The organism is Glaciihabitans sp. UYNi722 (assembly GCF_040549465.1).
GTDB lineage: Bacteria > Actinomycetota > Actinomycetes > Actinomycetales > Microbacteriaceae > Lacisediminihabitans.
Window position 1 is genome coordinate 57,211 of record NZ_JBEPTL010000012.1, and the last position, 56,791, is coordinate 114,001.

Consider the following 56,791-nt stretch of genomic DNA (forward strand, 5'->3'; position numbering starts at 1 on the left):
CTTCGTAAGCCTCAACCGGAATGCCATTCTCCTCGTCACCACCGCGGCCGGAATTCTGCTCGCGAACGCGCGCGGGCTCTCGCTCCTGTGGCTTGCGCTCATCGGGATCGCCGTGCTCGTGTTCGTTCCCTGGAATAACACTCTCGAAATCCTCAAAGAATGGCGCGTGAGGTTCGCTTTCGGCGCGATGGCAGCGGGGGCGGTTTTCGCGGCAGTCTGGGTTATTACGACGGGGACGCTCGGCTCGCTTGGAGTGTATCCCGGAGCAGGAACAAATCCCTTGCGTGCTCTTGCCACCATGATGCTCGATAGATCCGCCGATCCCGGATTCGTCGGGTATTTCGGCTGGCTCGATACCCCGGCCCCCAACTTCACTTACTTCGCCTGGTGCGCTCTCTTCGGCTTGGTGATCGTGGGTGCTCTTTCAACGGCGCGCGGTAGGCCCCTCGTCGCGGCGTTTCTTGCTTTCGCTTCGGTGAGCATAGTTCCAGCCGTCGTCCAGGCTGCGTCCGTGCAGAGGTCCGGCTACATCTGGCAAGGACGCTACACCTTGATCGCCATTGTCTGTGCGCTGCTCATCGCCGCAGTTGCAAGCGGTGCAACCGGTGTTTTCGAAAAGATTCCCCCGCGAGTCACGTCTCGGATCATGACAATCGTCGCCATACTTGTCACCGTCGGGCAGCTCTACGCGATGGATACAGCGATCCGGAGGTATGCGTTACCGGGCTCGGATACCCTCTTCATGTTCAGAACCTTGCTGTGGTCTCCGCCGGGCGGAGTGGTTATCTGGCTGGTCCTTATGGGCGTGTCGATGGCTATGCTCATCATCCTGTGGTTTGGCACTTATTCGGCCTTTGGGCGCACTCCGGCCTCCGCCATTGGAATGGGGACGGTCGACCCGGTACGGCCGAGTCTGGCATCTACTTCCAGTGAGAAATCAACGAATTCGGACTTCCATAGGTAGGGTTGACAAACTGGCGGCTGCATAGCCGCCTGCGGAGGTTTAAGCCAAGGGGGCTATGGTGCGAACGCGAACGCGATCCGGGGCGGTTGTGTGCATCTGCGTTGCGCTCACGATGAGTCTGGTGTCCTTGACCGGTGGTGCGATGACCGCGGCTGCTGCGTCGGCTCCTTCGGGGGTTGCCGCCCCTAGTCCAAGCCAGAAATCGAGCGCGGATCCCGCGGCTGAGCCGAGCATTGGGGTCATGAACGAGGCGCAAAACCACACCATGGGCTCGACTATCCCGGACAACGAGCCAGGTTTCTCGTCGCCGCTCGAGAGCAAGGCCCTGGTCGCTCCGAATTCGGTCGCCCCTGCGGTGCCGGGTGTTCCGGGAATGGACGTGAGCGGATGGCAAACGAACGTCGATTGGAATGCGGCATGGGCGAACGGGGGTCGATTCGCCTACGTGAAGGCAACGGAGAATCTCAACTATCGCAGCAGCCAGTTCGCACAGCAGTACAACGGGTCGTTCGCCGTCGGAATGATCAGGGGCGCCTATCATTTCGCCATTCCGAACGTGTCGACCGGCGCCGCGCAGGCAGAATTTTTCGTGGCGAACGGCGGGGGATGGCGGCAGGATGGCCGAACCCTTCCTCCCCTGCTCGACATCGAATACGACCCCTACACCGCTAAGGATGGAACCAACACCTGTTACGGTTTCACACCAAGTCAGATGGTCTCCTGGATCGCCGATTTCTCCGCCACAGTGAAGGCGCGGTCGGGGGTCCTGCCGGCGATCTACACCACCACCGGATGGTGGTCGCTGTGCACCGGCAACAGCCCAGCATTCCCCAATAACCCTCTCTTCATTGCCCGCTATCCAGCGAACATTCAGAGCGGCCCGGGAACTCTTCCTGCGGGGTGGAGCACGCATGCGTTCTGGCAATTCGCGAGTTCTGGAGTATTTCCCGGGGACCAGGACGTCTCAAATGGTAGCTACGCATCTCTTCAGGCGCTTGCTACGGCAGGAGTCGCGATGGCGGCACCTATTGCGGGCGGTGCCGACTTTAACGGCGACGGCAAGCCGGACCTCGTGGCACGCCAGCCAGACGGATCTCTCTGGTTCTATTCGGGTACTGGCCCGCAGGCGAGCGGAGCGACCTATAACGCAGGCATCAAAATCGACACTGGCTGGGCAGGGTATAACGAAATCGTGTCTGCCGGGGATCTGGATGGTGATGGTCACGCCGATATCCTGGCTCGACGACCAGACGGGCAACTCTACCTCTACTCTGGCACCGGGCATGGGGGCGCCGGAACGGCGATGTTCGGCGCAGCTGTTCGTATTGGAATCGGGTGGGATATCTTCACCCAGATCATTGCGCCGGGAGACGTGAATGGCGACCATAAAGCTGACCTTCTCGCTCGCAAGTCCGACGGGACGCTCTGGCTATATGCCGGAACGGGAACGTCGGGCCCGAGTGGTAGCGGACTCATGCCGGGCATGCTGGTCGGGCCTGGATGGAACATCTTCACTCAGGTTGCGGCTCCGGGTGACCTCGACCGAGACGGTCGCAATGACCTGCTAGGAATGAGGAGCGATGGTTCCATCTGGTTCTACGCGGGCACAGGATCCGGATTCTCGGCTGGAGTCCGGGTGAACGCACCGGGTATCACGGCCTCGGATCTGCTCATCGCTGCCGGGGACGCCAACGGTGACGGCTACCCGGACATGGTGGTCCGGTCGATCGGTGGCCTCCTGAAGCTGCTCCCCGGTTCGACAGCGCCGAAGGCGGCATATAACCCCGGTCAGGTTGTCGGTTCGGGGTGGAACGTTTTTCGCGCTGTTATTGGCGCTGGGGACATCAACGGCGACAAAAAACCCGACCTGATTGGCGTCGGAACGGACGGATCTCTGGTCTTCTACCAAGGAAACGGATCCGCTGGAGGAGTGAATCTGAGCTATCGGCCAGGCCTGAGGATCGGGTCCGGATGGCAGGCGTTCACCGCGGTCATCGACGCGGGCGATTTTGATGGAAACGGCACTCGTGACCTCATCGGCATCCGGAATGATGACACGATGTGGTTCTATGAGGGTACTGGAGTGATCTCCCCATCCGGAACGGGAGCCTACAAACCAGGGGTCCAGATCGGCGCAAGCGAATGGGCGGGCATGCGCTCGCTGATCGCGGGCGACTTCACACTCGATGGGCGAGCTGATGTGTTGGCAACGCGGATTGACGGCTCTCTCTCTCTGGGCGGAGGTGTGCGCCGCACCGTCGCCGACTCACCGTGGTTTGCACCACAGGTCAGCATTGCTTCGAGCGCGTGGGGTGCTCAGAGCACGCTCGTGAGTGCGGGAGACGCGAACTCTGACGGTGTCACCGATTACGTTGCCCGGCGGCCCGACGGGTCCCTGTTCTTTTACCAGGGCACCGCTGCAATGACCGCCTCATCCAGTGGATCCATGCCGGGAGTCCAGACAGGGTCAGGATGGAACGTCTTCCAGACCGTGACCGCAACGGGAGATGACTCTATAGGAAGAACTGGCGACCTGATTGCCGTGACCCCGGCCGGTGCTCTGCTGTATTACGCGTCCACTGGCAACGCGGGTCGATTGGGCACAGCGTATTCGGCTTCCACCATCGCCGGCTCCGGGTGGAATATCTTCGGCTAGCGTGCAACCTCGGACTAAGGCATTCCTGTTACTTAGAAAATGGTCCGGTATTCGCCTCGAACGGTAAGAATGTCGGCGTCGCAGGGCTAGCTTGAATGTCGAGTTGGAGCGCGCTGATCAACATCTGGGTACCGAGCATCAGCGGAAGGGCCGCGAGCATCACCGTTGCGGCGGTGGCTACGACGGACGCCACAATCTGGAAGCACACCCAAACGGCAACTCCGAGTCCGAAGGCGACGAGCAGCATGCCGATCACTAGCAGGAGCGCGATGGGAGAGAACGACCACAAAACATACCGGTACCAGATCCGCCTCCAAAATCCACGGAACAATAGATTGAGCAACTCTGGGATGACTTTGCCAAGCCGAATGCTGGAAACTTCGTTTCCATAGACGGCGGGGATAGGAACGTCTACAGCCGGAACCTGGAGAATGTTTAGATGGATGAGCAGGTCGTTCTCGAAGCTGTAGCGTCGCGAAACCTGGTCGAGCGGTACTCGTTTGAGCACCTCGGTTCTGATCGCCGTATATCCATTCTGCGGATCGAACAGGTGCCAATATCCCGACGTCATCTTGGTCATGAAGGACAGCACGATGTTGCCAAGAACCCGATAACGAGGCATGCCGGCAAATGATTCGGGCGCGAAGAATCGGTTCGCTTTCGCGAATCCGTAGCCCTCAGCCGTGACATGGTCGAGCAATTGCGGAAGATACTCCGGATCCATTTGAGCGTCGCCTGCCATGACGACGTTGACATCCGCACCGAGTTCGATCGCAGAGCGGTGCCCGGTGATAATTGCGCCGCCCACCCCTTGATTAACCTCGTGGCGGATGAGGGTCACCCGTGCATCGTTGGTGCGATTCACCGCCCCGCTCGTGTCATCCGGGCTGCAGTCATCGACGATGACGATGTGGTCTACGAACGAGGGCATACTAAAGATGACTTGGGCGATCATCGATTCTTCTTTGTAGGCTGGAACGACGGCCGCGATTGTTGCTCCTCTGTACACGTCTATTGATCCTTCGTGTTGTTTCGATGAGGCGGGAAGATCCACATTCGGTACGCGAAGTAATTACCCACGGTCGTGAGAATTGTCGCAATCACTTTGCCCCAGCCCCAGCCAACGATAGTGGTATCGAAAAGCGAGACCAGTGCCACGGTGAATACGGTGTTCGCGGCCACGAGTATCGAGTAACGCACGAGAGCCCCCCCGTGCCGTGCTCGAGACGAGAAAGAGAAAAGGCGCTGCAGCGTGTAGTTGACACCGAAGCTGGCGATGAACGCACAGGCAGTAGCCAGCCACAGGGGCCATCCGGTCGCGACGTGAAGAAGCCAGACCAAGCCGAAATCAACGATGAAACTTAGCCCTCCCACCATGCCGTAGCGGAAGAGGCTGTGGGTCCAGAGCTGGCGCCACGGGCTGACTAGGCGGGGGGCTTGCCGGCCGACGGGCTCGTTGTGGGCCATGCTAGTCAGCGCGTCTCGTAGCCGTAACCTGATCGATCACCAGGTGGGGTGGAAGAATCGTTCCTCTTTCTGCGGCTGCGTCGACGCGCCCGTCGATGATGTCTAGGAAACGCTCGAACTGCGTCGTCAATGGTTCCTCGGACGTCAGAAGTTCGGGAATTTCGATGACGGTCTGCTGACGGTAGCCGCGCCCCTCCACGTCAGCGGATTCGGAGACGTGTCGATAAACGGTCACATCCCGTCGCAGGAGGTCTACTTCGATCAGTTTGTCGAGTTCGTAGATGGATAGTAGACGGATTTTCCTGTGGCCCACGCGACTCGCTGAAACATGGGCGATCGCGCCGCTGTCGAACTCGAGAAGAGTTTCTGCCACATCTTCCGCTGCCGTTCCGGACCGCGGATGAAAATGGCCAAGAGCCGAATTGACGACCTGCGGGCTGCTTCCCAGGAGAAGGATGGAGAGGTCGACATCGTGTACGAGCAAATCCCATGCCACACCAGTTTTGATCCGCGGAGCGTAGGGCGAATGGCGCGTCGCCGTCACGTGGAAAGGGTGATCCAAGATGCTGCGCGCTGTCAGGACTGCGGGGTTGTAACGTTCGAGGAGCCCGCACATGAACGGCAGGTCGAGGCGATCCGCCAACGAGAGGATCTCCTCCGTGCGGAGGATATTGTCCGCGACCGGCTTTTCCACTAGGAGCGGTGTCGCGGAGTTGAGTACCTGCATAGCGAGCGGGTGGTGAGCTTCAGTGGCCGCTGCCACGATGACGCCGTCGACGCCGGAGAGATCGGGCAGTTCGGGGAGCCAAACAGTGCCGAATCGCGCGGCAGCTTCACGGCCAACGTCTTCCCGAGGGTCGACGACGGCCGCGAGGCTCGCCCGCTCTGACTGCGACACGACGCGAGCATGATTGAGCCCCATGTTTCCGGCTCCCACCAGAATCACCCTGCTCTGAGCCGCCATCAGGTAGATGCTGCCGTCGCGACGACCTCGGTGATAGTAGCAATATCGTCCGCGGAAAGTAGTGGGTGAACCGGAAGCGAGATGACTTGGGAGGCAACCCGCCTTGCGATGGGAACATCGCTCTTGAGAACCGCAGGATGGTCGCGGTATGCGTCATAGTCAAAGAGCAGTCGCGGGTAGTAAACCCCTGCGCCGACTCCTGAACGATGAAGCGAAGCGACCATTTCGTCCCGGGAGAGCGCGCACTCATCGGTTACTCGAATCGTGAACTGGTGCCATACATGTCGGCGATCGGGATATTGTCGCGGTACCTCAATCCCCACAATACTGGCTAGTCCGGCAGACAAGGCATCGGCATTCGACCGCCGCTTGTCGACGGTCATGTCATATCGAGCGAGTTGCGGAATGGCCAGGGCCGCCTGGAGGTCGGTCAGTCGGTAGTTGTGCCCTGCGATTTCGTAGACATACCTTTCGCGCATTCCTTGATTGCGAAGAACGCGGAGCCGGTCAGCGACATCGTCGTCGTCCGTCGTTATCATCCCACCTTCCCCCGTTGTCAGGTTTTTGGTGGCATAGAAGGAGAAGGATCCGAGGCCGAAGCTTCCGGCGGACTTGCCGCGGTAGGTCGCACCGTGCGATTGAGCGGAGTCCTCGAGGATCGACAGCTCATGGGCTTTTGCCAACGCCACGAGGGGATCCATGTCGGCCATCTGGCCGTACAGATGCACGGGCATGATGACTCGAGTCCGCTCCGTCACGCGGTCGGCCACCGAGGACGGGTCGATGTTGAAATCATCTTCGTTGATGTCGGCGAAGGTCGCTGTCGCCCCCGCTTCGAGAATCGCATTGACCGTTGCAACAAAAGTGAACGGGGTCGTTATGACCTCATCGCCCGGCCGAAGGTCGAGGATATCTAGCGCCGCGACCAGGGCGGTCGTACCGTTATTGACCGCGATGGCGTGCTTCACACCGCACAGTGCGGCAAACTCACGCTCGAATCTCTGGACCATCGGGCCTTGCGCGATGGAGCCGGATCGCAATACTTCGATCACCAGTTCCTCCTCTTCGGATCCGAACTGGACGGAGGAGATTGGAATCATGGAACCTCATGAGAATAGGGGTGTGACGCGCTCTTTAGGAGCATGCAACTATAACCTAGCCTCTCGCCCGCGTGTTGCAGGCCCGCACATGCGCTGGAATGAAAGAAGCTCGATCGTGAACGCGATACACCCCACCGCCCAGATTGCGCCCGATGTCGTAATCGGCACCGGAAATACTGTTGGGCCATTCGTGGTGATCAACAGCTCGACAATCATCGGGAATGACAACTGGATCGGGGCTGGCGCCGTGATCGGCGCAACCCCGGAGGTGCGTGGCTGGAAACACCCGACACCCCCGGACGCACCGATCGCGGGCGGCGGTGTGCTGATTGGTGATCGAAACGTGATCCGGGAACACGCGCAGGTTCACCAGGGATGGGCCGCGCGCACAATACTGGGGAACGACCTCTTTGTTATGAACCAGTGCTACGTTGCACACGACTGCTCGATTGGTGACGGTGCCACCCTTGCCTCGAGTGTTTTGCTTGCCGGGCACGTGACTGTCGGGGAGGGCGCCAACCTTGGGCTCGGGACAGTGGTTCACCAAAGAACCTTTCTGGGCGCCGGGGTGGTCGTCGGGATGGGATCGGTCGTAACACGAGATATCCCACCGTTCGCGAAGGCATTCGGGAACCCCGCACGAGTTCACGGGGTAAACCTCGTGGGCATGTCGCGCATGGGCCATCCGCCCGATTCGATCGACAAGCTCGCTGCGCTCTACGGAAGTCTGCCGGTGGGGATCGATGACCTCCGCGCCTTTGGGCTCGCTCACCCGCTCATGGCCAAAGCCATGGACTCTTGGGTGGCTTCGCGAGCTGATCGCTCTGGCACATCGCTCCGAGCTCTAGATTAAAGTGACCTAGCCGGGCAGCCAACTCCTTCGGTCCCTTCTTCCTAGGCGCAAGCGGTGTGAATCGGGTGGGGCCCCATTTCAACCGAATGGCGGCGGTCGTGGAAGATAGCGGCGGCGGATTGGTGTGCTCTGGGCTGAGAGCGGGCCGTTGCTTGTTCTAAAAAGGTCCGATGAATGCCATCGTCGCGGTAAAAGTGGTCTCAGTATGTCGCGTCGGTCTTCCTATGGAAGTAGAATGGCCAGGCGACGCCATTGCCGAACACACCTCCTCTACTCTGTTCAACCGGCACGTTAGAGCCGTAAACCATCCAGGCAAGAATGGGAGGACGGCAGTCCCGCGGGACGCGCTGGTGCCGTCGTGTAGTTGAGTCAGCCACGAGAGCGGGTAGCCTCCCGTTATGAACACACCAGTCATAATTCGAACCGCGATCGGAACCCTAATCTGTTCCGCTCTCATCGCCATGTCTGGGGTCGCGGCCAGCCCCGGTTTTGCCGACGAGACTCAATCGGGTTATGCGTTCCTACCGGGGGATCCAGTGATCTTCAGCAATGGGGGCACCGCCTCGGGCGGTGTCGAGGGCGCGTGTACTGGGGGGTACGTGATCCGGGGGGACTCAGGTGTGTTCATTCTCGGACCCAAGGCATGTTCAGTCATCTTCTCCAGCGTCCGCGGGTCTGATCGCAATTTCGGTTACGTGGTCTCCAAGTCGGAACCGGACGGGAACGCGCTTATTCGCGAAAATCCGGGCGACGATGCTTTTCAAGTTGTCCGCGACCCGCTCACAGGCGCGCAGCCGGGCACAGGCGCGATTGTCGGCTGGATGCCATCCGATCAACAGTCTGCAGGCATGCTGATAGGAAAGATGGGTATCGGGACAGGGTGGACCGAGGGTCGGATAGTCGGCGCAGTCGATTTCCGGGGACAGACTTTGCTATGCGCCGAGATGAAGACTGGCCTCGGTGACGCCGGCGGACCCGTGTGGAGAAACGACGCGAACGGATTGAGGGCGCTCGGAACCATTCAGGCATTCGACCCTGTGACAACGATGGGATGCTATCGCCCAATCCAAGAGACGCTCTGGAATTACGGCGCGTCGCTTCCATCATTCGGCCCTGATCAGGGAAGGCCCCCGTTCGGCCAGCTGGCCCCAGGAACGCCCTACCTGGACCTGCCTGGACTTGCGGTTCCTGTCAAGAATATTCCGGTGAGAGGCGATTGGCATTAGACCTAGATCGCACAGTCGTCCCCACGATTTGCAGTGAACTGCACCTCATCCCGCACGGACGGAAGAGACGTGTTCCACACGTGTGTAACGTCGTCGAATTGGGTATTTCACGCCGTGCTTCGAGGGATGAAAGTGTTTGGGGGAGAAGTGTCAAGCCCCGCGTTTTGTGGAGGGCCGGTTATCCCGCTCCATCGATGTGATGGCCGGGTGCTGCTGTTCAGGAGCTCGTTCTCAACCTCAATCGGAGGTCGATAGCCGATCTCTCAGCGAAGTCGCCGGTGGTTGAACCAGTCGATTGTATTCAGCCGTCGCCCTTGGACTTGATCGAGGCGACAGTCTCGGCGTCGGTGAGACGTTCGGCGTATCGAATGGCTCGATATTGAACTCCGCCGTCGCTGTGATTAATCAACTGGGACTGGTCCCGGCCCGCCCGGCGACGGGTCCACGTCCCCATCTCCAATGCGTCGAGGGCAAGATGGGTGTTCAGGCTGGTCGATAGTTGTCGGCCCACGACGCGGGGGCGAACACATCGGTCAAGAAGGAGGCGGCGTAAACCCATCCGGAGAACATCCGGATATGCGTTATGTCGGCGCCCCATAGGCAGTCTGGGGCGGTCACGGTGACAGCCGGAGGTCGACCAGGTCCGAAGGCCGGTCCGCCAACGGTCCTGGGCTGGTCGTTCTGGGTCTTTTGGCCCGACGGACATCGCGAAGAATGTCCAACCGTCTGCCCCCCGCTCGGGGTTCTTTCGAGCAGAAGTGGGAGTGGCTAGGATTCAAAAGGTCTGGGCGGGAGGCAGTTATGGCGGCGATGTTCGGTCGGACGGGGCTTGCGCGCATCTCCTTGCAGTCTGGTGTGGCGGCGACGGTGATCGTCTCCCTCATCGCGATAGCGCTCGCCGCTTTCACACCTGCGCGAGCCGGCGCGGTATCAGGTAGCGACTTCGTTGCTGGAAACGTCATCAACGATGCCAGCTTCTATGACGGCGCAGCAATGACCCAGCCCGAAATTCAAACCTTCCTCGATGCGAAGATCGGTTCCTGCCAGAACGGCCTGTGCCTCAACGTGCTTGTCGTGGACGTATCGAACCGTGCGCGTATTGTCTCCGACAGGACGGGCCTCCTTCGGTGTGACGCGTTTCAGGGAGGGCGCCTCTCAGCCTCGGAGATCATCTATCGCGCCCAAGTTGCTTGTGGCATCAGCGCTCGAGTCATCCTGGTGACCCTTCAAAAAGAACAGGGTCTGATTTCGAAGCAAGCCCCGTCGATGGAGGCGTTAGATCGCGCCATGGGTCTGGCCTGTTCTGACTCGGCACCCTGTGCACCCACCGCCCTCGGGTTTGGAAACCAGATCTATTCCGCCGCGCTGCAACTCAAGACGTACAGGGCGAGCAAGTTTGGAATGCAGCCGGGCGCGCTCAACATCCGATTCAACCCAAATGCAGCGTGCGGAAGCGCCACTGTGTCGGTGCAGAACTTCGCGACGGCTGCTCTGTACAACTACACCCCGTACCAGCCCAATCCTGCAGCGCTCAGCACCCTGACCGGACTCGGCGACGGTTGTTCCTCCTACGGAAACCGCAATTTTTGGGTGTATTACAACTCCTGGTTTGGATCCAGCGCCGCCGCTCCCATGCACGACCCGAGCCAGTATGTCCTCTCGATAGATGCTGGTGGCGTTCTGTGGATGTATCCGGAGACTGGTTCAGGAACATGGGATTCGCCGCGCCAGATCGGCTCTGGCTGGAACGTCTTCTCGGGCGTATTCCGCGCGGGTGACTTCGCCGGCGACGGCACGCAGGCAGTCATGGCGCGAGACGCCGCCGGTATCCTGTGGATGTATGGGCGCTTGAACAGCGGACTCTGGTTGCCTCCTCGCCAAGTGGGCAGCGGCTGGGGGGACTTCACCGCGATAGTCGGAGGGTACGACTCCACGGGCGACGGAAACCCAGACGTTTTCGCTCGGACGCCGGCGGGTATTCTCTGGTTGTATCCCGGAGATGGCCAGGGGGGCTGGAAATCGCGCGTGCAACTCGCCACCGGATTTGACTCGGCAACCGCAATCGTGGACGCGGGTGATTTCGATAGAAACGGCCACCCCGATCTCTTGGTGAGAGATGCCGCGGGCGACCTGTGGCTTCACGGAGGCACCGGAGCCGGCCCGCTTCGCCCACCCGTGAAGGTTGGTTCCGGTTGGGGTGACTTCTCCGCTGTTTTCGCGGGAGGAGATTTCAACGGGGACGGCAATCCCGACATCATGGCACGGACCAGCGATGGAGCCCTGCTGGTTTATCCGAGTGATGGTCGTGGTGGCTGGCTCGCTTCATCCATGATCGGCAAAGGATGGCAAAGCAGCTCCATCGTCGGAAATGGGCTCGTTGCCGGGTCAGTCAGCGAGGCGGTGACGACCTCACCGACCTTGCCGACCAAGCCTCCTCCGGCAACGCCGCCGACATTGATCGCACCCATGACCTCCCCAGACCCTGCGCACTACGTTCTCACACGCGACACATCGGGGTTGCTCTGGATGTACCCGCGAAACGCCGACGTGTGGTCGCCACGGATTCTCGTAGGAAATGGGTGGAGCAGCTTCACTTCACTAGTCCGTGCCGGTGATTTCAGCGGTGATAAATTCGAAGACGTGCTCGCGCGTGATGACGCTGGCACACTTTGGCTCTATCCTCGTGATGGGAAAGGAGGGTGGGGCGAGCGCCAGCCGGTGGGTACCGGGTGGAACGTCTTCACCGCGATTGCGGGAGTGGGCGACTTCAACGGCGATGGGCATCCGGACGTGGTGGCTCGCGACACCGCTGGCCTACTCTGGCTTTATCCCGGCGACGGAAAGGGCGGCTGGCTTGCCCGATCCACTATCGGTTCCCAATGGAATGTCTTCTCGACGATCATTGCCGGCGGCGACTTCAATGGAGACGGCCACCCTGACATCATTGCACGAGAGAGTTCCGCCCTGTGGCTGTATCCGGGCTCGGACGCTGGCGGTTGGTTGCCCCGAGTTCAGATTGGCTCAGGCTGGGGTACCTTCCCATCCGTGATGAACGCTGGCGACATTAATGGTGACGGGCATCCCGATGTACTGGCGATTGACGGTCTCGGGAACCTGATCCTCTACCCAGGGGATGGACGGGGCGGCTGGCTGGCCCCGCGCGCAATAGGGTCCGGCTGGAGTGCGATGGCCGGAACCTTCTAGCGCTTTCGCACCCGGGCCGCTGCCCGATTGCGTACTCTGCGGAAAGCGCCGACTGTCGAGGACATGGTCCAGAGGGATTGATCCGCCCGGTTAGGCTAACTTTCGCGTTCGAACGGTTCGGCACAGTCCACATATCCCGAGACAACAGAGCAGGGCAGAGAATGAAGCGAGCCTTAATCACAGGTATCACCGGCCAGGATGGACTGTATCTCGCAGAGCTCCTTCAGTCGAAGGGATACCAGGTCTTCGGCCTCATTCGAGGGCAGGACAACCCCAAGTACGACCTCGTGCGTGACACTGTTCCAGGGATAACGCTTCTCAAAAGCGACCTCACAGACATTTCCAGCTTGGTGCGCGCGCTCGAGCTGTCAGACCCCCATGAGGTGTATAATCTCGGCGCAATCTCTTTCGTGCCCTATTCGTGGGAGAACCCCGTTCTCACGACGGATGTCACGGCGAAAGGCGTCTTGAACCTGCTGGAAGCAATCCGTATGTGGGCTGGAACCGACCTCTCACGAGTGAGGTTCTACCAGGCCTCCAGTTCCGAAATGTTCGGAGAGGTACGAGAGGTTCCTCAAACCGAATCGACCTTGCTCTGGCCTCGCTCACCGTACGGAGTCGCCAAGGTCTTCGGGCATCATCTGACCATCAACTACCGGGAGTCCTACGGTCTCCATGCGTCCAGCGGTATCCTCTTCAATCACGAGTCGCCCCGGCGGGGTCCGGAGTTCGTGACGCGCAAGGTGACGCAGGCCGTTGCGCGGATCTCACTCGGCGAGCAGAAAAAGCTCGTTCTTGGCAACCTCGACGCCCGGCGAGACTGGGGTTTCGCAGGCGACTTCGTCGAGGCGATGTGGCTCATGTTGCAACAGGATGAACCGGAGGACTTCGTGGTCGCTACCGGCGTGGCGCACTCCATCCGCGACTTGCTCGATGTCGCATTCGGCGAGATTGGAATCGAAGATTGGACTCCGTGGGTCGGAGTCGACGAACGTTACCTCCGCCCGGCTGAAGTGACCCATCTGATCGGGGACGCGACGAGAGCCCGAACCGAGCTCGGATGGCAGCCGTCCGTCGAGTTTGATGAATTAATTCGCATGATGGTGGCTTCCGACTTGATCGAGCAAGAGTTGGCTCTTGTGCGACACGGCGCGAGCCGCTGACCTATTCGAATGCGACTCGGGTCGCCGCAAACGCCTTCCGCCAGCTCAGCTCTCGCGATGCCTTCACGCAGCAGACCACGAAGGTGAGCCATCCGAATTCCACCAGCATCGAACTCTCGGCGAAGCCTGTGACCAGCAATACCACGAGCACGAGAGCCGGCCAGGCGTAGACGAAGCTGCGCTGGCGTGAGGCGAGCAGCCAGGAGCGGATGAAGGTGAGCGCCACCAGTCCGACGAAGGCGGCGAGGCCTACGAGGCCCAGTTGGAGCCAGACATCGAGGTAGGCGTTCATGCCGGAGGCGGGGGTGGCGGCGACATCCGGGATGAATTGGAACGGTGGGAGGTCTTCGCGCCAGTGGCCTATCCAGCCCCAACCCTCCAGCTCGTGCAGGGGGATGAGCAGGCGCATCGGCTGCCAGAGTTGCAGTCTCAGCTTGAGTTCGGCGCTGGCGCTCAGGGCATTGATGATCGGGGTTCGCGCGGCCCAGGCCGCCGCGCCCACGGCGATCGTGAGAGCGAGGAGACCGATCTGCCAGAACCTCTTGCGCTCCGCGGACACGCGACGCAGGCCGTAGAGAGCGGCCGCGGCGAGGGCGACCACGACGAAGGTGCCGAAGGCGACCGGCGAGCGGGAGAGTGCGAGCATGAGCGCGGCGAGCACCAGGGATCCGATGGCGATGGGACGCTGGATGGAGCGGGTGCGGAGTTCCGTGACGAAGGTGACGATCGCGACCAGGGCGATCACGCCGAGCTGGTTGCGGGTGCCGAAGATGCCCTGGATCGGGCCGAACTGGGCGAGGTTGCCCTGAATGTAGAGGAACCGCAGTGGCGCGTCGATCAGAACGCCGGAGAAAATCTCCAGCACGAGGGAGAGTGCGAGCGCCACGCGCAAGACGTCGCCGAATGCCCTCGCGATCTGGATCGTGTCACGGATCAGTGCGACGTAGATGCCGAGCACGGTCACAGTGCCGAAGTAGACCACGCTGCCGAAGGTCGCCCACTGGTACTGGCTCCAGAACACGGAGATCGCTGCCCAGCCGACGAAGATCAGGAGTGAGATCGGCAGCAGGCCGTGCCATTCGACGGTATCCCTGCGGGCCAGGAACGAGAGCGTCGCCAGCACCACGAGGGTGCCCAGAATCGCGAGGAGACCCGCCCAGCCGATCAACTGCTGCAGGAAGAGCGAACCCAGTGCGGCGCCGATGATGGTCTGCGTCAGGGCGGCGGAGAAGCGCGGCGATCCGAAAAAATTCTCGACCGCCGTGAACGCGGGATGTCGAGGCTGCTGCATGCTCATGAGCCGCGCTGCCCTGTCACGGCGAATTCGGCGGACATAGGACTCAACTTGGTCTTGACCGCCCAGAGCACCAGAAGCATCCAGCCACCCTCGAGGAGCATGCGACTCTCCGCGATGCTCTGCACGAGCTGCGCGACGAGCATCAGGAGCGGCAGCAGCGCCAGCCAGGAGTGGTGACCCACGGAACCGGGGGTGGTGACGATGCGATCCGCGGCCATGATCCAGGAGCGCACCAGCGTCGACAGGGTGAGCGCGGCGAAGATCACCAGGCCGACGATGCCCACCTGCAGCCAGACGTCGAGCCAGGCGTCGTGAGCGTGCATGACCTGGACGCCGCCGGCCCTCACGAGACCCTTGAAGGGCGGAATCCAGGGGATCCAGTAGCCGAGCCAGCCCCAGCCGAATGCCGGTCGTTGCTGGGCGAGCCCGATCACGGCATCCCAGATCGTGAAGCGGCCGGTGAAGTCCTCGCTCTTGCCGAGGATGCCGAGGATGGGGTTGCGCAGAACAAATCCAAGCGCGGCGATCGCCACCACCCCGATGCCGATGCCACCGTAGGTGAGCACGCGGCCGCGCCTGGTGCGTGCCTGCCGAATGAGCAGCACGGCCAGCGCCACGACCACCACAGCGCCGAGACCGACGAAGATGGTGGCGGACTTGGTGATGGCGATCGTGAGAACGGCCACCACCATCCAGAACCAGCCCCACAGGCGGCTGACGCTGTGACGGTCAGTATTGCGGCGCTCGCGGTTTCTGGAGGCCAGCTGGATGGCGAAGACGATCACAGCGAGGAGCGCCACCATGGCGAGCAGGCTCGAGTTGCCGATGATGCCCTGGATCTTGCCGCCCGAGAACAGCAGGTCACGGGACCAGTAGAGCAGCTTCGCCGGGTGGGCCGGATGCTCGACGAGCCAGACCGGATAGATCGGCTGGCGGATGAATACCGACACGATGAACTCGAAGATGAACGACAAGCCGAGGATGAACCGTAGCGCCCAGCCGAGGGCGGTGAGAAGTTCGGCCCAGCTCAGAGTGACGGCGATCGAGACGGCGGATGTGGCGGTGATCCACTGCACGAAGACGCCGAGGGTGGTGAACAGCGGGTAGAACGACCAGGCGATCGACAGGCCGGAGAAGAGGAGGAACCCGAGCAGCGGATAGGGGAGGCTCGCCCAACGGAATCGCCCGCGATTGTGTACGAGTAGCACGACTGTTCCGGCGACGACGATGGCGACCATGATGCCGTAGCCGTACCAGCTCAGTGCGTTGCGCCAGAAATCGCCGGCGAGACCGGTGAACAAGGCCAAGGCCGCGAACCCCAGGCGGAGTCCGCGGCTATCGAGTTTGCTCATGGGTAGAGGGTACCGGCTGGGGTTCGCGTCGTCTGGGACGCGGCTGCGGCATCCGCTCGGCTGCTGAAAACGCAGGAGATCGTCGGCAGAACATGGCGAAACGTGACGTGCGAGCGGGTTTCGGGTCGAATGTCCTGCGTTTTCAGCAGACCGACGGAGCGAGCGGATGCTGCGGCCAGACTTTAGACGAACGCGGCCTTGCCCGTGATGGCGCGGCCGACGATGAGGGTGTTCATCTCGCGAGTGCCCTCGTAGGAGTAGATGGCTTCGGCATCCGCGAAGTATTTGATGACGCCATAGTCCATGACGATGCCGTTGCCGCCGAAAAGTTCGCGGCACCAGGCCACCGTCTCGCGCATGCGGCTGGTGGCGAACTCTTTGGCGAGTGCGGAGTGCTCGTCGCGCTGAACGCCCTCGTCGAGCATCTGACTGACCCTCGTGACCAGCCCGATCGACGAGGTGATGTTGCCGAGGCTCTTGGCGAGCAGTTCCTGGATGAGCTGGTGGCCGCCGATCGGCTTGCCGAACTGGATGCGCTCGCCGGCATACTTCACGGCGGCTTCGTAGGCGCCGATCGAGTTGCCGACGGCGGCCCATGCCACCTCGGCGCGGGTGAGACGCAGCACGGCAGCCGTCTCGCGGAACGACTTGGAGCCCTGCAGCCTGTTCGCCTCCGACACGACCACGTTCTCGAGCACGATGTCGGCGTTCTGCACGATGCGCAGCGCCTGCTTGTTCTCGATGCGCGTCGCGGAATATCCGGGGGTGGATGTCGGGACGATGAAACCCTTCACCTGGTTGTCTTCTGCATCCCTGGCCCAGATGATGGTGACGTCGCTGATCGAGCCGTTGCCGATCCAGCGCTTCGCACCGTTGATGACCCAGTTGTCGCCGTCGCGGGTGGCTACTGTTTGCAGCCCCTGAGCGGTATCGGATCCGGAGAGCGGCTCGGTCAGGCCGAAAGCGCCGAGGAGTTCGGCTGACGCGAGCTTGGGCAGCCATTCTGCGCGCTGCTCCGGGGAGCCGGCCACGGCGATGGAGCCCATGACCAGGCCGTTCTGCATGCCGACCAGGGTCGCGACGCTCGCGTCGACCCTGGCGAGCTCGAGGGCCACCCACCCGCGAAAGACGGCGCTGTTCTCGAACTGGCGGGTCTCTTCCCACGGCTGCCCGAAAAGTCCGAGGTCGGCGAGACCCTTGACGATGGAGCGCGGGAAGAACTCGGCCTTCGACCACAGGTCGTTCATGATCGGGCGCACCTCCGCCTCCAGGAAAGCGCGCAACTCGACGATGAGCTGCTTCTCGCGATCCGTCAGGGCGTTCTCGTAGCCGTAGAAATCGCTCGGAATGGGCTCGAATGACGACATATTTTTGCTCCGTTGCTTCACGTTAGATGTCGGCCACCTGCGCCGACCACGACAGGAGCCTAGGGGGGCGTGCTGGGAGGCCCCAAGGTGCTTGGTACTTTTGTCTAATCGGGTTCCGCGCCGCGGGAACCGCCTTTGTAGATCAGCTAAGGAACAGACGGATGTTTGTCGGCATCACCAACACCCCACGCCCCTACGCCTGGGGCTCGACCACGGCGATCGCCGAGTTGCTCGGACGCACGCCATCCGGCCAACCGGAAGCCGAGCTTTGGCTCGGTGCGCATCCCGGGTCCCCGAGCGTGATCCTCGATCCATCGCAGACCGGCGGCGCGGCAGATCTCGCGGTCTGGATCGCCGCAGACCCTGCGACCACGCTCGGACCGTTCGCGGCATCCGGACGACTGCCGTTCCTGCTCAAGATTCTGGCCGCCGCATCACCGCTGTCGCTGCAGGCTCACCCCACACCTTCGCAGGCGAGAGCCGGCTTCGAGCGTGAAAACACGGCCGGCGTGCCGCTGGATGCCGCGGAGCGCAACTACAAGGACGCCTCAGCGAAACCCGAACTGATCTACGCGCTCAGCCCCAGTTTCGGCGCGCTGTGCGGATTCCGACCGCTCGACGAGGTGCGCACCCTGGTGCATGCCTTGGTCGACGCGTCGCGGCAGCTCGAAGACCCGCAGCCGGAGCCGCTCGAAGGCCTTCTCGAATACCTGGATGCCGGACTTCGACCCACCTTCGAATGGCTGATCTCGAGCGGCGCAGGCGTTCCCACGCTCGTCTCGCTGGTGACGGTGCTCGCGTCATCCGCATCGCTGCCGGATCACGCCGCAGAACTCGACACCGTTCGCACTCTCGCCGGCGAATATCCCGGCGACCCCGGCATCGTGATCTCACTGCTGCTCAACCGGGTGACGCTGACTGCGGGGGAGTCGCTTTACCTTCCCGCCGGAAACATCCACGCGTACCTTGACGGCCTCGGCGTCGAGCTGATGGCGGCCTCCGACAACGTGCTGCGGGGAGGTCTCACGCCGAAACACATCGACGTGCCCGAACTGCTCGGGGTGCTGGACTTCACGCCGGTTCCGGTGCCGTACCTGCGTCCCTCGATGCCCGCCGAGGGCATCGAGGAGTTCACGCCCGACGTGCCCGACTTCGTGCTGGTGCGGGTGCACGGCTCCGCGGTGGACGCCAGCTATCAGATCACGGGGCCGGCGATCGCGATCTGCACGGCTGGGTCGGTTTCTCTGGCCGGGGAGGCGTCATCGGCGAACCTGGGGCGTGGTGACGTGTTTTACGTCACGCCCGACGAGGCCACGCTGCGTTTCACCGGCGACGGCACGCTGTTTCTCGCGACGACGGGCGTGTAGCGCGGGCACTGTCGTCGCGCGTCCGCCGGCCCGTCCGCTCCCTTGCCCTCCGCTCCTGCGTCTCTCCGCCTCTCCGCCTCTCCGAAAACGCAGGACATCAGCCGTCTATGCGCCGGTGGAACGTTCATACGACTGTGGACGCGCCGATCTCCTGCGTTTTCGGGGAGGGCGTCCGGTGGGCAACTCCTCCACAGGGGGCGGTTTCGACGGCGCCTCCACTGATCCGGCGAGAGCCGTGGGGGATGCCGCGGGATCCGCAATTCTGCTGCGATGGAGTCGATCGATTCGCGCCTTCGGCGTAGCGGGTTCTTTTTGCGACGGCGTGACCTTCTGGCGTACGGATACTCGGATAGCGCCATCTGCAAGTCGCTCGCCGCGCGTCGCATCTTCCGGGTACGTCAGGGCTGGTACTCGGTACCGGATGCGCCGGAGTCGGCCGTTCACGCCGTTCGCGTGGGCGGCCGGCTGACGTCGCTCTCCGCGCTCGAAAGCTATGGGCTGCGAGTCCCTCGTCGTCCCGAGCTGCACGTGGCGGTGGTGGACACGGCCAGCAGGCTGCGCACACCCGGCGATCGCAGCCGACGGCTCGGTGTGATCGATCCGGTGCGAGTGCACTGGATCGACCGTCCGGCGCGTGGTGGCACGAGTTGGCGGGTGTCGATCGACGAGGCACTTCTCGCGGTGCTTCTGGAGGAATCGCGCGAGATCGCGGTTGCCTGCTGCGGTGCGGCTCTTCGGCATCGCCAGGTCAGCGCGGCGCGACTGGATGCAGTGTTCGATCGCGCCCCTGTGCGTGTTCGGCCGTGGCGTGGATTAGTCAGCGCGCTCGACGAGTCACACGGCGAGAGTTTTGTACGATTGTGGTTCGGCGATGCGGGGGTTTCCTGCGTGCAGCAGGTGTACGTGCCCGGCGTCGGACGGCTCGATTTCAGAGTGTCAGCGCGCGTCTACGTCGAGATCGACGGTGCGCAGCACGATCCCGGATGGACGGGCGAGAGCGACAGCACCTATGAGTCGGATCATGATCGAGACACGACGATGGGGATCGACGGCGACCGGGTGCTGCGTTACACCTACCGTCAGATCTATGGCGACTGGCCTCGCGTGCTCGCCGCCATCAGGCGGGCCATTGCGGACGACGTGGCGCTGGCCGCATATCGACGCACGCATCCGTACCGTGCGCTCGGCCGAAAACGCAGGACATCCGTGCGAAACGGTCGGTTGTGACACCGTCAGCGGCATTTTCGATGCGGATCTCCTGCGTTTTCGGCGAAGGGCGTTTTCGGCAACGGACGTTTTCGTCGACAGGCGTTTTCGGTGAGGGCCTTTTCGGTGAGGGAACCCCAGGCAGCGAGTGAGGCGGTGCGCAGCGACCCTCAGCTCGCGACGCGCTCGCCGAAAGCACGCCGGTAGGCGGTCGGCGTGGTCTGCAGCACTTTGAGGAAGTGGTGGCGCATGACCGCAGCGGCGCCGAAGCCGGTGTCGGCAGCGATCGACTCCAGGCTCCGCTCGGTGCGCTCGAGCAGGTGCTGGGCGCGGATGATGCGCTGGCGGTTCAGCCAGGCAGCCGGCGTCGTGCCCATGTCGGCCCTGAACCGGCGGGCGAAAGTGCGGGAGGACATCAGGGCTTTGCGGGCCAGTTGGTCGATGGTGAGGTCCTCGCCGAGGTTGCCCAGCATCCAGTCGGTGACGGCCGCGAACGAGTCAGAGCAGTTCTCGGCGATCGGGAAGTCGATGTACTGCGCCTGCCCGCCGTCGCGCTGCGGCGGCACCACCATGCGGCGGGCGATCACGTTGGTTACGGCCGCGCCTAGTTCTTTGCGCACGATGTGCAGTGCCGCGTCGATGCCGGCGGCCGTGCCCGCACTCGTCACGACCTTGCGGTCCTCGACGTAGAGAACGTCGGCGTCGACAGTCGTACCGGGGAACTGGGCTGCGAGCCGGTCGGCGTGCATCCAGTGCGTCGTGCTGCGGCGACCATTCAGGATGCCGGCCTGGGCGAGTGCGAATGCCCCGCTGCAGACGCTGAGCACCCAGGCGCCGCGAGCCTCCGCGGCGCGGATCACCTCGAGGAACGCCTCGTCGACGGACTCGATCGCGTGGGCGGGCACCGCGATCAGGTCGGCGTCGGCTGCGACGCTCAGATCCTGCTCGATCATCATGTCGAATCCAAGGCTGGTGCGAACAGGTCCCGGCGTCGCTGTCGCGATGGTGAAGTCGAAGAGGGGACCGCCGCTGTCCGACCTGTCGATTCCGAAAACCTCGCAGACGACACCGAACTCGAAAGGGGCGACCCCGGGTAGGGCGAGCAGCACGACTTTTTTCAGCATGATTCCTCCTCATGGCAGGAAGTTGTTGGTGCTGCCGATTCTGCCAGATGACGAGCCGCGATGCGAGCGCTATCGGGGGCGCCGGTCGCGGCATCCGCATCCGTGCTCCGAAAACGCAGGAGATCGGTGCCGAAAGTGCCCCGTTCGTCACTGCAATAGCGTTCCCGACGCCGATCTCCTGCGTTTTCAGAAACGAGCAGCGAAACAACAGCGCGAACGCGAGCCGCGACGCCCGTACTACTCTGGGGGGCATGACCTGGCTCGTGACCGGCGGCGCCGGCTATATCGGTGCACACGTCGTTCGGGCACTGCAGGATGCCGGTCTCACGGCGATCGTGCTCGACGACCTCTCGAGCGGCCACGCGAGTTTCGTGGCACCGGAGACCCCATTCATCCGTGCCTCGATTCTCGACGGTGAGCGAGTGCTCGACGCGCTCGGACAGCACGGGGTGACGGGCGTCATCCACGTCGCCGGCTTCAAATACGCCGGGGTCAGCGTGCAGCGGCCTCTGCACACCTACGAGCAGAACGTGACGGGCACCGCGGTGCTGCTCGCCGCCATGCAGGATCGAGGCGTCGACAGGATCGTCTTCTCCTCCAGCGCCGCGGTGTACGGCACGCCGGATGTCGACCTCGTCACCGAGGACACCCCGAAGAACCCGCAGTCGCCCTACGGTGAGTCGAAGCTGATCGGCGAGTGGCTGCTGCGCGACCAGGGGGTCGCCGCCGGTCTCAGGCACACGTCACTGCGCTATTTCAACGTCGTCGGCTCCGGTCATCCCTCGCTGCCCGACACGAGTCCGCACAATCTTTTCCCGCTGGTCTTCGACGCTCTGGTCGCGGGGCGTACCCCGAAGATCAACGGCGACGACTATCCGACCCCGGACGGCACCAACGTGCGCGACTACATCCATGTCTCAGACCTGGCAGCGGCGCACGTGGCTGCGGCCAGGCGACTGGATGCCGGAGAGCCTCTCGAAAGCGCCTACAACCTGGGCAGCGGCGACGGCGTCTCCGTCGGCGAGATCATGGCGACCGTGGCGGAGGTCACCGGCATCCCGTTCGTGCCTGAGATCGCCCCCAGGCGCGCCGGAGACCCGGCACGTATCGTGGCCGCAGGCGACCTCGCAGCCCGCGACCTGGACTGGACGATGCGGCACGGCCTTCGGGAGATGGTCTCGAGCGCCTGGGATGCGCGGCGGGCCGCCGAGGGCTGAGTTCGCTGTCACCCATTTGGGGGTCCCGGCGCGTCGTGAACCCTCGATCCCCGATTGAGCCTTTACGATTTGCGACTTGACGTGGCCGAACTACACAGGTGTAATTATCCCTAAAGCGTTTGCGCATGCCGTACGCATCGCGGAGGGGAGACTGTGATATGGCGATCGACGAGCACCGTCGAGGAGTACCCGAAGACTGGTTCGTCGACCCGGTTCGCCTGGGCGTTCCGGGAGTCCGACAGGTCACCGACGACGAGAATCAGCTTTCCTGGCAGGCAGACTCGCTCTGCGCGCAGACCGACCCGGAAGCCTTCTTCCCCGAAAAGGGCGGTTCGACCCGCGACGCGAAGAAGATCTGCTCGTCCTGTGAGGTGCGTTCGCAGTGCCTGGAATACGCACTGCAGAACGATGAGCGCTTCGGTATCTGGGGTGGTCTCTCCGAGCGCGAGCGCCGCAAGCTGCGCAAGCGCGCGTAGTACACAGCACCCCGACCGAATCGAGCGCTACTCAAGAGCAGCGCGTCTGCGTGTCACGCCCCGACTGACCCGCCCGCGCGCATAGTCTCGATCAAATGCAAGCGAGAGTCACTGCGATACTCGTTGCCCGATCAGGGGCGGCGTACCTCGAGCGCACCCTCGCCGGTCTGGCCAGGCAGACCCGCCAGCCGGATGCCGTCATCGCTGTGGATGCTGGCTCGACCGACAACAGTTCAGATCTTCTCGCCGCGTCCGGCCCCGCCCAGCTCGTGTCCGCTCCCGGTGGCTCATTCGGCAGTGCGGTCTCCCGTGCGATCCAGGTCGCGGCCCCCGCGGCATCCGACAACGAGTGGTTCTGGCTGCTCGCCCACGACAATGCGCCGGCGCCGACAGCACTCGAACAGCTGCTCGGCGCTGTCGAGATCGCGCCGTCGGTGGCGATCGCCGGCCCGAAGCTCATGCGCTGGGACCAGCCGGATGTGATCGCCGAGTTCGGCGAGACGATCACGCAGTTCGGCGCATCCATTCCGCTCGTCGAGGGCGAACTCGACCAGGCACAGCATGACGTGCAGGACGACGTGCTCGGGGTGGCGGCCGGCGGCATGCTGGTGCGCCGCTCGCTCTGGACGGCGCTCGGCGGCTTCGACCCAGGGCTGCCCAGCATCGACGCGGCACTCGACTTCTCGATCAGGGCACGTCTGGCCGGCTTCCGCGTCGTGGTCGTGCCAGGAGCCAAGGTCGCGAGTGCCGGGGGGCCAGAGCTCTTCGGCCGCAAGTCGGTACCCGATCGCCGCAGGGTGAGTATCGCGAGGTCAGCGCAGCTGCATCGCCGCCTGGTCTATTCCTCTGGCGGAGCGCTTCCCTTCCACTGGCTGTCACTGCTGCCGCTGGCGATCGTCCGCGCCATCGGGCAGGTGATCGCCAAACGCCCCGGCGCCGTCGGCGGGGAGTTCGCCACCGCGCTGTCGACCGCTTTCGGCGGGAGCGGCATTGCCCCGGCCAGGCGCAACTTCCGCACCACTCGCACGCTGGGCTGGGCATCCATCGCACTGCTCCGGATGCCGCCGGCCGAGGTTCGCGAGCGGCGGAGGCAGGCACGAGAGCAGTCGGCCGTCGCCAGCAGCGGGGCCGCGACCGCCTCCGCACCGCGGGCCGGGTTCGTCACCCACGGCGGACTCTGGGTGGTGCTCGTCGCCGCTGTCGTCGGCGTGATCTCCTGGGGCCAGCTTCTCGGTGCCTCCTCGATCGTGGGCGGCACGCTCTCCCCGCTTAGCGGTACCGTCGGCGAACTCTGGTCGCACGTCGGTTACGGCTGGCGTGAGATCGGTGTCGGTTTCGTGGGGGCCTCCGATCCCTTCGTCTACGTCATCGCCGTGCTCGGCTCGATCACCTTCTGGGCGCCATCGTTCAGCATCGTGCTGGTCTACGTGCTCGCCATGCCGCTCGCTGCCCTCGGTGCATGGTTCGCCGCGCGCCGGTTGACCGCCAAACCAGTTCTTCCGGTGCTCGCCGCCGTGCTCTGGGCGCTCGCTCCTCCACTTCTCGGTTCGCTGTCCGACGGTCACTTCGGCTCGGTGATCGCCCACCTGCTGCTTCCATGGCTGGTACTCGCCGCCCTCTCGGCCGCCCGGTCCTGGGCTGCAGCGGCGGGAGCCGCACTCCTGTTCGCGGCGACAGCCGCCTCTGCGCCAGTGCTGGTGCCTGCTCTGCTGCTGTGCTGGCTGGCCTGGATGTTCTCCCGGCCGAAGAGCACCCATCGCCTGATCGGCATCCCGATTCCGGCGCTCGCTCTCTTCGCCCCTCTCGTGGTGCAGCAGGTGATGCGTGGCAATCCGCTTGGGCTCCTGGCCGAGCCCGGTGTGCCGACCATCAGCGGCGGAACGAGCGGACTCCGACTCGCCCTCGCGGAGGCCGGGACCGGCATGCACGGGTGGACAACCGTGCTCGGAAATCTCTCGCTACCTGCGACCAGCTCCGTCGTCCTGGTGGCCGTGCTCCTCGCTCCAGTGGGAGCACTCGCGATCCTCGCGCTCTTCGTCCCTGGTTCTCGTCGCGCCATCCCCTCCATGGTCATCGCCCTCCTGGGCTTCGCCACCGCCGTGATCGGCACCCACATCGAGGTCGCCGCGGTGGGGGCGGTCGCCACACCGATCTGGGCTGGTGCCGGGCTCAGCCTGTTCTGGCTCGGACTGCTGGGCAGCGTCGTAATCGGACTTGACGCCCTGGGGCGGGCATCCGTTCCGCTCGGCCTGCTGGCCGGTGTCACCTCCGTGCTTCTCGCCCTTCCACTGCTCGGCACCGTCTATCTCGGCACCGCGGTCGTGCACGCCGGTGGCCGCATTCTTCCCGCCGTGGTCACCGCCCAGGCTGAGGACCGGCCGCGCATCGGAACCCTCGTGCTCACCGCGCAGCCCGCCGGCGGCCTCTCGGCCGTGATCGCGCGGGGAACCGGCACGAGCCTCGACGACCGTTCCACCCTGGCGTCCACGGTGCAGAAGCTGAACAGCGACGAACGCCAACTCGCCAGGATGACGGGCAACCTCGCCTCACGCAGCGGCTACGACGCGGCATCCGACCTCCGGCATTTCTCCATCGGTTTCGTGTTGCTCTCACCGGCCGACAAAGACAGGGCGGCCTACGCTCGCAGCTCCGACGCGCTCGACAGCAACTCGCTTCTCACCCCGGTCGGCAACACCGACAACGGTCTGCTCTGGCGCTACCAGGGCCTGCCGAAGACGGATGCCGCGGCCCCCGCTGGCAATACGGAGACGCCGCTCGGCTCCGCCATCCTGATTGGGCAGGCGATCATCTTCGGACTTACGCTGCTGCTCGGCATTCCGACCGCCAGGCGCAGACGGCGGACCGCGGTGAGCGGCTCGGTGCTCGAGGGCCCGGCCGGAACATTCGATGAGGACGATCATGACTGATCCGACATCCGAACGGGAAGAGCTGTCCGAACCGGAAGAGCAGTCCGAACGGGAAGAGCAGTCCGAACCGGAAGAGCAGCCGGTGAGCGACGAGAAGCCGGCGAAGAACCGCACACGCGGCGCGATCATCATCAGCGCCCGCATCGTCTCAGGTGCGATCGGTGTCGTCGTCGCGGCGGTAGCGATCGCGGGGGCGGCCTGGCTGCCTCTGCCGTCTCACACGGCCACTCCCGCGGCCACCAGGGTCACTCCCGTGCCAGCGGCCCAGCAGCGTGTGTGCGCAGGACCGATGCTGCGTCTCGGCAACGACTCAGGCCAGGAGGCGACGACGGCCTCCTCGGTCGGGCGTCCGACGGTTCGTTACGGGCAGACCGCCGGCGACTCGCGATCGTCAGAACTTGCGCGCACGGACAACACCTCAGGCGTCGGCCCGCAACTCCTCACTCTTCCGCCGGCGTCACAGCAGTCGACTACCCAACCCCTGCTCGCCGGTAGCCAGTCGCAGTCAGTGTCGAGTGGCGACCTCGTCGGGTTCGCCGCGGCGGAATGCTCGGAGGGCACGAGCGACGGCTGGCTGGTCGGGGGAGCGACCGACACCGGTCGCACCACTCTTCTGACGCTGAGTAACCCGAGCAACGTCGGTGCCACAGTTTCGCTGAGCCTGTACGGAGAGTCCGGCGTGATTCCCGCGGCGGGCAGCCAGGGCATCATCGTGGCGCCCGGTGGCCAGCGGGTGTTCTCCCTCGCCGGTTTCGCCCCCGGCATCGCCTCACCCGTCGTGCGAGTGCAGAGTCGTGGCGGCCAGGTGATCGCCAATCTGCAGCAGACGACCGTGCGTACCCTCGAACCCGGCGGCGTCGGCATCGTCGGAATCGCCAACAAGCCGTCGCTCACCAACGTGATCCCCGGCCTCGTCGTCGCAGGCTCCGCAGCCCTCTCGGCTCGCCAGGCCGAGCCGGGTTACGAGGATCTCCGCACGGTGATCCGACTCCTCGTGCCCGGCACCAAGCAGGCGCGAGCCCAGATCAGCGTGATACCCGACAGCGGTACAGAGGACGGCACCAGCGTCAGCGTGGTCGTCGAGGCTGGGATGGTGACGGATGTACCGCTCGACTCTTTCCCAGAAGGCAACTACTCGGTTCTCATCTCCAGTGACCAGCCAGTCGTCGCCGGCGCACGCGTGTCGACGGTCGGAGCCACCGGAGCCACCGATTTCGCCTGGCTCGCCGCCGCCGCACCTCTCCACAAGCACGCACTCGTGACGGTCGCCCCCGGCCCGTCCCCGGTACTCCACCTGAACAATCCAACGCGCACATCGACGACGGTCACGCTGAAGACCAGCGGCTCCGCGGCGATCACAGTTACGGTTCCCGCGGGAAAATCGGTGACTCAGCCAGTCACGAGTTCTACGACCTACACGGCCACCGGATTCGACACGCTGGGGCTTGCGGTCACCTACCTCGGCGACGGGCAGTTCGCGGCGTTCTCGGCGAGCCCGTCCGCACCGGCATCCGGACCCATCACTATCTACCGCTGACGCATCTAGAGGTGACGGAAGCGCTCCGGGGCCAGGTCCCACGGGTCCTTGCCGAGCAGCTCGGCCACGGCACGGAACACACAACTCTCGATGAGCATGCGGCGGTGCAGCTCGTCGTGGCGCTGCAGTCGCGCCAGCCTCTCGATCGGGAGCCGGTACAGGGTGACTGTGCGCTGCGGCAGGGATACCCGCCAGCGGTCGATGCCGCTCACCCCGTCGACCTCGCCCGGCAGACCGGCCACTTCGAAGATCACCGAGGCCAGTTCATCCGGCCACATGTCTTTGAGATATTCGGCGGTGGATGCCACCGTCAGGTCGAACAGGTCGGCGCGGGTGTGCAGCAGCGGGAGGTGCGGCCCGGTGACGGCGGAGCGGATGCCGCGACCGTGGCGGTCCCGCCATCCGGATCGCGCCGAGGCACGTGGACTCCGCTGTGCTGCCATAGCTGGATTCTACGCGGCGAGGCTTCGGCCTCGACCGGATGCTGTGGTTAGGGTGGATACAAATGGATGGACGACCCTGCAGCAAAGTCGCGTGCACCACCGACGCGGTATCCACACTCACCTGGGTCTACGCCGACTCGATGGCGGTGCTCGGGCCACTCAGCCGCAGCGCCGACCCGCACAGCTATGACCTCTGCGAGAAGCACGCGGACCGGTTGTCGGTGCCGCAGGGCTGGCAGGTCGTGCGGCACGTCTCGCTGGGGAGCTGACCGCTTTCGCACTGTAGGTTTTGGGTATGAATGCTCCCTCGACCGGCCCCATCGATCTCGCCCCGTTCATCAAGGCCTATGACGTGCGTGGGCTGGTGGGTTCGCAGCTCACCACCGAGGTGGTCACCGCCCTGGCCGCCGCCTTCGTGGACGAAGTGGATGCCGCGGGCATCGACGTCGTGGTCGGCCACGACATGCGCGACTCCTCCCCGGGGTTCGCTGCCGCCTTCGCCGCCGGAGCCCAGGCACGCGGCGCCAACGTCGTGTCGATCGGCCTGTGCTCGACGGACGAGTCCTACTTCGCCTCAGGACACTTCGACGCGCCGGCGGCCATGTTCACCGCATCCCATAACCCCGCGACCTACAACGGCATCAAATTCAGCAGGCCTGGCGCCAGGGGTATCAGCTTCGACACCGGCCTCAAGGCGATTCGCGACCGCGCGACGGAGTACCTGGAATCCGGGGTCATCCCGGTCGCCGTTCCGGGGACGTACCGCGAACTCGACGTGCTGGCCGACTACGCCGCCTACCTGCGGTCCCTCGTCGACCTGAGCGGCATCCGTCCGATCCGCATCGTCGTGGACGCTGGCAACGGGATGGGCGGACTCACCGTGCCCGCCGTTCTTGGCGCCGCCGCGGGGCTGCCGGCGCTGCCGATCGAGATCATTCCGCTCTACTTCGATCTCGACGGTACCTTCCCCAACCACGAGGCCAACCCGCTCGACCCGAAGAACATCGTCGACCTGCAGAAGGCTGTCGTCGACAACGGCGCAGACCTCGGGCTCGCCTTCGACGGCGATGCCGACCGCTGCTTCGTCGTGGACGAGAAGGGGGATGCCGTCACACCATCCGCCGTCGCCGCGGTGGTGGCCCTGCGCGAGATCACTCGGGTACGCAAGACCCAGCCGGAGGGCGACATCTTCGTCATCCACAACCTCATCACGTCCCACATCGTGCCGGAGACCATCGAAGCAGCCGGCGCGATCCCGGTTCGCACCAGGGTCGGGCACTCGCTGATCAAAGACCAGATGGCCGAGACCGGTGCCATCTTCGGCGGCGAGCACTCCGCCCACTACTATTTCCGCGACTTCTGGGGTGCCGACAACGGGATGCTGGCCGCCATGCACTTCCTCGCAGAGTACGGCTCGCAGCCCGGGCCGCTCTCGACCATCTCGAAGAAGTACACCCCCTACGCCCTGAGCGGCGAGATCAACTCGACGGTCGAGGACATCCCCGCTGCGTACAACCGCATCGTGGAGGCGTTCACCGGTCGCGGCGAATTCGACGAGCTCGACGGCCTCACCGTCACCGGCTGGGTATCGGCAGATGAACCGTTCTGGTGGTTCAACGTGCGCCCCTCCAACACGGAGCCGCTGCTGCGCCTCAACGTCGAGGCCCTGACCCCGGAGGCGATGACCCGCGTGCGCGACGAGGTGCTCCGCCTCATCCGGGCGTCGTAGGGTTCTGCGCGACACGGTCCTGCTGAGAGGTCTTCTGCCCAAAACGCAGGAGATCCGGCGCTGGCGTGCTGTTTCGGTGCCATTCGCGACCGGTGCGATGCGGATCTCCTGCGTTTTCGGCGAAGGGAGCGGCCGCCTGCGACAATAGAAGCATGTCGCTTGCATCCACCAGCACCGCCCTGCCGTTCAAAGTCCGTGACCTCGCGCTCGCTGAGGCTGGACGTCACCAGCTTCGCCTCGCGGAGAACGAGATGCCGGGGCTGATGGCCCTGCGCACCGAGTTCGGCGACTCGAAGCCCCTCGTCGGCGCCCGCATCGCGGGCTCGCTGCACATGACGGTGCAGACAGCTGTGCTCATCGAGACCCTTGTCGCCCTCGGCGCACAGGTGCGCTGGGCGAGCTGCAACATCTTCTCCACTCAGGACGAGGCGGCTGCGGCGGTCGCCGTCGGGCCGAACGGCACACCGGAGGCACCTGCGGGAGTTCCCGTCTTCGCCTGGAAGGGCGAGACCCTCGAGGAGTACTGGTGGTGCACCTCGCAGATCTTCGACTGGTCGGCCGAGGGCGCGACCGGGCCGAACATGATCCTCGATGACGGTGGCGACGCCACGATCCTGGTTCACAAGGGCCGCGAGTTCGAGATCGCCGGCGTGGTTCCGGATGCTGCGGAGAGCGACACCCACGAGTGGCGGGTCATCCTCGACACCCTCCGCAACTCCCTCGCGTCGTCCCCCGACCGCTGGACGAACATCGCCGCCGGGATCAAAGGCGTTACGGAGGAGACCACCACCGGTGTCCACCGTCTCTACGAGCTGGCGAAGTCAGGCGACCTGCAGTTCTCGGCGATCAACGTCAACGACTCGGTAACCAAGTCCAAGTTCGACAACAAGTACGGCATCCGCCACTCCCTGCCGGACGGTCTCAACCGCGCGACCGATGTGCTCATCGGCGGCAAGGTCGTGTTCGTCGCCGGTTACGGCGACGTCGGAAAGGGCGCGGCCGAGGCTCTGAAGGGCCAGGGCGCGCGGGTGATCGTCAGCGAGATCGACCCGATCAATGCGCTGCAGGCTGCGATGGACGGCTTCCAGGTAACCACCATCGACGATGTCGTCGGTGACGTCGACATCTTTGTCACGGGTACCGGCAACGAGAATGTGCTCACCGTCGACCACATGCTGGGCATGAAGCACCTCGCTATCGTCGCCAACGTCGGACACTTCGACAACGAGATCGACATCGCCGGCCTCGAGAAGCTCGCCGGAGCCGAGCGCATCGAGATCAAGCCCCAGGTGCACGAGTGGCGCCTGCCGAGCGGGCGCAGCATTCTCGTGCTTTCCGAGGGTCGCCTGATGAACCTCGGCAATGCGACTGGCCATCCATCCTTCGTTATGAGCAACTCCTTCACCAACCAGGTGCTTGCGCAGATCGAGCTCTACGTGCACGGCGAGAACTACGGCGTGGATGTGCACGTGCTCCCGAAGCACCTCGACGAGAAGGTCGCGCGGCTGCACCTCGACGCTCTCGGCGTGAAGCTCACCAGGCTCTCGGACGAGCAGGCGGCCTACATCGGAGTCAGCCCGGACGGCCCGTACAAGGTCGACCACTACCGCTACTGATCCACGGCTGGCGTTCTCGCTCTACCCGCGGCGGCTCGGCGTGCCGTGCTGAAAACGCAGGAGATCTGCGCGAAAACGTCGCTCGCGGCATCCGTTATGCCGTTTCCGCGACGGATGTCCTGCGTTTTCAGTGCTGACGCGGCGCGGTATCGACGCGGGGACGATCCCGACGCGTGACGGCAGGGACGCGTGACGGCAGGGACGCGTGACGGCAGGGACGCGTGACGGCAGGGACGCGTGACGGCAGGGACGCAGGGCGGCGGCGGAGTCGGCGGCCGGGCTACGCGCGGTCGGGGAACCGGTGCGGCAGCCCCGTGAGCACCGGCTCCAGACGCTCGAGGCGCTGACGTTCGAGCTGGAGGGCGAGATATTCGCGGTCGCGGCGTATCGCGGCCACCGCGGCGAGGAAGAGTTCCGCGTTCTCCGGTGGCACCGGCGACACGTAACGCGAGGCCTCGGTCGCGAGCCGACGGGCGAGGCGGTCGCGGGCATCCGGCGTGAGCTTCGAGGCCTGGGACAGGAACTGGGCGACGCGCCTCGCAAGGCCGTCGGGCATCCGAGCGACATCAGCCGTCGTCGCCCACGCGACGAGCGGCGTCGGCACGCCGAAGACAGATGTGCTGAGGCGAGAGACCCGCTCGTTCTGGCTGTAGGTGCCGGCCAGCAGATCGCCGAGCCGCTTGGAGCGACCGTTCAGCAGGGCCACCATCGCGGCGATTCCGCCGAGCGTGGAGAAGATCTCCAGCACGCCGGTCAGCGCGCGGATGAAGGCATGGCGAAACCCGATCGATCCACCATCGTCGCGCACGATCCTGGCACCGACAGCCAGGCGCCCGAGAGACTTGCCCTGCGTGGCCGTCTCGACTGCCGTCGGGATCACGACGATGCAGAAGACGAGGGCGGCGATCGAGACGGCCGCACCGCTCGCCTCGTCGAGGAAACTCTGGAAGAACGGGGTCGAGATGGCGAAGATCACGAGCAGGAAGACGACGAGGGATGCCAGAAAGTCTATGATCGCGCCGGCCGCCCTCAACACGAAACTGGTCGGGCGCAGGTCGAGGCCGACGGCCTCACCGGTCATCAGCTCGGAGTCGTCGTAGACCGAACCGACCTGCGCGGTGACCGAATTCGAGACCATGTCTAGTATTTAAGCAGATGGACCTCGACGCCTACTCAGCCGCACACCGCGATGAATGGGATGAGCTTGCCCGGCTCGGTGCGAAACGTCGCTTTTCGGGCGGCGAAGCCGACGAACTCGTGGAGCGCTATCAGTCGGGTGCCAGCCAGTTATCCGCCATTAAGACGACCGCCGGGCAGTCGATCCAGGGTGATCGTCTGTCGCTGTCGCTCTCCCGCGCCCGACTGCGATTCACCGGCGCGGGCAACAATGTGCTCAGTCAGTTGCCGAGTTTCTTCGGGGCGCAGCTTCCCGCGGCGCTGTACCGCATCCGCTGGCTGTCGCTGGCCATTGCCGCGGCATCCGCCATCGTGGCCGTGCTCTACGCAGTCTGGGCGCTGAACACTCCCGGCGTGCTGGCGAACTTCGGATCCCAGGAGTCGCAGTCGCAGTACGTGAAGGAATTCGTCAACTACTATTCCAATCACCCGTCATCGTCGTTCGCGAGCCAGGTCTGGACCAACAACGCCTGGCTCACCGCCCAGTGCGTCGCCTACGGAATCGTGGGCGTCTACACTCCCTACCTGCTCTTCATGAATGCGCAGAACGTCGGGCTGTCCGCCGCGCTGCTCGGATCCCAGGGGCACATCGACACCTTCTTCCTCTACATCGCGCCGCACGGCCAGCTGGAGCTCTACTCAGTGTTCGTGGCTGGTGCTGCCGGCCTGAAGATCTTCTGGTCGTGGATCGCGCCGGGCGCCCGCACCAGGGGCCAGGCGCTCGCCGCCGAAGGTAGGGCGCTGTTCACCGTCGTGATCGGCCTCATCGGCTCGCTGCTGGTCTCCGGCATCATCGAGGGTTTCGTCACCAAACAGGAGTGGCCGTGGCCGATCAAGATCGGTATCGGCACCGTCGCCGTCGCCGCGTTCCTGGTCTACCAGTGGGTAATCGGCCGACGTGCGTTCCGCGCGGGCGAGACGGGTGACCTCAGCGAGTTCGAGGCGGGCGCGCGACAGATCGTCGCCGGCTGACGGGAGTCGCGGCATCCGTTCCGCATCGACCGAAAACGCAGGAGATCTGCAGCCCGGCGCACACGAACGCGCCGCGATGGGCCGTACGGCATCCGATGTCCTGCGTTGTCGGCGGGGCGCGAAAAAGGGGACCGGATGAGATCCGGTCCCCTTCGTCGATCAGGTCAGGCTTTCGGAGCACCCTCGTTGCCAGCGAGATCGAGTGGCTTGAGGTAGGACTCGTCGGCGAGCGGTGCGCGGTCGAACAGCGCCCTGTAGGTGAAGCCGGCGACGAGAGCGCCGAGGATCGGAACGAGGATGAACACCCAGAGCTGGCCGAGTGCCGCCGGTCCACCGAAGATCGCGGTGGCGATCGAGCGGGCCGGGTTGACCGAGGCGTTGCTCACCGGGATGGCGATGAGGTGGATGAGCGTGAGCGCGAGACCGATGGCGAGCGGCGCGAAACCTGCCGCTGCCTTGCGGTGCGTGACGCCGAGGATCACCCAGAGGAAGAAGGCGGTGAGGATGAATTCGACCAGGATCACCGAGAGCAGGTTGAACCCGGCAGGTGAGTGGTCACCGAAGCCGTTCGAGGCGAATCCGCCCTTGAGTACGCTGTCGAGGAAGCCCTTCGGACCACCGGCAGCGATAGCGAGCAGCAGGCTGGATGCCACGACGCCACCCACGATCTGGGCGATGATGTACGGCACCACGTCACGCCACGGCAGCCGCCCGGCCGCAGCCGCACCCAGGGTGACGGCAGGGTTGAAGTGCGCACCGGAGATCGGACCGAAAGCGTAGGCACCGACGACGACGGTGAGCCCGATGGCGAGGGCGACGCCGAGGATCCCGGTGTTGCTCGACGTGAAGAGGGCTGTGCCGATCACCCCGAATACCAGGAGGAAGGTACCGAAGGCTTCGGCGATGAGGCGGGAGATGAGGGAGTGCGGGGCTTCGCTGGTTTCGGCCATGTGCTGATCCTTCTGTTGCTCGTGGACTTCTTCAACGCGCAACGTTGAGCGTATTCACAGGTTATCGCAGCCGTCCAGCATCGCGACAGAAGCTCGCCGCCCGATTACGGCTAGAGACGCCCGGCGGCTTTGAGGGCGATGTAGCGGTCGGCCAGAGCCGGCGGCAGGTCGGCTGGCGCCCCGGTGACGACCTCGGCGCCCAGCTGACGGATGGCGGCGGAGACGCGCGTCGTGTCGAGCATCGCCCGCTCGGCGGCGGCGGCACGGTAGACCTCGTCGCGGTTTCCGCGTTGGAGAGAGGCTTCGAGGATCGTCGGGTCGGTCACGGAGGAAACGACGACAGTGTGCTTGCGAGTGAGCTGCGGAAGCATCCCGAGCAGTCCGCGCGAGGCGCCGGGTGCGTCGATCGAGGTCATGAGTACGACGAGTGCGCGATGGCTGGTGACGGAGCGGACCAGGCTCGGAACGGCACTCCAGTCCATCTCGATGAGCTCGGGATCTACCGGAGCCATCACGTCGACCATGCGGGAGAGGAGGTCGGCGCCGGTCGCTCCCTGCACGCGTCCGCGAACCCGCCGGTCGTAGATCAGCAGGTCGATGCGGTCGCCGGCCCTGGTGGCCAGGGCGGCGAGCAGCAGTGAGGACTCGAAAGCAGTATCGATACGTGGCTCGTTGGCGATACGGGCCGCGGATGTTCGCGCGCTGTCCACGATGATCACGACGCGTCGATCGCGCTCCGGTCGCCAGGTGCGCACCACCAGGTCGCTGCGTCGCGCGGTGGCTCTCCAGTCGATGGAGCGCACGTCGTCGCCACGCACATACTCACGGAGGCTGTCGAACTCCGTGCCCTGTCCGCGGATCATGACGCTCGTGCGTCCATCCAGTTCTCGCAGGCGCGCGAGGCGCGATGGCAGGTGCTTACGCGAGTTGAATGGCGGCAGCACCCGGATCGCGCCCGGCACCTGGATGCTCGCCTGGCGGGCAAGCAGCCCGAGCGGTCCGAAGGAGCGGACGGTCACCTGGGCGGCGAGTCGCTCTCCGCGACGGAACGGCGTCAGGCTGGTGATGATCGACCGTCGTTCACCGGATGGCACGCTCACCCGCGCTCGCGACGGGCTCGCGCCTGCGGACGGCTGCCAGCCATCCCTGACGATCCCGTGAACCCTCCGGCGCCCGGTGTTCGCGAGGAACAGGGTGGACGGCACGGTCTCGCCGAGCCGCACCCGTTGTGGTAGCTCGCGTTCCAGCACGAGCTGGCGCGGGGAACCGGCGAGTATCAGGTCGACGGCGCCGACGACGGCGGCGAAGAGCAGCCAGGCCAGAAGCCATCCGGGGTCGCCGAGCACGACGACCGGCAGGATGCCGAGCGCCACGAGCAGCACGAACCACCCAGACAGTGCCATCAGAGAATCCGAGCCATGGCTAGATCGGCACCTGCACCTGCTGCAGGATCGACCGCAGGATCGAATCCGGGGAGACACCCTCGAGTTCAGCCTCCGGCCGCAACTGGATGCGGTGCCGCCAGACCGGCAGCGCCATCGCCTGCACGTGGTCGGGGGTGATCGAGTCGAAACCGGTCAACCAGGCCCAGGCCTTGGCGGCCGCGAGAAGTGCCGTGGTTCCACGAGGACTCACGCCGAGCCTGACCGACGGGCTCTGCCGCGTGCCTCGTGCGAGGTCGACGATGTAGGACAGCACGTCGGTGCTCGCCCCGACCTTCGCGACATCCGCTTGGGCTGCGGCGAGCTGGTCGGCATCGAGAACCGCCGAGACACCGGCGGCCTCCAGGTTGCGCGGGTTGAAACCGGCGGCACTGCGGGTCAGCACTTCGACCTCGTCGTTGCGCTCCGGGATGTCGAGCACCAGCTTGAGCAGGAACCTGTCGAGCTGTGCTTCGGGCAGCGTGTAGGTGCCCTCGTATTCGATCGGGTTTTGGGTGGCCGCGACGATGAACGGCACGGGAAGCGGCCGCGTCTCGCCGTCGACGCTGACCTGCCGCTCCTCCATCGCCTCCAGCAGCGCCGACTGGGTCTTCGGCGGCGTGCGGTTGATCTCATCGGCGAGCAGGATGTTGGTGAACACGGGCCCCGCGCGGAAGTCGAACTCGCCCGACTTCGCGTCGTAGACCAGTGAACCTGTCACGTCGCCCGGCATCAGGTCGGGGGTGAACTGCACCCGCTTGGTTTCGAGGTGCAGCGCACGGCTGAGCGTGCGCACGAGGAGTGTCTTGGCGACGCCCGGCACACCCTCGAGCAGCACGTGGCCACCGGCGAGCAGCGCGATGATGAGGCCGGTCACCGCGCCGTCCTGGCCGACGACGGCCTTGCCGACCTCGGTGCGCACCCGTGCGAACTGGGCGCGGAGGTCGGTGGTCGAGCTCGGGGCGTAGTCGGTCATGCGTTCATTCTCCACGGTTGTTTCGGATGGTTCAGGATGGGCGGGTCGCGCGTTCGACGGCTCTTTCGAGCTCGAGAAGCTGGTCGGAGAGTCGCACCAACTCGCTGTCGCTGGTGGGCACCGTGTCGAGTAGTAGCGAGCGGATGACGGCGGAATCGCTGGAGGTCAGATCGGTGACCCGCGCGATCACCTCGTCAACGCTCGCGATCCTCGGCAGGCCGGACTGGGCGGCGAGCCTGTCGATCGCGCCGATCCGCAGGGCATCGAGTGCGCGGAGCCGTGCTGCTCCGCGCTGGTAGAGACGGGCGCGCCCCTCCATCGTCTCGCTCGCGCGCACCACGACGGGGAGGTTCTCGACGACGAGCGGCCCCATCCGTCGCCCGCGCCAGAAGGCGGCGACGATGGCCACGATCGCCAGCAGCGTCATCACCGGACCCACCCACGGCGGAGTGAGCTCGGCGAGACTCGGGTCATCGGATGCGGCGGAGTCGGCGATGGTCGGCAGGTACCAGACCAGCCGCGGGTTCTCGCCGAGCAGGGTGAGGGCGAGCGCCGCGTTGCCGCGCTCGGCGACATGCTCGTTGCTGAAAGCATCCTTCGTGCCCAGTACCGTCACGCTGCTGTCGCCATGGTCGACGGTGATGAGGGAGAAGACCTTCTTGCCGCTGCCGAAGCAGAGGGTGGAATTGGCATCCTGGTCGATGAGACGATAACCGTTTCCCCCGCCGGAGACCGTCGCTGCCTGCCGTGCCGCGGGCAGCGAGCAGCCGCTCGACAGGGACTTCTTCGTGACCGTTCCCGCGCTGCCCACCTCGGGAGCCAAGGCCTTCAGCTGGCTGAAAGTGGGGGAGAGGATGACCACGTGCCGTGCCCGCACCGCGAGCTCCTTCAGTTGTTTGCTGTCGAGATTGCCATCGGTGTCGTAGAGGAACAGGGTCGCCTTGTCGTGTTCGAGCGATCGCGTCGCCGAGGAGAGGCTTTCGGCCACGGTGACCCTGACACCCTGCTGCTTCAGCACTTCGACGATCGCCTTGCTGCCGCCCGGGGCGGGGTTGGTGCCCGAGAACGGTGTGCCGCCGCTGCTCGCTCGGGCGCCGATCGCAGTGGTGATGAGGGCCACGATGATGGCGAAGGCCGCGGCGAGAATCCAGAACAGCGATCTGCGAGTCGCCCGGCGAATGGTCGGGGTGAGGGTGGTGTTCGCCGTCACTGCGGCGCACCGATGGTCGCCGCGAGTGCGGGTTTCGCTGATCGCAGATCGAGTTCCAGGGATGCCGACAGGCGGTAGGTCTCCTCCTGGCCGTCACGTCCGAGGTAGCGCACTTCGTCGAAGGCGACGGCTGCGGCGCTGAGGGCGTCGGCGAAGGTCGGGAGCCTTGTGCCGGCACGCGCTGCGAAATCGCGTGCGGTGGAACCCGGATTCGTCGTGACGATGGTGCGTTCGGCGAGGCCCCGAGCGATCGAACGGAACATCTCCTCGATCGCGACAGTCCACTCGCCGCGGGAGGCGGCATCCTCCGCGGCCTTGCGGATGTCGACTGCGGTACGCCGGTCATCCTCGCCGAAGAGAACGCCGGTCACGACGCTCCGCCGGCCGAGTCGCGGCGGCCCGAAGATCAAAAAGGCGGCGACGATCGCGGCGACGACCACCGCGAGCGCGATGGCGAGAAGCGGACCCTGGGTGGCGACACCGTCGCCGAACTTGAGGGAGTTGATCCAGTCCCAGAAAGCTGACGAAAGCCGATCGAACCAGGTCGGTTTCGCCGCCTGGTACTCGGGTTTCGCGAGCTCCCTGATGATCCAGTCGCGGGCTGTCGGGGCATCCGGATTCACAGGGACATCGAGGAACCCTGAGGTGATCGAGACTGACGCGAGCAATACTGACGCGAGCAATACTGACGCGATCATGACCAGGGCGAACGGTCCGATGGCGGGTGGGGGGCGGACGAGTATCCAGCCTGCGGCACGGAGTGCAGCAGCGGGTCGACGACGCTCGCGTCACCGGCCTGCCTGGCCTCCACGAAGTGGGCGAGTTCCAGGTCGAGACCCTCCTTGCGGATGCGCCTGTCGAGATACAGCAGCGCCGTGGTCGCGGTCTGCACCACCGAGGTGATCGCGCCGAAGACCACCGAGATGATGACCGAGAGCAGACCGAAGGCTGCGATGACGATGAACACCGTCGGCCCGTTCTGGCCGTTCGGGTCAAGCAGGCCGGCGAGCAGCGGGGAGAGCAGGTTGAACGGAGCGGAGATCACCTGGGAGACGACACCGATGATCACGGTCACCAGCAGCTGGATGCCGAGGGTGCGCCAGAATCCGCCCTGCGTGAGCGACCACGACCGTACGATCGCCCTACCGAGGGTGAGGCGTTCGATCATCAACACGCTCGGAACGAGCGAGAGCCTGGTGCCGAGCCAGAAGTAGAGCACTACGGCGCCGAGCGCTCCGAAGATTCCGACCAGCACGGCGATAACGATGCCAGCAGCAGCCGCCGTGGAAGCCAGGGCCACGATGATCCCTACCAGGATCGCCGTCGCCACGGTCACAGCCAGGATGACCAGCAGCGTCCACCCGATGAGGGCCCAGACCCGTCCTTTCGCCCGCTGCCAGAGCTGCCGGAAAGTCGACTTCTCGCCGACCGCGCCTCGCGAGACCTCGAGAACGATGATGCCCTGCAGGAAGGCTGAGGCCATGATGGCGAAGAAGACCGGAATGATTGCCGCGATCACGATCAGGCCGACAGCGCCTGCGGTGATCTGGCCGGCGTCCTTCGACGTGCTGGAACCGATGCGGGTCAGCGCGAAGAAGGTCGCCCCTCCCACCACCAGCACGATGAGGAGGGAGACGATGCCCTGGATGACCAGGGCCGCTCCGAAAGTCGGGCGCGGATTGCGGCGCAGCACCCGGAATGACGAGCCAAGGATCGTGCCGACGTCGAGCGGTCGCAGCGGGATGAGACCGGGCTTCGGTGGTGGCGTCCAGCCGGGCTCGCCCTGTCCGTAGCCGTTCTGCCCGTAGCCGTTCTGGGCTCGGCCGTTCTGCGGGGCGCCGGGCGGTGGTGGAGGCGGTGACCCAAGGGGTGCATAGTGACCGGGGTCGAGCGGCGGGAAGCTTGGAGTGACCGGTGGCACCGGCGGAACCGGGTCGCCACCCTGCCGTGGAGGGTCTCCCGGCGATTGCCACTGCGGTTCGTCGGCCACTGTTGTCCCCTCGATCGTGTGCCACGGGCGCGAGACCCACGGCGATAATGCTTTCACACTCAGCTACTCTTGTGCGAAAGCTACCGCACCCTCGTGTTATGGGAGTGCCGATTACGAAGACGGGACGATGACAGCACGCATTCTTGTAGTCGACGATGACACTGCCCTCTCGGAAATGATCGGCATCGTCCTGCGCTCGGAGGGCTTCGAGCCCTCCTTCTGCGGTGACGGCGGCGCGGCACTCGAGGCCTTCCACTCGTCGAAGCCCGACCTCGTGCTGCTCGACCTCATGCTGCCCGGCAAGAACGGTATCGAGGTGTGCGCCGAGATCCGCGGGGAGTCTGGCGTGCCGATCATCATGCTCACCGCCAAATCCGATGCCACGGATGTCGTACGCGGCCTCGAAAGCGGCGCAGACGATTACGTGGTCAAGCCCTTCAACCCCAAGGAGTTGGTCGCGCGCATCCGCACCAGGCTTCGACCGACGCCCGCGGCATCCACCAACGTGCTCCAGGTCGGCGACCTTCAGCTCGACGTGGCAGGCCACGAGGTCACGCGCGGATCTGCCAAGATCAACCTCACGCCGCTCGAATTCGAGTTGCTGCTGGCGCTGGCACTCAAGCCGCAGCAGGTGTTCACCAGGGAGATGCTGCTCGAGCAGGTCTGGGGCTACCACTACAAGGCCGACACCAGGCTCGTCAACGTGCATGTGCAACGACTGCGCGCGAAGGTCGAGGAAGACCCTGACAACCCGCGCATCGTCATGACGGTTCGCGGAGTCGGTTATCGTGCAGGCACCAGCAGCTAACCTGCGAGCAGTATGAAACCTCTGGACTGGCGGTTGTACCCCGGTCGGCTGGCGCGATTCTGGCGCACGTCGCTGCAGTTTCGCACTGTCGCGATCACGGTGGTGCTCTCCGGTCTGGCCGTGCTCATCATCGGCTCGTACATCTCCATCAGCATCGGCAACAACCTTTTCGCTTCGCGCAGCTCCTCGGTTCAGGATGCGGCGAGAACCGCTCACAACCTGGCGCAGGATATCTTCAGCACGGCGGAAACCACGGGCGGACAGGGCGCCCCCGTCGAGCTGGACAGCCTTGCCGGTACGGTGCGGGACAAGCTGATTCCGGCCTCAGCCAATGCCGAGGGAATCACTTTCGCCTTGATGCGCACCCCTGGCCAGGTGACCCCGCAGTCCATGCAGCCGATCAGCACTCCCGACTTCCCGCAGGACGTCGTGACCAGCTCACTACGGAAGAGCGTCACGGCTGATCCGACACACGTGCAGTACCAGTCGGTGAGTCTGGCCGGGGGAGAGCCGGCGATCATCGTCGGCTCGCAGGTTCTGGCACCCGGCGCAGGCAACTACGAGCTGTACCTCGTCTATCCGCTTGGCGATTCGCAGCAGACCCTGAACTTCGTGACCCAGACCCTCGTGCTCGGCGGCCTCGCCCTCGTGCTGCTGATCGGAGCCGTCACCTATGTCGTCGTGCGGCTCGTGGTCGGACCGATCAGGCTCGCCGCAGAAACCAGTGAGAGGCTGGCCGCAGGCCAACTGGAGCAGCGGATCCCGGAAAAGGGGGAGGATGTGATCGCCACCCTCGCCCGATCCTTCAACGGCATGGCCGACAGCCTGCAGCAGCAGATCATCAAGCTCGCCGAGCTGTCACGTGTTCAGCAGCGCTTCGTTTCGGATGTCTCCCACGAGCTTCGTACTCCCCTCACCACCATCAGGCTGGCCGGCGACGTGCTCTACGACCAGCGCGACCAGTTCACGCCATCCACAGCGCGTACCGCCGAACTCCTGCACACGCAGGTGCAGCGCTTCGAGATCCTGCTGGCCGACCTGCTCGAGGTGAGTCGCTACGATGCCGGAGCCGTCGAGCTGGAACTCGAACCGACCAACCTGGTGCGCTTGGTCGAAGACGCCGTCGACTCCATGCAGCCGCTCGCCGAGGAGCGCGGCTCCGAGTTGCGGGTGGTGGCCCCTGGCGGCTACTTCGAGGCGGAGGTCGATGCCCGCCGCATCCGCCGCATCCTGCGCAACCTGCTCGGCAACGCTGTCGAACACGGCGAGGGCAAGCCCATCGTGGTGATGGTGGACAGCAACGAGAGCGCGATCGCCCTGGCGGTGCGTGACTACGGCATCGGGATGACGCCCACCCAGGCCTTACGCGTATTCGACCGTTTCTGGCGCGCCGACCCGTCCCGCCAACGCACGATAGGCGGAACCGGCCTCGGCCTCGCGATCTCCCTCGAGGACGCCACGCTGCACGACGGCTGGCTCGAAGTTTGGTCTGAGCTCGGCATCGGCACCTGCTTTCGGTTGACCCTTCCGCGCGATCCAGAGCTGCCGATCATCAGCTCGCCGCTCGAACTGCCGCCCGATGACTCCATTCCGATCGAGGGGATCGACAGTGTCTGATCGCCGCCGCGGCCTGGCCGTTCTCCTCTCGCTCGCCGTGATCGCCTCACTGTCGGCGTGCGTGAGCATCCCGTCATCCGGATCCGTCGACCAGGGGGTGTCCATCAACGAGGACTCCAGCGGCGGAAACGTGCAGTACAACCCGGAAGGCCCCGTGGCCGGGGCGAAACAGCAGGACATCCTCAAGGGATTTGTCGCAGCCTTCACCTCGGCGACCAACGGTTACGCGGTGGCGAAGCAGTACCTGTCGAGCGACTTCCAGAGCAAGTGGGATCCGCGCACCGCCGTACAGGTGCGCAACGGTCCCGCCCGCATCGCACAGGTCGACGACACGAGCATGGAGTACTCATTCACCGCCTCGGCGACGGTGGACCCCTTCGGAGCCTACAAAGGCGGCAGCCAGCCATTCACTCTCGACTTCTCCTTCGTCAAGGAGCGTGGGCAGTGGCGCATCAGCTCCGCGCCATCCGGAATCGTGCTCTCCGACCAGACCTTCCAGCGCATCTTCGTGCCGAGTCCGATCTATTTTTTCGACGCCGACAACCAGCATCTCGTGCCCGACCTGCGCTGGTTTCCGAACGGCACAGCCGCCACCAGGGTCGCCGCCGCCCTCCTGCAGGGACCACCGGCCTGGCTCACGGGTTCTGTCTTCTCCCGGTTCCCCGACGGCACGCAGCTCTCGGACGGCAGTTCGGTCGTCGTGGACTCCGGCGTCGCGCGCGTCGACCTCAGCAAGGAGGCGTCCGCAGCGACGGCCAAGGACCGCCAACTCATGCAGGTACAGCTCTCGGAGAGCCTCAGGTCGGTGCCGAGCATCTCGCGCGTGAGCCTGTCTGTCGAGGGAACACCGTTGCAGATCGATGACCTCGGGGCGAGCGGGCCGCAAGCCGACACCAAAGTCGATCCACAGGCTCTCGTCTTTCGCCAGAACGAGTTCGGCTTCTACGCCAATGGCAAGGTGGCGTCGCTGAGTGGCCTCAGCACCAAGGTCGTCGCTCTGAATCCGGATGCTGCGACCCTCTCCTCCGACCAGACCGTCGCCGCCGTGCTCGCGAGGGGCGGTGTCTCGATCGTGCGCAAGGGAACGACGGCGGCCACCGCTACGGCTCCTCCGATCGACACGCGGCCCGGACTCATCCCGCCCTCCCTCGACGAGAGCGGCTACGTCTGGTCGGTGCCTACGAGTAGTCCGAACGCGATCAACGTCTACGACGAGACAGGTCAACTGCATCAGCTGACCTCGCCTGGGCTACCGGCCGACGCACAAATCGTCTCACTCGAGATTTCACGGGACGGCGCGCGAGTCGCGATCCTGCTCTCCACGAGCACCGGGCCTCGGCTGGTCGTCGCCGCAATCCTGCGCGACGAGAAGCAGGTGCCGCTGAGCCTCGGTACCCCCATCCTCGACGTGTCCTTCGACGGCGACGTGGCTGTGGACGCATCCTGGGCCGACCAGCTGACCGTCGCCACCCTGGTGATCAGCGAGGGACAGTCCAACGTCCAGCTGTTCACCGTGGGAGGCCAGCGCGTGTCGCTCGACCCCTTCGTGCCTGCCGCCGCCATCGTCGGCGGCAACAGCGGCCAGGACGGTCTGCGGGCGCTCGGCGCCGACCACACGATCTGGACCTATCGCGGCAGCTGGCAGAGCAGCAAGATCACCGCCGACTTCATCGCCACCCAGCGCTGACGGCGCGGCTCTCCACAGATTCCTCGCCGTAGTCCGGCGGCTGCTCGCTGGCGCGGCATCCTTGGCCGATGGCCTCACTGCTGCTCGGCGCGATGCTCGGAGCCGCGCTCGACGCGTGGGCGGTGCTCCTGCCGGTCAGCTGCGCTGGTTGCGGCGCGGACGACCGGGCGCTCTGCCTCATTTGCCGGTCCGCTCTCCGTCCGACATTGCATCGCCAGCAGCTCGTCGACGGGATGTCCGTCGTCTCGGCCGTCAGCTACGAGAAGGTGGCGCGTCGTGCGATCCTCGCTTTCAAAGAACAGGGCAGAACGGATGTCGCGCGTCCACTTGCGGCATCCTTCGCCACCGCGATCGCCTCCGCTGTCGCCGGACGCGTGGAGCTCGTCTCGATCCCGGCCAGCCGGGATGGCTTCCGCCGCCGCGGTTACGATCCGGTGCGCTTCCTGTTGCGCCGTGCGCACCTGCCACGGCCGTCGCCCGTGCTGTCTGCGTCGCACGAGCGGGCGCACCAGAAGACGCTCGGTCGACACGAGCGCGAGCTCAACCTCGCCGGATCGCTGGCTGTCACCGGCCAGCTCGCGGGGCGCAGATTCCTGCTGGTCGACGACGTCGTGACGACAGGAGCGACGCTGGCGGAGGCCGCTCGGGCCGTGCGTGACGGCGGTGGCGAGGTGATCGGCGCGGCCACCCTGGCCTTCACTCCGAGGTACTTCGGCGATTCCTAGGTCACGCCAAGCGAAACCCGTGACAAGCACAGGGTCACAGGTCTACGGTGGGCAAAAGAGGCGCGGAAGTATCGCCTGGTTCCACCGGGCGTCGCGCCGAACGGAACTAGGAGGACGCCATGGAAATTTCCATCAACGGTCGCAACCTAGGGATCACTGATCGATTCCGGGACTACGCAACGGAGAAGGCGGAGAAGATATCCCATCTCGCCGAGAAGGCGCTTGCGTTCGAAATCAAGGTCAGTCGGCACAGTGAGAAGAACGGTACAAGCGGCGACGACCGCGTCGAACTGACTCTCATCGGGCCTGGTCCTCTGGTGCGCGCGGAGTCCAGCGGATCCGACAAGTACGTCGCCCTCGATCTCGCCCTCGACAAACTGGTCGAACGGTTACGCCGAGCGAAAGACCGGCAGAAGGTCCATCGCGGGCAGCATCGTCCGACCTCCCTGCGCGAGGCGAGCGCTGGCGGGTTCAGCGTGACGGACATCCGCCCTGCCGACGCCGCCGTGATGGAAAAAGTGCGCACCGGTTCGATCGATGTGGTGGGGGAGTCGCCGGACGAGGAGGCCGAGGTGGAGTGGAGTCCGGTCGTCATCCGCAAGAAGGTGTTCGCATCCGTGCCGATGACGGTAGATGACGCCCTCTACTACATGGAACTGGTCGGCCACGACTTCTACCTCTTCATGGATGCCGAGACCGACCGACCGAGCGTCGTCTACCGTCGCAAAGGCTGGGACTACGGCGTGATCGGGCTCGACGATTCGGCGACAGAGTTGCAGGAGGTGGCCACGGCCACCCGCAAGATGCGCCGCTAGACAGACGGAGACCCTGGGGCCATCGCGGAGCTAGACGTGGTGGTCCCAGTTCGGTTGCCAGTCCTTTTTGGGCGTACGCGCATGGCGTATAGCACCGCCGTCAGGAAAGCCACGGGCTAGGCTTGCTAGCATTACGAACTGGTTACAGTCGCGCCGATTTCGCGGTGCGATGTCAGCCATACGCTTGCGGGAACGACCTGGTGCCAAGCGGTACCCGATTCATAACCCGACCGCCGAATGTATCTGGAGTGAGCAGTGGCCAACGTTCTTGAAAGGGTCCTCCGCGTTGGTGAGGGCCGAACCCTGCGGCGCCTCGAGCGCTACGCGCAGGCCGTGAATCACCTGGAAGACGATTTCAAGGAACTCAGCGACGAGGACCTCAAGAAGGAGACCGTCGAGTTCCGCGAGCGCTATTCCAACGGCGAGTCGCTCGAAGACCTGCTCCCTGAGGCCTTCGCCGCTATTCGAGAGGCAGCGACCCGCACCCTCGGCATGCGCCACTTCGACGTACAGCTCATGGGTGGCGCGGCTCTCCACCTCGGCAACATCGCCGAGATGAAGACCGGAGAGGGTAAGACCCTCGTCGCCACGCTTTCGGCGTACCTCAACGCGATCCCCTCCCGTGGCGTCCATGTCATCACTGTCAACGACTACCTGGCCAGCTACCAGTCGGAGCTGATGGGACGGGTGTTCCGCGCGCTCGGCATGAGCACCGGCGTCATCCTCTCCGGGCAGACGCCCGCAGAACGTCGTGAGCAGTACGCCGCCGACATCACCTACGGCACCAACAACGAGTTCGGCTTCGACTATCTGCGCGACAACATGGCGTGGCAGGCGAGCGACATGGTGCAGCGCGGCCACAACTACGCGATCGTCGACGAGGTCGACTCGATCCTCATCGACGAAGCCCGCACCCCGCTGATCATCTCGGGTCCAGCATCCGGTGAGGCCAACCGGTGGTTCGCCGAGTTCGCCAACCTCGCCAAGCGTCTTGTGCCAGAACTCGACTACGAGGTCGACGAGAAGAAGCGCACCGTCGGCGTGCTCGAGCCGGGCATCGAGAAGGTCGAGGACTACCTCGGCATCGACAACCTCTACGAGTCGGCCAATACCCCGCTCATCTCCTTCCTGAACAACTCGATCAAAGCGGATGCGCTGTTCAAGAAAGACAAGGACTACGTCGTGATGAACGGCGAGGTCCTCATCGTCGATGAGCACACCGGCCGCATCCTGATGGGTCGCCGCTACAACGAGGGCATCCACCAGGCCATCGAGGCCAAGGAGGGTGTCGAGGTCAAGGCCGAGAACCAGACCCTCGCCACCGTGACGCTGCAGAACTACTTCCGCCTCTACAAGAAGCTCTCCGGTATGACCGGTACGGCCGAGACCGAAGCCGCGGAATTCATGAGCACCTACAAGCTCGGCGTGGTGGCCATCCCCACCAACAAGCCGATGCTGCGGCTCGACCAGTCCGACCTCGTCTACAAGAACGAGGAGGCCAAATTCGGCCAGGTCGTCGAAGACATCGTCAAGCGCCACGAGAAGGGTCAGCCGGTGCTCGTCGGCACGACCAGCGTCGAGAAGAGCGAATATCTCTCCAAGCTGCTCGCCAAGCGCGGCGTCAAGCACGAGGTGCTGAACGCCAAGAACCACGCGCGTGAGGCCGCAATCGTGGCGCAGGCCGGTCGTCTCGGTTCCGTCACCGTCGCCACCAACATGGCGGGTCGCGGTACCGACGTGATGCTCGGTGGTAACGCCGAGTTCCTCGCGGTCGCCGAGATGAACCAGCGCGGACTCAGTCCGGTCGACACCCCAGATGAGTACGAGACCGAGTGGAACGCGGTCTTCGATCGTGCAAGGTCCATCTCCTCCGAAGAGGCGGAGAAGGTCGTCGCAGCCGGTGGTCTCTACGTGCTCGGCACCGAGCGCCACGAGTCGCGCCGCATCGACAACCAGCTGCGTGGTCGCTCCGGACGCCAGGGCGACCCGGGCGAGAGCCGCTTCTACCTGTCCCTTACCGACGACCTGATGCGGCTGTTCAACTCGGCCGCGGCGGAATCGCTGATGGGTCGTGGCAATGTGCCCGACGATCTCGCCATCGAGTCGAAGGTGGTGAGCCGTGCCATCCGCAGTGCCCAAAGCCAGGTCGAGGCTCGCAACGCCGAGATCCGCAAGAATGTGCTCAAGTACGACGATGTTCTCAATCGCCAGCGCGAGGCGATCTACGGCGACCGCCGACACATCCTCGAGGGCGACGATCTGCAGGACCGCACGCAGAAGTTCCTGGAGGATGTCATCACCGAGGTCGTCGAGGTGCACACGGCAGATGGCCACGCCGACGACTGGGACTTCGAGGCGCTCTGGACAGAACTCGGCACGCTCTACCCCGTGTCCATCACCATCGACGAACTGCTCACCGAGGCCGGTGCGCGCAACAAGATCACGGGCGCCCTTCTGAGCGAAGAGATTCTCTCGGATGCCCGGCTGCAGTACGAGTCGCGCACCAAAGCTCTTGGTGAACCGGCCATGCGCGAGCTCGAACGTCGTGTCGTGCTCTCCGTGATCGACCGTCGTTGGAGAGACCACCTCTACGAGATGGACTACCTCAAAGACGGCATCGGCCTGCGCGCCATGGCGCAGCGCGACCCGCTGGTCGAGTACCAGCGTGAGGGTTTCGCCCTGTATCAGAGCATGATGGGCCAGATCCGCGAGGAGTCCGTCGGCTTCCTGTTCAACCTCGAGGTCGAGGTCACCGGTGGCGAGGCCACCGCCGCTGTTCCGACCGTCGCGGCGAAGGGGCTCGGAGCATCCGGGGCCCCCGTCGAGCGGTTGAGCTACTCAGCCCCGAACGCCGATAACCAGGGCGAGGTGGAGGTTCGCAACGCGCGCGGCCAGCTCGACCAGGGATCGACGGCCAAGGCGCAGGAGAAGCAGGAATCCGCCAATGCCGACACGGGCGGAGCCTCCTTCGGTCGGGCGGCGACCGCGGAGGGTCAGCGTGGTGCATTCGGACAGAACACCGGCGGCGATACTGCGGCACCCGTCAACCGTGCGGAGCGTCGGGCCCAGGGCAAGAACAAGGGACGCTAACCGTTCGTCGGGAGTCAAGCCCTACCCGGTGTCGTCGCACCCACTTAGGCTGGGGGCATGAGATCCAAACTCCCGCTCCTCGTCGGTCTTGCTCTCGGCTTCGTGCTCGGTGCACGGGCGGGGCGTGAGCGCTACGAACAGATTCGCGGGAGTGCGGCACGACTCTGGGAGAGTCCGGCAGTGCGCAGGAGGCGCGAAGAGGTGGAGAGTTACGCGCGCCAGCAGGTTCCGGTCATCCGAGCGAGAGCAGAGTCTCTGGCTAAAGCGGCCCCGGGAGCGATCTCGGAGGGTGCTCGCACGACAGCGTCGACCGCGCGAAACGTCGCGGAGCGCACAGCGACTCTGGCGAAGGATGTCTCGCAGACCGTCACCCACACCGCAAGGGATGTCGCCGGCAAGACCGCGACCACCGCGGGCGATGTGGCCGAGCGTGCCGCCGACGTGGCCAAGGATGCAGCAACTCTGGTCACTGACACCGCGGACGACGTAAGGGATCGCGTCACGGCGACCGCCTCTGAGCTGCGCGACCGCGGTGAAGAGGTTGGCGCGCAGATCGTTGCGCGGGCCAGTTCCGCGCGGGACGATGCCCTCGCCGAGATCGACGATGAGGACGACCGCTAGAGCACGTTGATGGCGGTCGCCCGCCAGCGATTGTCCAGGCCCTCGAGGCGCAGGGCGACAGCGCGGGTGCGAGCCCGTCCGCTGACGATGACCACGGCTTCCACCACGCCGTCGCGCGGTTCGCTGATCGAGGTGGAGCCGATCGTGAAGCTGGGGCGGGTAACGGCCTGGCCCCTGGCCTGGCGGCCCCTCGCCGACAGCACGACCCGTTTCAGCAGGTTTCGGTAAACGTCGTCGGTGACCCAGCGGGAGATCTGTTCGAGTTCGCGGGCGCCGGCCAGGATCTCGATGACACAGCGTGTGAGGTTCTCCAGCAGCGGCTCCGGGTTCGGTAGCGATGATCGCGAAGCAGGCTGCAGGCCGAAGAAATCGTCGGAGTGGAAACGCGACTTGATGACTTTGCTCGGCAGAATCTCCTGCGCCGATGCCTCGTCTGGCTGGCCTAGCGGAACTGTCGTGCTCATAGCGGGCTCCGAAACTCGTGAGGTCGAGGGCGCCGACTCCCCACCCCCGAACGGGGGGAGACGCCCTTGGTTAGTCACTAAAGCAGTAGATGCAAGCGGATGTCCACGCCCCAATGTGGGGCTGTGGATAACCTCCCCGCCACGGCCCCCGACATGACTAGTTTCCTTCCATGCGCTGGGACAACCTCTTCGACGACCTGGAAAGCCAGCTGGAGCAGGAGCTGAGCGCCGAAGAGATCGACCTCCAGGCCGAGGAGGAGCGACTGCGGCTCGGTCGGCTCTCGGTACGCGATCGCATCATGGCGATGCACGAGAGTGGCGGCATCCACGGTCCGATCCGGGTAATGCTGTGCACCGGCACGATCATCGCGGTGCTGCCGCGCACCATCGGGCGGGACTGGATCTCGGGTGACCTGGTCGAGGAGTCGCAACGCCAGTCGCAGTGCATCCTGCCGATCGCAGCGATCGCCAGCCTGGTGCTGAGTCGCGACCAGGTCGCGGGCAGCCTGGCCTCCGCCTCGATCCCGGAGCCAGCGCACGGACTGTCGGCTCGGCTCGGGCTGAGTTTCGTTCTTCGCGACCTGTGTCGTCGTCGTCGGGCGGTCGACGTGCAGGTCGCGTCCGGCACGTTGCACGGCACCATCGACAGGGTCGGTCGTGACCATCTCGATCTGGCGATCCACGACGCCGGAACCCCGCGTCGCGAGAATGCGGTCACCCAGTATCGGCTGGTGCCCTTCGATCAGGTCCAGCTGCTGCGGGTCTGATCGCGCCGGTTGGCGTCGAAGGAGTACTCGGGCAGGCTCGCGTATTCCGACTGGTTCCAGAGGCTCATGCGCCGAGCCTCTTCGTACTTGGCTTCGATGTAGGACTCGAGCACCGAGCGCTCCACCCGCCAGTGACCGTGCCCGCCGATCTTGATCGCCGGCAGTTCTCCCGAGCGAACGAGAGCATAGGCCTGGCTGGCCGATACGTTGAGAATCTCCGCCGTGTCCGCGAGCGTGAGAAAGCGCCCGAGCGTGCCGGAAACCTCCGATTCGGGGGAGTTCGCATCGTTCATCCCTCGATTATGTGCGCGAAGGGCGGGTGGGAACGGGGGTGTGGATAACTTTCCCCGCATCCGCCGACCCTCGCGACCATGGAGACACGCAGCTGCGACATCACGAGCCGGGAGACGAGCATGAGTTCCACGACAACCTCGCAACGGAAGGAGGGCGGATCGAGATCATGGTGGTTCGACCCTCGCTTCGCCGTCGGTCTCGGGCTGGTGGCAGCCTCCGTCATCGGTGTGCTCTGGCTGGTGTCGACCGCTGACAGTAGCGTGCAGGTTCTGGCGGCCCGCGCCGCGCTGAGTCCTGGCGACCGCATCGACGCAGGTGATCTCGTGTCCCAGAGCGTGAGGCTGGACGGCGCGGAAGGAAAGTACCTCACGGGTGATGACGTTCCGGATGCCGGATTCGTCGTGACCAGGTCGGTCTCCGCGGGGGAGCTTGTACCGGCGTCCGCGGTTGGCAGTCCGGCCGGCGTGACGGTCGCCTCCATCGTCGTGAGCGTCCGGGGCGAACTCGCTCGCTCCATCGAGGCAGGCACCAGCGTCGACATCTGGTCGGCTCACGAGACAGAGAACGGAGCGTTCGGGCCGCCGGCCGTTCTGGTCTCCTCGGCCGCCGTCGTGCGCATTGTCGAGTCGAAAGGCATCATCGCCGACCAGGGCGGGGAATCCGTCGAAGTACTGGTGCCGCGAACCAAGACGGCGCGCGTACTCGAGGCGATCGCCAACGACGACGCGATCTCACTCGTGCCGGTGAGCCTTCCGGCGAAGGGCTGACCGATGGCACGCATCGCGCTGGCGCTCCCGCTCGACGCCGAGGACCGACTGTCGATCGACCTGGTGCGTCACGGATACGACCTGGTCGCCCGCTGCTCGAGCGCTGACGAACTGGCGGCGTCGCTCAGCGGCGTCGGGGCGGAGTATGCGGTCGTCTCCGCGGCATCCCGCTATCTCAACGACCGCCTGATGGCGGAGGCGGATGCCGTGGGCGTGAGGGTGGTGGCCATGATCGCCTCGGAGGCCGACCGCCGCCAGGCCGCGGATCTCGGCCTGCACGAGGTCGTGGCCGTCGACGCGGAGTGGATCGAGATCGAGACCGTGCTTCTCGGGGACGTGGCGCCGACACCGGTCGCGGGGGAGCGGCATCTGGGAACCGTGCTCGCGGTCTGGGGTCCGGCCGGCTCGCCGGGCAGAACCACTCTCGCGATCAATCTCGCGGCGGAACTGGCGGCGGCCGGCCATACCGTCGCGCTCGCCGACGTCGATACGCACAGCGGGTCGATCGCGCCGGCCCTCGGGTTGCTGGATGAGGCGCCTGGCTTCGCCGCAGCCTGTCGCCTTGCCGGGGCAGGCAGCCTTGATCGCGCAGAACTGGAGAGGATCGGGCAACGCTATCTCTCCGCACGCGGCGGCTTCTGGGTACTGACCGGCATCGGTAGGCCCAGCCGCTGGCCGGAGCTGTCGGCTGAGAGGGTGGTCGGCGCGATCGCCGCGTGCCGTGACTGGGTCGACTACGTCGTGATCGACACCGGCTCCAGTCTCGAGAACGACGAGGAGATCAGCAGCGACCTGTTCGCGCCGCGCCGCAATGCCGCCACGATCGCCGCCCTCCGCGAGGCCGACCATGTCGTCGCTGTCGGATCGGCCGATCCCGTAGGGCTATCGCGGTTCCTGCGCGCACACGTCGATCTTCTCGAGACGATCGTCACCAGCCGGGTCACCGTCGTGATGAACAAGATCCGGGCCAGCGCTATCGGCCTCGGCCCGGCAACCCAGGTGAAGGAGACGCTGCAGCGATTCGGTGGCATCAGTTCACCGGTGCTGGTGCCGCACGATCAACTCGCCCTCGATGCCGCCATCCTCAGCGGCAAGACGCTGTTCGATGTCGCGGCCAGATCGTCGGCGCGGTTGGCGATCGGCCAGTTCGTCGAGGAACGTATCCTGCCCCGCCAGCCGACCACAACGCGTCGAGCGAAGCGGGCACGTCGCCGCAGACTGGAAGCTGTCACCGGTTGATCAGCGAGTGCGCAACCTATCGAGCAGTGCGACCTTGCCCTGCCGCGAATAGCCGGTGAGGCCGATTTCGCGTGCTTTGGTTCGCAGCTCGGTGAGGGTCCACGACTCGGAGGGCGTCGGGCTCTGCGTCGTGGTGGGCGAGGCCTGTGCGCGAGCGCGGACTGTGCGCGGCGCCGCAGTTCCGGTTCGAACCGTGGTTCGCGGGCGGAGGGGTGTCCTGGTCGGCGTGGTCTTCTGACCCTTCGCCGTGGGCGCGACTTTCTTCGCGGGCGCCGCTTTTCTTGTTGGTGCAGCGACGATCTGGGCGGCGGTCGCCACCAGGTCCCTGGTCTTCTTGCTCGCATCGCGGCCGGACTTCTTCACGGCCTCGGCCTTCTTCGACGTCTTCTTCTTCGAGTTGGCCGTGTTCTTCTTCAGTGCATCCTTGGCTTTGTCCGCAAGCTTCTTCGCCTGCGTCTTTTCTGCAGCGAGGGCTTTCTTCGCCTTCTGCAGCTGCTTCTTGAGCTTGTCTTCCGCGGCCTTGCGATCGGCCTTCCTGGTCGGCTTCTTGTCGGACTTCGATGCCACGGTGATCCCCTGTCTACGGCGCGAGCCATTCTCGCGCGTGAGGACATTCTCTCGCGAGACCCCGGGGCAGGCCATCGAAAACGCCGTGCCACGCGGGTCATCCTGCCGATGAGTGTTCTCCACGTCGCTCAGAGTGCCAAATGAAGGGGATGGTGCCTGTTGTGGCGGTTCCTATCCCGAGATTCCGGGGGCACTGCGCGGGAACTCCTTCATTTGGCACAGGGCGCACGACCTCTCGGCGCGAACTCTAAGCTTGAACCGTGTCGACTCTCTCTGATCTCGTGCTCGCGCAGGGCCGCTCGGATGCGGCGGACATCGAGTGGCTCCACCTCCTGGTCGGTGACTGGCAGTTGCTCGCCGACCTGGCGTTCGCCGACATCGTGCTCTGGGTTCCGACCCAGGACGGCAGCTTCGTGGCCGTCGCTCACGCGCGCCCGTCGAGTTCTGCGACGCTGTTCTACCGCGACTTCGTCGGGCAGGCGATCAAACCGGAATGGAAGAGCCAGGTCACCGACGCCTTCGAGTCCGCGCAGATCGTGGACTCCGCCGCTCCCGACTGGTATGAGGAGACACCGACCAGGGTGCGGGCCGTACCGGTGCTGCGCCGGCTCTCTGCGGGGGGATCGGAGACGTCGAAGCATCCGATCGCAGTCATCAGCCGTCACACCAATCTGAGCGAAGCACGCACGCCGAGCCGCCAGGAGCTCACCTTCAACGAGTGTGCCAGCGATCTCTTCGCCATGATCTGCGCCGGCGACTTTCCTGATCTCGGTGCGCCGACGGGTCCTCGCCGTGGTGCGCCGCGTGCCTCCGACGGACTGCTGCGCCTGGATGTCGACGGCAACGTGACCTTCGCGAGCCCCAACGGTCTCTCGGCGTTCAACCGCATGGGCTTCGCCGGCGAACTCGAGGGTGAGTCGCTGGCCGAGGTCACGACGACCCTGCTCACCGGCAAGCTCATCGTGGACGAGTCGCTTCCGCTCGTGGTGACCGGGCGCGCGCCGTGGCGCACCGACATCGAAGCCAAAGGCGTGACGGTGTCGTTGCGCGCCATCCCGATCCGGGATCGTGGTGAGCGCATCGGTGCGATCGTGCTGTGCCGCGACGTGACAGAGGTCCGCCACCAGGAGCGCGAACTCATCACGAAGGATGCCACGATCCGCGAGATCCACCACCGGGTCAAGAACAACCTCCAGACGGTGGCGTCACTGCTGCGCATCCAGGCCCGCCGCTCCCACTCGGACGAGGCGCGCGAGTCCCTCAACCAGGCGATGCGTCGCGTGGCCGCCATCGCCGTGGTGCACGACACCCTCAGTGAGGGCCTCAATCAGAACGTGGACTTCGATGTGGTCTTCGACCGCGTGCTCAAACTCATCGCCGAGGTCGCGTCGACGCACAACACGAAGGCGCACCCGAAATTCACCGGCAGCTTCGGCGTACTGCCGAGCGAGTACGCCACTCCGCTCTCCCTTGCCCTCACCGAGCTGGTCACCAACGCGGTGGAGCACGGGCTTGCCGGCCGGGAGGGCATCGTCGAGATCATCGCCGAGCGCACCGACGAGACGCTGAGCGTGCAGGTGCGTGACAACGGCAGCGGACTACCGGAGGGGAAGGTCGGCTCGGGGCTCGGCACTCAGATCGTGCGCACCCTCATCCAGGGCGAACTGGGCGGCACGATCGACTGGCACACCATGGTGGGCGATGGCACAGAAGTGACCATCGATATTCCACTGGCGTGGCTGACGAAGAGCTGACCGAGGTCAGCGGTGAGAAGCTAGGAAGCGCGACGGGCGCGTGCGGCGCGACGCTTGAGGGCGCGACGCTCGTCTTCGCTGAGTCCACCCCAGACGCCGGAATCCTGGCTGGTTTCGAGCGCGTACTGGAGGCACATTTCGGTGACGCTGCACCGACCGCAGACTGCCTTGGCCTTGTCGATCTGGTCGACGGCCGGTCCGGTGTTCCCGACAGGGAAGAAAAGTTCGGGGTCGGCTGTGAGGCAAGCAGCTTTGTCGCGCCAATCCATCAGGGGGTGCTCCTTTTGTTGCAGAACGCAGGGCCATAGAGTCCTGTGCAGAGGTCGAACGACCAAGATTCAGGGGGAGAATGGTAATTCCGGGAAGTGCTCACGGCCCTGTGAGTGCAAATCAACCTCACATAGAATCTCATATTGGTTGTAGCAAATCAATAGTTGACTAAGGGACGAAGCTGTGAGCACACAGGGAATTTCGCGCAGACCACCCCTCCTGGTGGCGCTTGCGGCGCTCCTTTTCCTCGAGTGTGCGGCGCTGGTGGCCGCGGCTGTCTACCTCGTGGTGGAGCTGCTGGTCGCTCGCCCGGATTCCTATGCGAGTGCCGTCGCGATCCTCGTATTGACTGTATTGGCGGCGATCTGGCTGGGCACGATGGCCGTGCACGCGCTGCTCGGCCGACCGTGGATCCGCGGCGCCGCCGTGGTTTGGCAGGTGCTGCAAATCGCCATCGCGATCGGCAGCTTCCAGGGATTCTTTCCGCGACCGGATCTCGGCTGGTTTTTGATAGCACCAGCTGTTCTCGTGCTGGTGCTACTGTTCACGCCCTCCGTGATCGCCGCGACCCGGCGCCCGGAAGGCTAAGACTCGAGCGTCAGGCGTCAGGCGTCAGGCGTCGAGGCGTCGAGGCCGAGCTTCTTGCGCAGCGAGGCGACATGACCGGTTGCCTTGACGTTGTAGAGCGGTAGCTGGATGGCTTCTGTCTCGTCCACCACGAAGGTGGAGCGGATGGTGCCGGTGACTGTCTTGCCGTACATCGACTTCTCGCCGTAGGCGCCGTACGCGTTGTGCACCGCGAGGTCAGGATCGCTGAGCAGGGGGAAGTTGAGGCCCTGCTCTTTCTGGAACTTTCTCAGGGCATCCGTCTTGTCCTTGGAAACTCCGAGCACCTGGTAGCCGGCGGACTTGAGCGAGTTGATATTGTCGCGGAAGTCGCAGGCCTCTTTCGTGCATCCTGGCGTGCTCGCCGCGGGGTAGAAGTAGACGATGACCTTCTGCCCGGCATAGTCGGCGAGGGAGACCGGCTTGTCGTCCTGGTCGTTGAGAGTGAAAGCGGGTGCGGTGTCGCCCGCTTCCAGCCTGACGGATGCCGACATGTTGCTCCTCGAATTCGTTCGTTGGGATGCACCAATTCTACGGAGCGAACGCTCTTCAGGACTGGTCGGAGCCTCGGTTGGCGAGGTCGTCGCGCACGATGCTAATGTTGACCTTCGGTTCTCGCGTAACGTCGAGACACTGCGCACCTCTAGCTCAATTGGCAGAGCAACTGACTCTTAATCAGTGGGTTCCGGGTTCAAGTCCCGGGGGGTGCACTTTTTATGTCCTCCGACCAGCGTTTATAGTGCTCCAATC

At 64.8% G+C, this 56,791-nt stretch carries 50 protein-coding genes and 1 tRNA gene (1 of these 51 cut by a window edge); 29 read left to right on the forward strand and 22 right to left on the reverse strand.

What is annotated here, in order from left to right; genetic code table 11:
* Together ABIB56_RS10480 and ABIB56_RS10485 are read left to right on the forward strand one after the other, a co-directional pair.
* Positions 1–964 carry the 3' portion of a DUF2142 domain-containing protein gene (locus ABIB56_RS10480; protein WP_354569149.1) on the forward strand. The gene continues 581 nt to the left of window position 1, outside the view, so only the last 964 of its 1,545 coding nucleotides appear in the window; the start codon falls outside the window, past its left edge; the stop codon is at positions 962–964.
* Between the two features lie 241 nt (positions 965–1,205).
* Positions 1,206–3,620: a GH25 family lysozyme gene (locus ABIB56_RS10485; RefSeq protein ID WP_354569150.1), complete on the forward strand. Its 2,415-nt coding sequence runs from the start codon at positions 1,206–1,208 to the stop codon at positions 3,618–3,620.
* Positions 3,621–3,648: 28 nt separating this feature from the next.
* On the opposite strand, the gene ABIB56_RS10490 is transcribed toward ABIB56_RS10485, so the two are convergent.
* Genes ABIB56_RS10490 through ABIB56_RS10505 form a run of 4 tightly spaced genes read right to left on the reverse strand, consistent with a single transcriptional unit; the run spans position 3,649 to position 7,151 of the window.
* Complete coding sequence (locus ABIB56_RS10490) at positions 3,649–4,674, reverse strand: glycosyltransferase family 2 protein (protein ID WP_354569151.1); 1,026 nt, start codon at positions 4,672–4,674, stop codon at positions 3,649–3,651.
* A complete protein-coding gene (locus ABIB56_RS10495) occupies positions 4,632–5,087 on the reverse strand; it encodes a GtrA family protein (protein ID WP_354569152.1) in 456 nt (151 codons plus the stop codon). The genes ABIB56_RS10490 and ABIB56_RS10495 overlap by 43 nt, the downstream gene beginning before the upstream one ends.
* A 1-nt stretch (position 5,088) precedes the next feature.
* Positions 5,089–6,051 carry a Gfo/Idh/MocA family protein gene (locus tag ABIB56_RS10500; RefSeq protein ID WP_354569153.1) on the reverse strand — a complete coding sequence of 321 codons (963 nt, stop codon included), beginning with the start codon at positions 6,049–6,051 and terminating at the stop codon, positions 5,089–5,091.
* Positions 6,051–7,151: a DegT/DnrJ/EryC1/StrS family aminotransferase gene (locus tag ABIB56_RS10505; RefSeq protein WP_354569154.1), complete on the reverse strand. Its 1,101-nt coding sequence runs from the start codon at positions 7,149–7,151 to the stop codon at positions 6,051–6,053. The genes ABIB56_RS10500 and ABIB56_RS10505 overlap by 1 nt, the downstream gene beginning before the upstream one ends.
* A 115-nt stretch (positions 7,152–7,266) precedes the next feature.
* Here ABIB56_RS10505 and ABIB56_RS10510 point away from each other — a divergent pair, with 115 nt between their 5' ends.
* Positions 7,267–8,004, forward strand: a complete 738-nt coding sequence (locus ABIB56_RS10510; protein WP_354569155.1) for a UDP-N-acetylglucosamine acyltransferase — start codon at positions 7,267–7,269, stop codon at positions 8,002–8,004.
* Positions 8,005–8,402: 398 nt separating this feature from the next.
* A complete protein-coding gene (locus tag ABIB56_RS10515) occupies positions 8,403–9,230 on the forward strand; it encodes a hypothetical protein (RefSeq protein WP_354569156.1) in 828 nt (275 codons plus the stop codon).
* Positions 9,231–9,531: 301 nt separating this feature from the next.
* Here ABIB56_RS10515 and ABIB56_RS10520 read toward each other — a convergent pair whose 3' ends face one another.
* Positions 9,532–9,741: a hypothetical protein gene (locus ABIB56_RS10520; RefSeq protein ID WP_354569157.1), complete on the reverse strand. Its 210-nt coding sequence runs from the start codon at positions 9,739–9,741 to the stop codon at positions 9,532–9,534.
* A gap of 290 nt (positions 9,742–10,031) precedes the next feature.
* Here ABIB56_RS10520 and ABIB56_RS10525 point away from each other — a divergent pair, with 290 nt between their 5' ends.
* Together ABIB56_RS10525 and ABIB56_RS10530 are read left to right on the forward strand one after the other, a co-directional pair.
* Positions 10,032–12,434: an FG-GAP-like repeat-containing protein gene (locus tag ABIB56_RS10525; protein ID WP_354569158.1), complete on the forward strand. Its 2,403-nt coding sequence runs from the start codon at positions 10,032–10,034 to the stop codon at positions 12,432–12,434.
* Positions 12,435–12,595: 161 nt separating this feature from the next.
* Positions 12,596–13,597 carry a GDP-mannose 4,6-dehydratase gene (locus ABIB56_RS10530; RefSeq protein ID WP_354569159.1) on the forward strand — a complete coding sequence of 334 codons (1,002 nt, stop codon included), beginning with the start codon at positions 12,596–12,598 and terminating at the stop codon, positions 13,595–13,597.
* Position 13,598: 1 nt separating this feature from the next.
* On the opposite strand, the gene ABIB56_RS10535 is transcribed toward ABIB56_RS10530, so the two are convergent.
* From ABIB56_RS10535 to ABIB56_RS10545, 3 genes are all read right to left on the reverse strand, one after another.
* The gene (locus ABIB56_RS10535) at positions 13,599–14,894 is read right to left on the reverse strand and encodes an O-antigen ligase family protein (protein WP_354569160.1); all 1,296 of its coding nucleotides are present in this window, start codon (positions 14,892–14,894) and stop codon (positions 13,599–13,601) included.
* Positions 14,891–16,246: an O-antigen ligase family protein gene (locus tag ABIB56_RS10540; protein ID WP_354569161.1), complete on the reverse strand. Its 1,356-nt coding sequence runs from the start codon at positions 16,244–16,246 to the stop codon at positions 14,891–14,893. Before ABIB56_RS10540 ends, ABIB56_RS10535 begins: the two co-directional genes overlap by 4 nt.
* 182 nt (positions 16,247–16,428) lie before the next feature.
* On the reverse strand, positions 16,429–17,613 hold the full coding sequence (locus tag ABIB56_RS10545; protein WP_354569162.1) for an acyl-CoA dehydrogenase family protein: 1,185 nt from the start codon (positions 17,611–17,613) through the stop codon (positions 16,429–16,431).
* A gap of 161 nt (positions 17,614–17,774) precedes the next feature.
* On the opposite strand from ABIB56_RS10545, the gene manA reads away from it, so the two are divergent.
* Together manA and ABIB56_RS10555 are read left to right on the forward strand one after the other, a co-directional pair.
* Complete coding sequence (gene manA / locus ABIB56_RS10550; protein WP_354569163.1) at positions 17,775–18,980, forward strand: mannose-6-phosphate isomerase, class I; 1,206 nt, start codon at positions 17,775–17,777, stop codon at positions 18,978–18,980.
* A gap of 270 nt (positions 18,981–19,250) precedes the next feature.
* On the forward strand, positions 19,251–20,207 hold the full coding sequence (locus tag ABIB56_RS10555) for a DUF559 domain-containing protein (protein WP_354569164.1): 957 nt from the start codon (positions 19,251–19,253) through the stop codon (positions 20,205–20,207).
* A 149-nt stretch (positions 20,208–20,356) separates the two neighbouring features.
* Here ABIB56_RS10555 and ABIB56_RS10560 read toward each other — a convergent pair whose 3' ends face one another.
* The gene (locus tag ABIB56_RS10560) at positions 20,357–21,310 is read right to left on the reverse strand and encodes a GlxA family transcriptional regulator (RefSeq protein WP_354569165.1); all 954 of its coding nucleotides are present in this window, start codon (positions 21,308–21,310) and stop codon (positions 20,357–20,359) included.
* Between the two features lie 251 nt (positions 21,311–21,561).
* Here ABIB56_RS10560 and galE point away from each other — a divergent pair, with 251 nt between their 5' ends.
* The 4 genes from galE (at position 21,562) to ABIB56_RS10580 (ending at position 27,467) form a co-directional block, all read left to right on the forward strand.
* Complete coding sequence (gene galE / locus ABIB56_RS10565) at positions 21,562–22,527, forward strand: UDP-glucose 4-epimerase GalE (protein WP_354569166.1); 966 nt, start codon at positions 21,562–21,564, stop codon at positions 22,525–22,527.
* A gap of 158 nt (positions 22,528–22,685) precedes the next feature.
* Positions 22,686–23,003 (forward strand): WhiB family transcriptional regulator, encoded by a 318-nt coding sequence (locus ABIB56_RS10570; RefSeq protein WP_354569167.1) that lies wholly within the window; start codon positions 22,686–22,688, stop codon positions 23,001–23,003.
* 95 nt (positions 23,004–23,098) lie between these two features.
* Complete coding sequence (locus ABIB56_RS10575; protein WP_354569168.1) at positions 23,099–25,930, forward strand: glycosyltransferase; 2,832 nt, start codon at positions 23,099–23,101, stop codon at positions 25,928–25,930.
* Positions 25,923–27,467 (forward strand): DUF5719 family protein, encoded by a 1,545-nt coding sequence (locus tag ABIB56_RS10580; RefSeq protein WP_354569169.1) that lies wholly within the window; start codon positions 25,923–25,925, stop codon positions 27,465–27,467. Before ABIB56_RS10575 ends, ABIB56_RS10580 begins: the two co-directional genes overlap by 8 nt.
* Before the next feature lie 5 nt (positions 27,468–27,472).
* On the opposite strand, the gene ABIB56_RS10585 is transcribed toward ABIB56_RS10580, so the two are convergent.
* Complete coding sequence (locus ABIB56_RS10585) at positions 27,473–27,910, reverse strand: metallopeptidase family protein (RefSeq protein ID WP_354569170.1); 438 nt, start codon at positions 27,908–27,910, stop codon at positions 27,473–27,475.
* A 62-nt stretch (positions 27,911–27,972) separates the two neighbouring features.
* Between ABIB56_RS10585 and ABIB56_RS10590 the strand changes: the two genes are divergently transcribed.
* From ABIB56_RS10590 to ahcY, 3 genes are all read left to right on the forward strand, one after another.
* Positions 27,973–28,179 carry a DUF3499 family protein gene (locus ABIB56_RS10590; protein ID WP_354569171.1) on the forward strand — a complete coding sequence of 69 codons (207 nt, stop codon included), beginning with the start codon at positions 27,973–27,975 and terminating at the stop codon, positions 28,177–28,179.
* 26 nt (positions 28,180–28,205) lie between these two features.
* The gene (locus ABIB56_RS10595; protein ID WP_354569172.1) at positions 28,206–29,639 is read left to right on the forward strand and encodes a phosphomannomutase/phosphoglucomutase; all 1,434 of its coding nucleotides are present in this window, start codon (positions 28,206–28,208) and stop codon (positions 29,637–29,639) included.
* A gap of 152 nt (positions 29,640–29,791) precedes the next feature.
* Complete coding sequence (gene ahcY, locus ABIB56_RS10600; protein WP_354569173.1) at positions 29,792–31,255, forward strand: adenosylhomocysteinase; 1,464 nt, start codon at positions 29,792–29,794, stop codon at positions 31,253–31,255.
* 280 nt (positions 31,256–31,535) lie between these two features.
* On the opposite strand, the gene ABIB56_RS10605 is transcribed toward ahcY, so the two are convergent.
* The gene (locus ABIB56_RS10605) at positions 31,536–32,393 is read right to left on the reverse strand and encodes an RDD family protein (RefSeq protein ID WP_354569174.1); all 858 of its coding nucleotides are present in this window, start codon (positions 32,391–32,393) and stop codon (positions 31,536–31,538) included.
* 17 nt (positions 32,394–32,410) lie between these two features.
* Here ABIB56_RS10605 and ABIB56_RS10610 point away from each other — a divergent pair, with 17 nt between their 5' ends.
* Positions 32,411–33,403: a stage II sporulation protein M gene (locus ABIB56_RS10610; RefSeq protein WP_354569175.1), complete on the forward strand. Its 993-nt coding sequence runs from the start codon at positions 32,411–32,413 to the stop codon at positions 33,401–33,403.
* A gap of 164 nt (positions 33,404–33,567) precedes the next feature.
* On the opposite strand, the gene aqpZ is transcribed toward ABIB56_RS10610, so the two are convergent.
* From aqpZ to ABIB56_RS10640, 6 genes are all read right to left on the reverse strand, one after another.
* Complete coding sequence (aqpZ, locus tag ABIB56_RS10615) at positions 33,568–34,353, reverse strand: aquaporin Z (protein ID WP_354569176.1); 786 nt, start codon at positions 34,351–34,353, stop codon at positions 33,568–33,570.
* Between the two features lie 110 nt (positions 34,354–34,463).
* The gene (locus tag ABIB56_RS10620; RefSeq protein ID WP_354569177.1) at positions 34,464–35,756 is read right to left on the reverse strand and encodes a DUF58 domain-containing protein; all 1,293 of its coding nucleotides are present in this window, start codon (positions 35,754–35,756) and stop codon (positions 34,464–34,466) included.
* 19 nt (positions 35,757–35,775) lie between these two features.
* Positions 35,776–36,750 carry an AAA family ATPase gene (locus tag ABIB56_RS10625; RefSeq protein ID WP_354569178.1) on the reverse strand — a complete coding sequence of 325 codons (975 nt, stop codon included), beginning with the start codon at positions 36,748–36,750 and terminating at the stop codon, positions 35,776–35,778.
* A gap of 31 nt (positions 36,751–36,781) precedes the next feature.
* Positions 36,782–37,960 (reverse strand): DUF4350 domain-containing protein, encoded by a 1,179-nt coding sequence (locus ABIB56_RS10630; RefSeq protein ID WP_354569179.1) that lies wholly within the window; start codon positions 37,958–37,960, stop codon positions 36,782–36,784.
* Positions 37,957–38,658: a DUF4129 domain-containing protein gene (locus ABIB56_RS10635; protein ID WP_354569180.1), complete on the reverse strand. Its 702-nt coding sequence runs from the start codon at positions 38,656–38,658 to the stop codon at positions 37,957–37,959. Before ABIB56_RS10635 ends, ABIB56_RS10630 begins: the two co-directional genes overlap by 4 nt.
* On the reverse strand, positions 38,655–39,950 hold the full coding sequence (locus ABIB56_RS10640; protein ID WP_354569181.1) for a hypothetical protein: 1,296 nt from the start codon (positions 39,948–39,950) through the stop codon (positions 38,655–38,657). Before ABIB56_RS10640 ends, ABIB56_RS10635 begins: the two co-directional genes overlap by 4 nt.
* Before the next feature lie 127 nt (positions 39,951–40,077).
* On the opposite strand from ABIB56_RS10640, the gene mtrA reads away from it, so the two are divergent.
* The 7 genes from mtrA (at position 40,078) to ABIB56_RS10675 (ending at position 49,313) form a co-directional block, all read left to right on the forward strand.
* Positions 40,078–40,758: an MtrAB system response regulator MtrA gene (gene mtrA, locus ABIB56_RS10645; RefSeq protein ID WP_354569182.1), complete on the forward strand. Its 681-nt coding sequence runs from the start codon at positions 40,078–40,080 to the stop codon at positions 40,756–40,758.
* 12 nt (positions 40,759–40,770) lie between these two features.
* A complete protein-coding gene (gene mtrB, locus ABIB56_RS10650; RefSeq protein ID WP_354569183.1) occupies positions 40,771–42,375 on the forward strand; it encodes an MtrAB system histidine kinase MtrB in 1,605 nt (534 codons plus the stop codon).
* On the forward strand, positions 42,368–44,062 hold the full coding sequence (locus ABIB56_RS10655; RefSeq protein WP_354569184.1) for an LpqB family beta-propeller domain-containing protein: 1,695 nt from the start codon (positions 42,368–42,370) through the stop codon (positions 44,060–44,062). The genes mtrB and ABIB56_RS10655 overlap by 8 nt, the downstream gene beginning before the upstream one ends.
* A 68-nt stretch (positions 44,063–44,130) precedes the next feature.
* Complete coding sequence (locus ABIB56_RS10660) at positions 44,131–44,787, forward strand: ComF family protein (RefSeq protein WP_354569185.1); 657 nt, start codon at positions 44,131–44,133, stop codon at positions 44,785–44,787.
* 119 nt (positions 44,788–44,906) lie between these two features.
* Positions 44,907–45,602, forward strand: a complete 696-nt coding sequence (gene hpf / locus ABIB56_RS10665) for a ribosome hibernation-promoting factor, HPF/YfiA family (protein ID WP_354569186.1) — start codon at positions 44,907–44,909, stop codon at positions 45,600–45,602.
* A gap of 255 nt (positions 45,603–45,857) precedes the next feature.
* On the forward strand, positions 45,858–48,692 hold the full coding sequence (secA, locus tag ABIB56_RS10670) for a preprotein translocase subunit SecA (RefSeq protein WP_354569187.1): 2,835 nt from the start codon (positions 45,858–45,860) through the stop codon (positions 48,690–48,692).
* Between the two features lie 57 nt (positions 48,693–48,749).
* Positions 48,750–49,313 carry a protoporphyrinogen oxidase gene (locus ABIB56_RS10675; RefSeq protein ID WP_354569188.1) on the forward strand — a complete coding sequence of 188 codons (564 nt, stop codon included), beginning with the start codon at positions 48,750–48,752 and terminating at the stop codon, positions 49,311–49,313.
* Here the strand turns inward: ABIB56_RS10675 and ABIB56_RS10680 are convergent.
* Entirely contained in the window at positions 49,310–49,777 is a 468-nt protein-coding gene (locus tag ABIB56_RS10680) for an Rv3235 family protein (protein ID WP_354569189.1), read from the reverse strand. The two genes, ABIB56_RS10675 and ABIB56_RS10680, sit on opposite strands and share 4 nt — an antisense overlap.
* Before the next feature lie 170 nt (positions 49,778–49,947).
* Between ABIB56_RS10680 and ABIB56_RS10685 the strand changes: the two genes are divergently transcribed.
* Positions 49,948–50,544, forward strand: coding sequence for a hypothetical protein (locus ABIB56_RS10685; RefSeq protein WP_354569190.1), 597 nt, complete (start codon positions 49,948–49,950; stop codon positions 50,542–50,544).
* Here ABIB56_RS10685 and ABIB56_RS10690 read toward each other — a convergent pair.
* Positions 50,520–50,837: a helix-turn-helix domain-containing protein gene (locus tag ABIB56_RS10690; protein WP_354569191.1), complete on the reverse strand. Its 318-nt coding sequence runs from the start codon at positions 50,835–50,837 to the stop codon at positions 50,520–50,522. The genes ABIB56_RS10685 and ABIB56_RS10690 overlap by 25 nt on opposite strands.
* 120 nt (positions 50,838–50,957) lie before the next feature.
* Here ABIB56_RS10690 and ABIB56_RS10695 point away from each other — a divergent pair, with 120 nt between their 5' ends.
* Both ABIB56_RS10695 and ABIB56_RS10700 read left to right on the forward strand, forming a co-directional pair.
* Positions 50,958–51,605, forward strand: a complete 648-nt coding sequence (locus tag ABIB56_RS10695) for an SAF domain-containing protein (RefSeq protein WP_354569192.1) — start codon at positions 50,958–50,960, stop codon at positions 51,603–51,605.
* 3 nt (positions 51,606–51,608) lie between these two features.
* On the forward strand, positions 51,609–52,844 hold the full coding sequence (locus tag ABIB56_RS10700) for a CpaE/TadZ family protein (protein ID WP_354569193.1): 1,236 nt from the start codon (positions 51,609–51,611) through the stop codon (positions 52,842–52,844).
* Here the strand turns inward: ABIB56_RS10700 and ABIB56_RS10705 are convergent, their stop codons facing one another.
* The gene (locus tag ABIB56_RS10705) at positions 52,845–53,411 is read right to left on the reverse strand and encodes a hypothetical protein (RefSeq protein ID WP_354569194.1); all 567 of its coding nucleotides are present in this window, start codon (positions 53,409–53,411) and stop codon (positions 52,845–52,847) included.
* 260 nt (positions 53,412–53,671) lie between these two features.
* Here ABIB56_RS10705 and ABIB56_RS10710 point away from each other — a divergent pair, with 260 nt between their 5' ends.
* Positions 53,672–55,165 (forward strand): sensor histidine kinase, encoded by a 1,494-nt coding sequence (locus ABIB56_RS10710; RefSeq protein ID WP_354569195.1) that lies wholly within the window; start codon positions 53,672–53,674, stop codon positions 55,163–55,165.
* 20 nt (positions 55,166–55,185) lie between these two features.
* Here ABIB56_RS10710 and ABIB56_RS10715 read toward each other — a convergent pair whose 3' ends face one another.
* Complete coding sequence (locus tag ABIB56_RS10715; RefSeq protein WP_106211143.1) at positions 55,186–55,434, reverse strand: WhiB family transcriptional regulator; 249 nt, start codon at positions 55,432–55,434, stop codon at positions 55,186–55,188.
* A gap of 184 nt (positions 55,435–55,618) precedes the next feature.
* Here ABIB56_RS10715 and ABIB56_RS10720 point away from each other — a divergent pair, with 184 nt between their 5' ends.
* Positions 55,619–56,023, forward strand: coding sequence for a hypothetical protein (locus ABIB56_RS10720; RefSeq protein ID WP_354569196.1), 405 nt, complete (start codon positions 55,619–55,621; stop codon positions 56,021–56,023).
* A 17-nt stretch (positions 56,024–56,040) separates the two neighbouring features.
* Here ABIB56_RS10720 and bcp read toward each other — a convergent pair whose 3' ends face one another.
* The gene (gene bcp / locus ABIB56_RS10725; RefSeq protein WP_354569197.1) at positions 56,041–56,535 is read right to left on the reverse strand and encodes a thioredoxin-dependent thiol peroxidase; all 495 of its coding nucleotides are present in this window, start codon (positions 56,533–56,535) and stop codon (positions 56,041–56,043) included.
* 143 nt (positions 56,536–56,678) lie between these two features.
* Between bcp and ABIB56_RS10730 the strand changes: the two genes are divergently transcribed.
* A tRNA-Lys gene (locus tag ABIB56_RS10730) sits at positions 56,679–56,751 on the forward strand.
* Positions 56,752–56,791: the final 40 nt, after the last annotated feature.

What these genes read in the sequence shown, in the direction of transcription:
- ABIB56_RS10485 (WP_354569150.1), top strand. Translation starts at nt 1,206, where the DNA reads ATGAACGAGGCGCAAAACCACACCATGGGCTCGACTATCCCGGACAAC.
- ABIB56_RS10495 (WP_354569152.1), bottom strand. Translation starts at nt 5,087, where the DNA reads ATGGCCCACAACGAGCCCGTCGGCCGGCAAGCCCCCCGCCTAGTCAGC.
- ABIB56_RS10500 (WP_354569153.1), bottom strand. Translation starts at nt 6,051, where the DNA reads ATGGCGGCTCAGAGCAGGGTGATTCTGGTGGGAGCCGGAAACATGGGG.
- ABIB56_RS10505 (WP_354569154.1), bottom strand. Translation starts at nt 7,151, where the DNA reads ATGATTCCAATCTCCTCCGTCCAGTTCGGATCCGAAGAGGAGGAACTG.
- ABIB56_RS10515 (WP_354569156.1), top strand. Translation starts at nt 8,403, where the DNA reads ATGAACACACCAGTCATAATTCGAACCGCGATCGGAACCCTAATCTGT.
- ABIB56_RS10525 (WP_354569158.1), top strand. Translation starts at nt 10,032, where the DNA reads ATGGCGGCGATGTTCGGTCGGACGGGGCTTGCGCGCATCTCCTTGCAG.
- ABIB56_RS10530 (WP_354569159.1), top strand. Translation starts at nt 12,596, where the DNA reads ATGAAGCGAGCCTTAATCACAGGTATCACCGGCCAGGATGGACTGTAT.
- ABIB56_RS10535 (WP_354569160.1), bottom strand. Translation starts at nt 14,894, where the DNA reads ATGAGCATGCAGCAGCCTCGACATCCCGCGTTCACGGCGGTCGAGAAT.
- ABIB56_RS10540 (WP_354569161.1), bottom strand. Translation starts at nt 16,246, where the DNA reads ATGAGCAAACTCGATAGCCGCGGACTCCGCCTGGGGTTCGCGGCCTTG.
- ABIB56_RS10545 (WP_354569162.1), bottom strand. Translation starts at nt 17,613, where the DNA reads ATGTCGTCATTCGAGCCCATTCCGAGCGATTTCTACGGCTACGAGAAC.
- manA (WP_354569163.1), top strand. Translation starts at nt 17,775, where the DNA reads ATGTTTGTCGGCATCACCAACACCCCACGCCCCTACGCCTGGGGCTCG.
- ABIB56_RS10555 (WP_354569164.1), top strand. Translation starts at nt 19,251, where the DNA reads ATGGAGTCGATCGATTCGCGCCTTCGGCGTAGCGGGTTCTTTTTGCGA.
- ABIB56_RS10560 (WP_354569165.1), bottom strand. Translation starts at nt 21,310, where the DNA reads ATGCTGAAAAAAGTCGTGCTGCTCGCCCTACCCGGGGTCGCCCCTTTC.
- galE (WP_354569166.1), top strand. Translation starts at nt 21,562, where the DNA reads ATGACCTGGCTCGTGACCGGCGGCGCCGGCTATATCGGTGCACACGTC.
- ABIB56_RS10570 (WP_354569167.1), top strand. Translation starts at nt 22,686, where the DNA reads ATGGCGATCGACGAGCACCGTCGAGGAGTACCCGAAGACTGGTTCGTC.
- ABIB56_RS10575 (WP_354569168.1), top strand. Translation starts at nt 23,099, where the DNA reads ATGCAAGCGAGAGTCACTGCGATACTCGTTGCCCGATCAGGGGCGGCG.
- ABIB56_RS10580 (WP_354569169.1), top strand. Translation starts at nt 25,923, where the DNA reads ATGACTGATCCGACATCCGAACGGGAAGAGCTGTCCGAACCGGAAGAG.
- ABIB56_RS10585 (WP_354569170.1), bottom strand. Translation starts at nt 27,910, where the DNA reads ATGGCAGCACAGCGGAGTCCACGTGCCTCGGCGCGATCCGGATGGCGG.
- ABIB56_RS10590 (WP_354569171.1), top strand. Translation starts at nt 27,973, where the DNA reads ATGGATGGACGACCCTGCAGCAAAGTCGCGTGCACCACCGACGCGGTA.
- ABIB56_RS10595 (WP_354569172.1), top strand. Translation starts at nt 28,206, where the DNA reads ATGAATGCTCCCTCGACCGGCCCCATCGATCTCGCCCCGTTCATCAAG.
- ahcY (WP_354569173.1), top strand. Translation starts at nt 29,792, where the DNA reads ATGTCGCTTGCATCCACCAGCACCGCCCTGCCGTTCAAAGTCCGTGAC.
- ABIB56_RS10605 (WP_354569174.1), bottom strand. Translation starts at nt 32,393, where the DNA reads ATGGTCTCGAATTCGGTCACCGCGCAGGTCGGTTCGGTCTACGACGAC.
- ABIB56_RS10610 (WP_354569175.1), top strand. Translation starts at nt 32,411, where the DNA reads ATGGACCTCGACGCCTACTCAGCCGCACACCGCGATGAATGGGATGAG.
- aqpZ (WP_354569176.1), bottom strand. Translation starts at nt 34,353, where the DNA reads ATGGCCGAAACCAGCGAAGCCCCGCACTCCCTCATCTCCCGCCTCATC.
- ABIB56_RS10620 (WP_354569177.1), bottom strand. Translation starts at nt 35,756, where the DNA reads ATGGCACTGTCTGGGTGGTTCGTGCTGCTCGTGGCGCTCGGCATCCTG.
- ABIB56_RS10625 (WP_354569178.1), bottom strand. Translation starts at nt 36,750, where the DNA reads ATGACCGACTACGCCCCGAGCTCGACCACCGACCTCCGCGCCCAGTTC.
- ABIB56_RS10635 (WP_354569180.1), bottom strand. Translation starts at nt 38,658, where the DNA reads ATGATCGCGTCAGTATTGCTCGCGTCAGTATTGCTCGCGTCAGTCTCG.
- mtrA (WP_354569182.1), top strand. Translation starts at nt 40,078, where the DNA reads ATGACAGCACGCATTCTTGTAGTCGACGATGACACTGCCCTCTCGGAA.
- mtrB (WP_354569183.1), top strand. Translation starts at nt 40,771, where the DNA reads ATGAAACCTCTGGACTGGCGGTTGTACCCCGGTCGGCTGGCGCGATTC.
- ABIB56_RS10660 (WP_354569185.1), top strand. Translation starts at nt 44,131, where the DNA reads ATGGCCTCACTGCTGCTCGGCGCGATGCTCGGAGCCGCGCTCGACGCG.
- hpf (WP_354569186.1), top strand. Translation starts at nt 44,907, where the DNA reads ATGGAAATTTCCATCAACGGTCGCAACCTAGGGATCACTGATCGATTC.
- ABIB56_RS10675 (WP_354569188.1), top strand. Translation starts at nt 48,750, where the DNA reads ATGAGATCCAAACTCCCGCTCCTCGTCGGTCTTGCTCTCGGCTTCGTG.
- ABIB56_RS10680 (WP_354569189.1), bottom strand. Translation starts at nt 49,777, where the DNA reads ATGAGCACGACAGTTCCGCTAGGCCAGCCAGACGAGGCATCGGCGCAG.
- ABIB56_RS10685 (WP_354569190.1), top strand. Translation starts at nt 49,948, where the DNA reads ATGCGCTGGGACAACCTCTTCGACGACCTGGAAAGCCAGCTGGAGCAG.
- ABIB56_RS10690 (WP_354569191.1), bottom strand. Translation starts at nt 50,837, where the DNA reads ATGAACGATGCGAACTCCCCCGAATCGGAGGTTTCCGGCACGCTCGGG.
- ABIB56_RS10695 (WP_354569192.1), top strand. Translation starts at nt 50,958, where the DNA reads ATGAGTTCCACGACAACCTCGCAACGGAAGGAGGGCGGATCGAGATCA.
- ABIB56_RS10700 (WP_354569193.1), top strand. Translation starts at nt 51,609, where the DNA reads ATGGCACGCATCGCGCTGGCGCTCCCGCTCGACGCCGAGGACCGACTG.
- ABIB56_RS10715 (WP_106211143.1), bottom strand. Translation starts at nt 55,434, where the DNA reads ATGGATTGGCGCGACAAAGCTGCTTGCCTCACAGCCGACCCCGAACTT.
- bcp (WP_354569197.1), bottom strand. Translation starts at nt 56,535, where the DNA reads ATGTCGGCATCCGTCAGGCTGGAAGCGGGCGACACCGCACCCGCTTTC.